General features: G+C 58.8%; 21 protein-coding genes and 1 tRNA gene (2 of these 22 cut by a window edge). 14 read left to right on the forward strand and 8 right to left on the reverse strand.

All coding sequences use genetic code 11. The annotated features are described in order from the left end of the window. Both J3R75_RS16485 and J3R75_RS16490 read right to left on the reverse strand, forming a co-directional pair. Nucleotides 1-10,074, reverse strand: partial view of a leucine-rich repeat protein gene (locus tag J3R75_RS16485; RefSeq protein WP_307263863.1) — the 5' end (the start) only. The gene continues 18,831 nt to the left of window position 1, outside the view; the window shows 10,074 of its 28,905 coding nt (coding positions 1-10,074); its start codon is at nucleotides 10,072-10,074; the stop codon falls past the left edge of the window. 954 nt (nucleotides 10,075-11,028) lie between these two features. Continuing rightward, nucleotides 11,029-27,375 carry an Ig-like domain-containing protein gene (locus tag J3R75_RS16490; RefSeq protein ID WP_307263867.1) on the reverse strand — a complete coding sequence of 5,449 codons (16,347 nt, stop codon included), beginning with the start codon at nucleotides 27,373-27,375 and terminating at the stop codon, nucleotides 11,029-11,031. A 1,442-nt stretch (nucleotides 27,376-28,817) separates the two neighbouring features. On the opposite strand from J3R75_RS16490, the gene J3R75_RS16495 reads away from it, so the two are divergent. Both J3R75_RS16495 and J3R75_RS16500 read left to right on the forward strand, forming a co-directional pair. Continuing rightward, complete coding sequence (locus J3R75_RS16495; protein ID WP_307263869.1) at nucleotides 28,818-30,083, forward strand: zinc-binding dehydrogenase; 1,266 nt, start codon at nucleotides 28,818-28,820, stop codon at nucleotides 30,081-30,083. Nucleotides 30,084-30,252: 169 nt separating this feature from the next. Beyond that, a tRNA-Met gene (locus J3R75_RS16500) sits at nucleotides 30,253-30,328 on the forward strand. 132 nt (nucleotides 30,329-30,460) lie between these two features. Here the strand turns inward: J3R75_RS16500 and J3R75_RS16505 are convergent. Then, nucleotides 30,461-30,997 carry a DUF1559 family PulG-like putative transporter gene (locus tag J3R75_RS16505; protein WP_307263871.1) on the reverse strand — a complete coding sequence of 179 codons (537 nt, stop codon included), beginning with the start codon at nucleotides 30,995-30,997 and terminating at the stop codon, nucleotides 30,461-30,463. Between the two features lie 122 nt (nucleotides 30,998-31,119). On the opposite strand from J3R75_RS16505, the gene J3R75_RS16510 reads away from it, so the two are divergent. Together J3R75_RS16510 and J3R75_RS16515 are read left to right on the forward strand one after the other, a co-directional pair. Further along, complete coding sequence (locus J3R75_RS16510; RefSeq protein ID WP_307260786.1) at nucleotides 31,120-32,832, forward strand: recombinase family protein; 1,713 nt, start codon at nucleotides 31,120-31,122, stop codon at nucleotides 32,830-32,832. A gap of 242 nt (nucleotides 32,833-33,074) precedes the next feature. Then, nucleotides 33,075-33,209, forward strand: coding sequence for a hypothetical protein (locus tag J3R75_RS16515; RefSeq protein WP_307263872.1), 135 nt, complete (start codon nucleotides 33,075-33,077; stop codon nucleotides 33,207-33,209). A 401-nt stretch (nucleotides 33,210-33,610) separates the two neighbouring features. Here J3R75_RS16515 and J3R75_RS16520 read toward each other — a convergent pair whose 3' ends face one another. Then, a complete protein-coding gene (locus J3R75_RS16520; protein WP_307263874.1) occupies nucleotides 33,611-36,301 on the reverse strand; it encodes a hypothetical protein in 2,691 nt (896 codons plus the stop codon). A gap of 591 nt (nucleotides 36,302-36,892) precedes the next feature. On the opposite strand from J3R75_RS16520, the gene J3R75_RS16525 reads away from it, so the two are divergent. Then, nucleotides 36,893-38,293: an alpha-amylase family glycosyl hydrolase gene (locus tag J3R75_RS16525; protein WP_307263877.1), complete on the forward strand. Its 1,401-nt coding sequence runs from the start codon at nucleotides 36,893-36,895 to the stop codon at nucleotides 38,291-38,293. 337 nt (nucleotides 38,294-38,630) lie between these two features. On the opposite strand, the gene J3R75_RS16530 is transcribed toward J3R75_RS16525, so the two are convergent. Genes J3R75_RS16530 through J3R75_RS16540 form a run of 3 tightly spaced genes read right to left on the reverse strand, consistent with a single transcriptional unit; the run spans nucleotide 38,631 to nucleotide 44,468 of the window. Beyond that, on the reverse strand, nucleotides 38,631-39,638 hold the full coding sequence (locus J3R75_RS16530; protein ID WP_307263879.1) for a Gfo/Idh/MocA family protein: 1,008 nt from the start codon (nucleotides 39,636-39,638) through the stop codon (nucleotides 38,631-38,633). Between the two features lie 36 nt (nucleotides 39,639-39,674). Further along, nucleotides 39,675-40,883 (reverse strand): MGH1-like glycoside hydrolase domain-containing protein, encoded by a 1,209-nt coding sequence (locus J3R75_RS16535; RefSeq protein WP_307263881.1) that lies wholly within the window; start codon nucleotides 40,881-40,883, stop codon nucleotides 39,675-39,677. A 51-nt stretch (nucleotides 40,884-40,934) separates the two neighbouring features. Next, nucleotides 40,935-44,468: a DOMON domain-containing protein gene (locus J3R75_RS16540; RefSeq protein ID WP_307263884.1), complete on the reverse strand. Its 3,534-nt coding sequence runs from the start codon at nucleotides 44,466-44,468 to the stop codon at nucleotides 40,935-40,937. A 79-nt stretch (nucleotides 44,469-44,547) separates the two neighbouring features. On the opposite strand from J3R75_RS16540, the gene J3R75_RS16545 reads away from it, so the two are divergent. Both J3R75_RS16545 and J3R75_RS16550 read left to right on the forward strand, forming a co-directional pair. Further along, the gene (locus J3R75_RS16545; RefSeq protein ID WP_307263887.1) at nucleotides 44,548-44,868 is read left to right on the forward strand and encodes a hypothetical protein; all 321 of its coding nucleotides are present in this window, start codon (nucleotides 44,548-44,550) and stop codon (nucleotides 44,866-44,868) included. 432 nt (nucleotides 44,869-45,300) lie between these two features. Next, entirely contained in the window at nucleotides 45,301-46,230 is a 930-nt protein-coding gene (locus J3R75_RS16550) for a GNAT family N-acetyltransferase (protein WP_307263889.1), read from the forward strand. Nucleotides 46,231-46,289: 59 nt separating this feature from the next. On the opposite strand, the gene J3R75_RS16555 is transcribed toward J3R75_RS16550, so the two are convergent. Then, nucleotides 46,290-48,659, reverse strand: coding sequence for an ATP-binding protein (locus tag J3R75_RS16555; RefSeq protein ID WP_307263892.1), 2,370 nt, complete (start codon nucleotides 48,657-48,659; stop codon nucleotides 46,290-46,292). Nucleotides 48,660-48,864: 205 nt separating this feature from the next. Here J3R75_RS16555 and J3R75_RS16560 point away from each other — a divergent pair, with 205 nt between their 5' ends. From J3R75_RS16560 to J3R75_RS16590, 7 genes are all read left to right on the forward strand, one after another. Then, nucleotides 48,865-49,995 (forward strand): exo-beta-N-acetylmuramidase NamZ family protein, encoded by a 1,131-nt coding sequence (locus tag J3R75_RS16560; RefSeq protein WP_307263895.1) that lies wholly within the window; start codon nucleotides 48,865-48,867, stop codon nucleotides 49,993-49,995. A gap of 93 nt (nucleotides 49,996-50,088) precedes the next feature. Beyond that, nucleotides 50,089-51,396 (forward strand): MFS transporter, encoded by a 1,308-nt coding sequence (locus tag J3R75_RS16565; protein ID WP_307263897.1) that lies wholly within the window; start codon nucleotides 50,089-50,091, stop codon nucleotides 51,394-51,396. Between the two features lie 314 nt (nucleotides 51,397-51,710). After that, nucleotides 51,711-53,543, forward strand: a complete 1,833-nt coding sequence (locus J3R75_RS16570; protein ID WP_307263899.1) for a c-type cytochrome — start codon at nucleotides 51,711-51,713, stop codon at nucleotides 53,541-53,543. Between the two features lie 363 nt (nucleotides 53,544-53,906). Next, nucleotides 53,907-54,881 (forward strand): cytochrome c biogenesis ResB family protein, encoded by a 975-nt coding sequence (locus tag J3R75_RS16575; protein WP_307263901.1) that lies wholly within the window; start codon nucleotides 53,907-53,909, stop codon nucleotides 54,879-54,881. Then, nucleotides 54,878-55,657, forward strand: coding sequence for a cytochrome c biogenesis protein CcsA (gene ccsA / locus J3R75_RS16580; RefSeq protein ID WP_307263904.1), 780 nt, complete (start codon nucleotides 54,878-54,880; stop codon nucleotides 55,655-55,657). Before J3R75_RS16575 ends, ccsA begins: the two co-directional genes overlap by 4 nt. A gap of 44 nt (nucleotides 55,658-55,701) precedes the next feature. Then, nucleotides 55,702-56,439: a type III pantothenate kinase gene (locus J3R75_RS16585; protein ID WP_307263908.1), complete on the forward strand. Its 738-nt coding sequence runs from the start codon at nucleotides 55,702-55,704 to the stop codon at nucleotides 56,437-56,439. Between the two features lie 409 nt (nucleotides 56,440-56,848). Further along, nucleotides 56,849-57,671, forward strand: the 5' portion of a protein-coding gene (locus J3R75_RS16590; protein ID WP_307263911.1) for a GntR family transcriptional regulator. It continues 227 nt past the right edge of the window; the window shows 823 of its 1,050 coding nt (coding positions 1-823); the start codon lies at nucleotides 56,849-56,851; the stop codon falls past the right edge of the window.

Raw genomic sequence — 57,671 nt, forward strand, 5'->3', positions numbered from 1 at the left:
GAAACAATAGTCGCTAACGCTGGTGAGGCCGTTGCCGATGGTGACGCTGAGTAGGGATGAGCAGGAATAGAATGCGTTGTTGCCGATACTGGTGACGCTATCGGGAATGTCCAGACCACTGATTTTGTTGCAGGAGTAAAAGGCATAGGCGCCGATACTGGTCAGGTTTTGCGGGAGAAGCAATTCGGTAAGGCCATAGCAATTGTAAAAAGCGTAGTGACCGATGGTGTTGAGGCCGCTGCCGAAGGTGATGGAGCTTAGTGCCGTGCAGCTCCTGAAGGCGTTGTCGCCAATGCTCGTCAGGCTGTCGGGGAAAGCGACGCTGGTTAAGGCGCTGCAATTGCCGAAGGTGTAGGCGCCGATGGTCAGGAGTTGGTTGCCCAAGGTGATAGTGGTCAGGGCGCTGCAGGAGTTGAAGACATAATCCGCAAGGGCGGTCAGGGAATTCGGGAGGATGATTTCGGTGAGTTTGCTGCAGCTTTGGAAGGCATAGCGGCCCAGACTGGTCAGGGCGTTGCTGAGGGTTACTTCTGCAAGGTTACTGCAGTTACTGAAAGCGTATTCGCCGATGCTGGTGACGCTGTCGGGAATGACGATTGCGGTCAAGCCGTTGCAGTTTTGGAAAGCGCGGTCGCCGATGCTGGTGATGGTATTGGGCAGTGTGATAGAATTGATCCCACTGCAATTGGCAAAGGCGCTAGGGTTGATGCTGGTGACGCCGTTGGGGATGACGACATCGCCGGTCTTGCCGATGGGCGTCTGAATGAGCACGGTGAAATCCTGGTTGTAGAGAACGCCGTCCTCGGTGTTGGCGTAGGTCGTGTTGCCTTCAGCGACGGTAAAGGCCAGGAGCTGCGGGCAGTTGTTGAAGGCAGTGGTATCGATCGCGTTGACGGCGCTGCCGATGGTGACGTATTTGAGGGCGCTGCAGTTTGCAAACAGCTCCTGCGGTAGTTCGCTCAGGCCGTTACCGGTGTTGACGCTGACGAGGGCGGTGCAGTAGGCGAAAGCGTGGTCGCCGATGCTGCCGAGGCAGTCCGGCAGGGCCAGTTCGGTCAGCGCGTAACAGCCATAAAACGCATAGCGGCCAATGTTTTTCAGGCCCGTGCCGAAGGTAATTGCGGCTAGGGCGCGGCAATTGTAGAAGGCATAAGCGGCGATCGTTTCGAGGCTGTTCGGAAAGCCGATGGCGTCAATCTTCTGGCAATTGTAGAAAGCGTATTCACCAATGGTCTTCAGGGCGTCATTGAAGTGCACGGTTTGTAGATTATCGCAGTAGGCAAAGGCATAATTAGCAATGCTGGTGAGCGCGGGAGGCAGCTGCAGTGCCTGGAGCGACTCGCAGTCGTAGAATGCATCGGAGCCGATGCTGGTGATGGCCGTGCCCAAAGTGAGGTTGGTGATTGTCGAGCATGAATAGAATGCGTAGGGGGCGATAGTCGTCAGGCCGTTGCCGATGACGACGTCGCTCATGGCGTAGCAGGAGCTGAAGGCGTATTCGCCCATTTTGGTGACGCTGTCAGGGACAGTCACGTCGGTGAGTTCCCAGTTGTTGCTGAAGGCATAGTGGCCAATGCTGGTCAGGCCGTTGCCGAGGGAGAGGGTGGTCAGTTCGTAGCAGTCGGCGAAGGCGTAGTCGCCGATGCCGGTGACGCTGTTGGGGATGTTTATTTGGGCAAGGACTTCGCAGCTGCAAAATGCACATTCGCCGATACTGAGCAAGCTGTTGGGCAGGGTGACCCCGGTGAGGCCAGTGCAATAGTAGAATGCGTAATCGGCGATGCTGGTGACGCCCTCGGGAACGACCGCCGGACCACTTTTGCCCGGGGGATACCTAAGCAGTATGCTACCATCTTTGGAGAAGAGCACGCCGTCGTCGGAATGGACGTAGGTTGGGTTGTCGGCAACCACCGTGAATGCTTCGAGTTGCTCGCAGCCGGTGAAAGCATCGTCATGAATGCTGTTGATGCCACTGCCCAGATGGACGTTGGTGAGGGACTCGCAGTCGTAAAAGACGCTTGCTGGCAGCTGGGTAACGCCATTGCCGATAGTGGCGCTGGTCAGGCTGTAACAGTAGGCAAAGGCGTATTCGCCGATGATGATGACATTGTCGGGAATGACCAATTCTGCCAAGGCTTCGCAGTAGTAGAAAGCATATTCGCTGATGAGGGTGAGGCCCGCGCCGAAAATGACGTTGTCAAGGGCCGTGCAGCCGTAGAAGGCGGCGTAGCCGATGCTGTCGACGCTGTCGGGAATCTGCAGGGAACCCAAAGCCGTGCAGTCATAGAACGCCTGGTTGCCAATGTTGGTGATGGTGTTGGGCAGGTTGATGCTGTTGAGGCTGCGGCATCTGTAGAAACAGTAGCGGGGGATTCGCGCCAAGGCATAGGGCAGGACAATCGCTCTGAGGGCGCTGCATTCGAAGAATGCGTAATCGCCCAAGCTGGTGACGCTGTTGGGGATGACGACATTGTCGAGAAGCTGGCAGCCGTAGAAGGCGTAGTTGCCGATGGTCTGCAGGGCGTTGCCAAAGCTTATGCTATAGAGTTTGCTGCAGTATCTGAAAGTGCTGTCGGCCAGGGTAACGAGGGAGTTTGGCAGCGTGGCGCTGGTCAAGTTGTTGCAGCTGTTGAACGCGCTGGCACCCAGTGCGGTGACGCCTTCGGGAATGACGATGGTGCCTAGGGCGTTGCAACCGTAGAAGGCCCCGCTGCCTATGGTTCGGAGGGAACTGGGCAGAGTGAGATTATTGAGCGCGGTGCAGTCATCAAAGGCACTGCTGCCAATGGTGGTGAGGGTCTCAGGGAAAGTGACTGACGCAAGGGCGGTGCAGGAGCTGAAAGCGTCGTCGTCAATGCTGAGCAGCGCTGGTGGCAGGATCATGCTGGTTAGCGCATAGCAGTAGGCGAAAGCACCGTTGCCAATACTGGTGATCGAGTTGGGCAAAGTGACTTCGGCTAGCGTTGTGCAGTTGTTGAAACAAAGATCGGGAATGGCGGTGATTCCCGCGCCGATGTGAGCGGAGCCAAGACCGTTGCAGTTGTCGAAAAGGCCAGTGCCGATACTGGATACGGCGTCGGGGATAATCATGGTGGTGAGGCCGGTGCAGTTGGCGAAGGCGTAGTCGCCAATGCTGGTGACAGTTGCGGGGATGGTCAGAGTCGTGAGGCCGGTGCAGCTGTCGAAGGCATGCTGACCAATAGTGAGCAAGCTGTTGGGGAGGACGATCGACGTGAGGTTCACGCAACTGGCAAAGGCATAGGGAGCAATGGCCGTAATGCCCTCGGGGACGACGTAGGCGCCGGAACGGCCTGTTGGCACGAGCAAGAGATGGTCCTCGGCGGCGTTGAGAATTGAACCGTCGGCGGATACGGTGAAGGACGTATTGCCGTCCTCGACATAGAACTGCAGGAGGCTGGAGCAGCCGGCAAAGGCGTTGTCTTGAATGGTGCTGATATTGCTGCTGATGACGATTTGGGCGAGGCTGCGGCAGCCCCTAAAGAGATTGCTGCTGATGGCGGTGACGCCATCGCCGAAGGTGAAATCGGTAAGGGCAGTACAATCGGCAAAGGCCTGCTCGCCAATGTTGGTGACGCTGTCGGGTATGGTCACGTTCTGCAGGGAGGAGCAGCCCATGAAAGCGTAGTTGCCAATAGAAAGTAGGCTGTTGGGAAAGATGACGTTGGTGATGGCCGAGCAGCGGCTGAATGCGTAGTGGCCGATGCTGAGGAGGCTGTTGCCAAGGCTGAGCTCTCGCAGAGCGCTGCAGTATTGGAAGGCATTATTGCCGATGCTGGTGACGCTGTCCGGCAGCGCAAGGGTATGCAGCTTATTGCAGTTTTGGAAGGCGTTGTTGCCGATAGTCGTCAGGCCGTTGGGCAGGGCGATGGTTTCCAAAGCGGTGCATTGATAGAAGCAGCTATTGCCAACACTGCGGATGAGATTGCCAGCGTTGCGGCTGTGATTACCAAAGGTGACGTTTTGCAGCGCCTGGCAGTGGTAGAAGAGGTAGTCGCTGAGTTCTGTGAGGCCGTTGCCCAAGTTGACATCGGTCAAGCCACTGCAGTAGGCGAAGGCGTAGCTGCCTATACTGGTGACCGCGTCGGGTATCTGTAGGCTAGTTAAAGCCTGGCAGTAATAGAACGCCTGCCGACCGATACTAGTCAGCGACGCTGGCAGGACCAGGTTGGTAAGAGCCGTGCAGTTGTAAAAGGCCGTATCGCCGATGGTGGTGACGCCGGGCATGGCCAAGGTGGTTATACCGATGCAGTAGTAAAAGGCGTAGCTGCCGATGGTGGTCGTGGCAATGGGAAGATTGATGTCGGTGAGTTTGTGGCAGTAATAAAAGGCGTTGTTGCCAATGCTGGTGATGCCGTCGGGGAAGTTGATGGTGGTTAGGGCGCGGCAGTAGTTGAAGGCATTGTCGCTGATCTCCGTCAGCGCGTTGCTGAGGGTGACGCTTTGCAGTGACTGGCAGTTGGCGAAAACCGCGCTGCCCATGCTGGTGACATTGTCAGGTATAATTATGGTCGTGATGGCGCTGCAGTTTTCGAAGGCGCTGTTGCCGATGCGCTGGACTGTGCCGGGGATGCTGATGCCGATTAGCATGTTACAGCTGTAGAAGGCAAAGTCGCTGATGGTGGTGATGCCTTCGCCCAGGGTGACATTCTGCAGGTTTTCGCATTGATAAAAAGCGCCCTCGCCGATGGTGGTGACGCTATCAGGGATGACGATGCCAGTCAGGCCCTGGCAATAATAGAACGCGTAGTCGGCGATGCTGGTGACGGTATTCGGCAGGACGTAGTTGCCACTGAAGCTCGGCGGGAAGGCGATGAGTTCGGTTTGGTCCTTGTCAAAAAGAATGCCACGTTCGTCATGTGAATAGTATGGGTTGGTTTCAGCAACAGTAAACCCTTGCAGGTTGTGGCAGTCTTCAAAAGCCTGTGGGCCGATGTTTGCCAGGGAGCTGCCCAAATAAATCGTTTGCAGGTTATTGCAACCCGCGAAAGCGCCTTCGCCAATGCTGGTGACAGTATCCGGGATGATTACGGCGAGCAGAGACTCACAGTAGCTGAAAGTGTAATTGCCGATGCTGGTCAAGCCCGGTTGCAGAGTGAGGGTGCTGAGGGCGTAGCAGTTGGCAAAGGCATAGTTGCCGATGCTGGTGACGGATGTGGGAATGGTGATGCTGGTCAAACTGTCGCAGTAGTAGAAAGCAGAATTGCCGATGCTGGAAATGCCTTCCGGAATGACCACAGCGGATAATGCTTCGCAGTAGGCAAAGACGTACTGGCCGATGCTGGTCAGCGATGGCGGCAGGGCAATACTTTGCAGTTCATAACAGTCGTAAAAAGCGTTATTGCCAAGGCTGGCGAGGTGATTGCTCAGGGTGACGTTGCGCAGTTGTTCGCAGGAATAGAACGCGCTGTCGCCGATGCTGACGACACTATCGGGAATAGTGATGGTGATAAGCATATCGCAGTAGCGGAAGGCACTGCTGCCGATGGTGGTCAGTGCGGTGCCGAGTTGGACGTTGGCAAGGTTGCTGCACCCACTGAATGCGTAGTTGCCGATGGTGTTGACACTGTCAGGAATGGAAACGGCCCCCAGCGCCTCGCAGTTCGTGAAGGCGCTGTTGCCGATGCTGACGAGCGCGTTGTTGAAAACGACACTGCTTAGTGACTCGCAGTCGGCAAAGGCATTGGCGCTTAGTGTGGTCACGGCATCGGGGAAGGTGAAGCTGCTGAGGCTTTGGCAGTTGGCGAAGCTGTAGTAGCCAATGCTGGTAGTGGTCGCTGGCAGGTTTATGCTGTATAGGGCTGCGCAGTTGTTGAACAAGCCGTCACTGATGGCGCTGATGCCGCTGCCAATGGTGGCATTGGTGAGACTCTGACAGGAACTGAATACGTAATAGCCCAATGACGTGACGCTGTCGGGAATGACCACTGAGGCGAGGCTGTTGCAGTAGGCGAAAGCATGGTTGCCGATGGTGGCTAAGGTGCTAGGCAAGGCAATGTTAGCGAGGAGCGCACAAGATTCGAAAGCGCTGTTGCCGATGCTTGCCAAACCTTCATTGAAGGCGATACTCTGCAGCGCGGAGCAGTTGGCGAAGGCGGTGTCGCCTATCTGCCGTATTTGTGACGGTAGGATAATGGCTGGCAATGTCACGCAGTTCTGAAAAGCGCCGCTACTGATTTGAGCCAGACCACTGCCCAGGGTGACTGAACTCAGCGCTTGGCAGCCCCTAAAGGCGTTTTCGCCGAGGTTGGTCAGGCTGTCCGGCAAGCCGACGGCGGTCAAGGCTGAACAGCCGTTGAAGGCGTTGTCGTCCATGGTGGCCAGGCCGTTGCCGAAGCTAATTTGGGCCAGTGCGGCGCAGGCGGCAAAGGCGCCTTCACCAATGTCGGTCAGACTGTCTGGGAAGATGATGCCGGTGAGGGCCGTACAGCCGGCGAAAGCCCAGGGGCCGATGTGAGTGACGCCATCGGGGACCTGAAATTGCCCCTGCAGAGCCTGTGGCGCCATGACCAGCTCACTGAGGTCCTTGCTGAAAAGGACGCCGGCGGCGGAATGGGCGAATGACGGATTGTCCGCAGCGACGGTGTAGGTGTTCAGCTGTGGGCAGTCGGCAAAGGCGTTGGTGCCAATGGTGGTCAGGCCTTGGCCAAAGAAGACACTCTGCAGGGCGGTGTCGCCGGCAAAGGCGTTGCTGCCAATGATGGTGAGACTGTCCGGGAGAGTGATGCTGCCCAGGCTTGGGCATTGGCTGAATGCGTCATTGCCGATACTTTGGATGCCATCCGCGAGATTGATCAGCCCCAGCGCGGCGCATTGACTAAACGCATTGGCACCGATGGTGCTGACGCCGCCGGGGATGCTGATTGCTGTAAGCGCTTGGCAATTGAAGAAGGCGTTTGGGGCGATGGTCGTCAGGGTGCTGGGCAGGGTGACCTCGGCGAGCCGGGTGCAATTCATGAACGCCCCATCTTCAATGCTTGTCACTCCTTCGGGGATGACGACGGCGAGCAGTGCGGAACAATTTTGGCAGGCGTTGGGGCCGATCGTGGTGATGTTTTGACCGAGGTTGAGCGACGTGAGGCTGTTGCAGGTGGTGAAGCAGCCTTCGGGTACGCTGAGAATGCCGTTGCCAAGAGTGACACTCTGCATGGCGCCGCAGTTGGCAAAGGCGTTAGTGCCTAAGCTGTTGACTGAGTCAGGGAGACTGATCGCGATTAGGGCGGCACAGCCGGCAAAGGCTGAATTACCGATACTGGTCAGGCCGTTTGGGAAGCCAAAGGTACTGAGCTGGGGGCAGTTCATAAACGCATTGTTGCCGATGCAGATGAGGCCGCTACCGACGTTGACTGTACCGAGCTGGGGGCAGAAGCTGAAGGCGTCATTGCCGATGCTGGTGACGCTGTTGGGCATATTCACGATATTGAGGGTGCCGCTGCCGTGGAAAGCGAAGTCGGCGATGGTCGTGGTCGTGTCAGGCAGATCGATGCTGCCGCCAAGCCCAGCTGGGAACTGGATGATGGTGGTGCCGGCCTTGTTGGTAAGAATACCGCTGCCACTGTGAGCGTAGGCGCTGTTGGCGCCATCGACGGTGAAAGCCGTGAGGAGATCACAACGGCTGAAAGCCTGGAGGCCGATATCCGTGACGTTGGCGGGAATGGCCGCCGCAGGCAGTGCGTTACAACTGTAGAAGGCCTTGGGGCCAATATTGGTGAGGGCTACTGGCAGGTCGATGCTGCCAAGAGCCGTGCAGCCACTGAAGGCCTCCTGGCCTATGCTGAGCAGGTCGTTCGGTAACTCAATGTTCTCCATGCTGGAGCAGGCGAAAAAGGCTTTTTCGCCGATGTTGGTGACGATATGTGGGATGGCCACTGCAGTTAGCTTCTGGCAAGACTCGAAGAGACTGGGGGAAACAGCGGTGAGTGCGGCCGGCAGCTGTATGGTCGCCAGGTTCTGGCAGGCGCGGAAGGCGGCTGTACCGATGTTGGCGACGCTGTCGGGGATGGTGAGGTCGGTCAGGCCCCGGCAGGCGGCGAACGCTTCCTCACCAATGCTGATTACTGTGGACGGTATGGTTACCGAGCTCAACAGGGTACAATTTTTACCGGCGGCGTTGCCAATACTGGTGACGCTGTTGGGGATGTCGAGAGCGCGCAACTGTGAACAGCCTTGGAAGAGCATGTCACTGATTTGGGACATATTTTGGCTGAGCGTCACTGAGCGGAGCCGGTTGCAGTTCATGCAGGCGCCTGGGCCAATACTGGTGACTGAGTCGGGGAAAAGCAAATCTTGTAGGGAGGTGCAGGAGTTGAAGGCGTCAGGACCGATGTTGCTGACTGTTTTGGGAATGGCCAATGCAGCCAAGTCGTAGCAGTACATGAATGCTCTTTCGCCGATGTGCGTGAGGGCGTCGGGAAGGGATATGCTCATCATGCTGCCACAGCCGTAGAATGTAAAGTCGTCAATGGCGGTGATACCATTGGGAATTGTCATGGCGGTGAGGTTGCTGCAGTTGTAGAAGGCGTGGCTGCCGAGATGACTGAGGCCGGCGGGAAGGTTGAGTTCGGTTAGCGAATAACAGTAGCCAAAAGCGTGGTCGCCAACGGCGGTCACGCCGTCGGGGATGATCAGGGCATTGAGATCGTTGCAGCCGAAGAAGGCGCCCGCACCAATGGCAGTGGTGCCTGGAGGGAGGATGACTGCAGGTAGCAACCAGCAGTTAAGAAACATATCGTCAGGTATGGCGCTGATGGACGGCCCCAGGACTACGTTGGTCAATCCCCGGCAATCCGCGAAAGCCCCGGCACCAACGGAGCTGACGCTGTCAGGCATGACGAGTGTTTCCAATTCGCTACAGCCCCAGAAGGCGCGTTCGCCGATACTTTGCAGATTATCTGGCAGTTGCACTGTCTCCATGGGCATATTGACGAAGGCCTGGGGGGCGATGTGCCGCACGGTGTCGGGTATGACGACTTGCGTTGCTTCGCGCGTGCCGCGACGGCGTTCTAATGGGGTGTCATCCTGCTCCGCGCCTGGGGCGAAGGCGAAGACTGTGTCGCCGGTGGTGTTGAGTAGATTACCATTATCATCAATGCGGAAGTTGGGATTGCCTTCGGCAAGGCCGATCGGGTTGCCGTAGGCGGGATTGCCGAAGAGAGTGTCCAGAGATGCCGGCAGATGCAAGCGGCAGTTGAAGGCCATCGTGCCTAATGTGCCGACGCCCTCGGGCACCGTCACCGGATTGAGGTCGCAGTTGGCGAAGGCAAAATTGCCGATGACGTTGAGGCTAGGTGGAAAATCCACGCCAGTGAAGACGGGGGCATAGCCGGTGCTGCGGGTGCCGGTAAAGACCATATTGTAGTCGAAAGCCGCCGGGCCAATGCGGGTGACGCTTGCCGGGATGGTCAGAATGCCGTCCTGGACGTGATTTTCCAGGTTAGCCATGGGCCAGAAGACCAGTTCATTGCCATTGGCCAAAAGCATGCCACTAGCCGCATCGACTGAAAAGACTGGGTTGCCACTGGCTATCTCGATCGTGACCAGATTTTCCATGGAACTCATGCCGACAAAGGGATTGCCAACGACGGTCGTCAGCGACGCCGGCAGCTGCACGGCTTCCAGTTCCCAGTTATTGAAGGCGCCGTCGTGGATTTCGCGCACTCCCTCTGGGACAATAATGCTGGTTGCCGCTGATTGACTGAAAGCGTCCCGGGAGTCGTAGCCCATGGCGTTCAAGTTGGTTAGGCCGCTCCCGGGGCCAATGGCCAGAACCGGTTTGCCACCGATGGCTTGGGGGATGACGACTGTCTCACTGTTGCCGACGTAGTCGGTGATCATGACGCCGACAGTATCGCCAATGCGATATTCTTTGACGACGAAGTCCGTGTCGGGATTGGCTTCAAGCGCGTAGAGTGGTGGCCACGCCATGGCTAGTATTGCCGCCATGGCCAGCATAATTCGGGGAAGACTGCGGCGAGGGCGAGCCTGGAGTGTTGGCTTGCGCGTGACCATGGCGGTGTCACTGGCTTTTTCACCTGAGAAGACTGTGTGGGTGTTCATGACCTGAGCCTTTCTTCCCAATCATTGGTGGTGGTGATAAGAATTTTGTGATGATGATTTTAACGATTTTTCACATTGTCGAGATAGACGTCGTTTTGTTCTCCAGTGCCAGGTCTTTCCCGGTGACCACGTTGGCGTTTTGATAGGCGGTGCATCCACACCGTCGTATCGTGATTGTTGTGGATTATTGGCTGTAATTCGTTGCCCGATATGGTGTTTTTGTGCCTGATATCGCTACTGACGAGTAGGAGTGGGAAACTCAAGGGATGGAACGAGCCGGCGCATGCGGTAAAACAGCCTTGGGGCGCGATGCGCATGCACTGGCACCCGCTGTCCGTCGTCAGCTGCCAATGCAACGGGCAATAAACATGGTTGTTGTCACAGACCGCTGAACAATGACAAGACCATGCTGAACAGTAGTTGGTTGGTTAATCAGATTCACTGCCTTTTTTTCGTCTGTGGGTTTCCATGATTAGCTACCGTGCGGCTCATGCCGAAGACCAAGCGCGATTGAGCGTACCTGACAGGTGAACCATCAATGGCAGCCGCTAAGATTAGCTCACACTCGCGCAGGAAACAGGGATACCCATGGCTAATTTTATGATTTCACTTAAAGTGAAATCAAGAGCAAGACATCCCGTTTTTTTGTTTCGACTCGATGATACGTAGCATATCGTTTAAGCATTCTGTTTTCAAGTGACTTATGTTGTTTTCTGCTGCTTTTTTTATCACCTCTTATGCAATCTTTTGCATTTGGATATTTTTGATTTTTGAATTTTTGTGCAAATTAGCCAAGAATTTTAGGCATGGGGTTATTATGACCTTTAGTGATGGCTAGACGGTAGCCGGCGGGTGTTGGGCTAGCTGCCAGCAAAAAGCAGGGCATCCGCCGAGGATTCGGCGGATGCCCTGGTGGTTTATGATGGAGTACTGCCCGGGTGGGCTTGGGCTTGGCTATTCTTCAGGGTTGAGGAAGAGCCAGTAGGCGCGGCCGGGGAGGAGTGTCTGTGCACGGACGTATTTGCCGTTTTGCCATTCCCAGGCGGTGATGGTTTCTGGAACCGATATTTCGTGTAGTGGTCCGGTGAAGGTCCACTCGCCGGGGGTGAGCTGTGGGATTGCCGGTTCCTGGTTGGCGCAGAAGAGTCCGCGCAGCTGTGGAGCGGCGGCCGGATCAGCGCAGAAGACCCAGAGTGCGGTACACATTGGTGGCTCGCCATTGGTGATGACTGTGGCGCCGTTGACGACCTTGGAGCGTGGCATGTTGGTGAGGCCGACCTGGGTGCTTGGGGTGATGGCGTCGAATGGCAGGAAGATGGCGTTCCAGCCGGGCTGCCAGGCGTAGCCGGGGTTGTCGAAGGCAAAGGTCCAGGTTTGCGCATGGGTGCCGGCGCCAGGGAGGCCGGAGAGGGCCTTGTGGAGGCCGTCGAGGGTGATGGTGAGGTTGAAGTCGCCATCATCGTCGACCAGTTCGAGGAGGTTGTGGACGATGTAGCTGTTGGCGTTCATGCGGGTCATCACGAGTTGCGGGCAGGGTTTGCCGGCGAAGTTCAGGGCAATGTCCTCAATGGTGAATTCGCCATCGACGATTTCATCGCTGAAAGTGATGGTGAGACTGTCGTCATCACCGGGCTTGGTCGGCTTGTCGGTGATGGCGACTGTAAGTGGTATGGTGTCAATTAGCAGGGGCAGGGTGACTGTGGTGGACTGGTTGCCAGCCGGATCGCTGATGGTGAGTATGAGTGTGTAAAGTCCCGCATCACGCAGGTCAACGGGGATGAGCGTTTGGAGGGGCTCTTCGGCTGGCCGGTCGGCTTGATAGAGATTCGTCGGAGCATCTGAGCCAGGCAAGCTGTATGACAGATCGATATGTACGGGCGCTTCAGACAGCAGGAAGCCCAGCGCAAACTCCTCGTTGTCAGCCAGCCAGGTGATACCGTCGTCGGCGAATTTGCCGTGGTCGGGAGTGACAATCGGATTGGTAACGGTGGGGGCGGTGTTGTCAATGACGACTGTTTGGTTGAGGGCGGTGCTGTTACCGGCCTGGTCTGTGGTGGTGATGACCAGGGCGTGGGTGCCTTCGGCCAAGTTAAAGGCCAAAGCGAAGACCTGGACATCGCCGGCGCAGGTTTTTTCGCCGAGAGGAGTCGTGCCTTCGGCGATGGTGATGGTCAGTAGCTTCTCTGAGAGATCACCAGAGAGGGTAAGGTTGGCATCGGCGGCTAGCTGGGTGATAAAGTCGGTGGTGGTGCCGGTGTCAGGAGTCATGGTGAGATTGGCTACGGTGGGCAACGTGTTGTCGATGACCACGGTTTGCTCAAGGATGATGGCGTTGCCGGCTGCGTCCGTGGTGGTGACGACGATGGTATGGCTGCCTTCGGCGAGCGGGAAGGCCAGTGCGAAGGCCTGGTCGTCGCCCTCGCAGGTCTTGGTGCCCAGGATGGCGTCGCCCTCGGCGACGGTGACGGTCAGGAACGTCTCAGGCAGGGTGCCGCTGAGGGTGAGATGGGCGTCGTCGGCGAGTTGGGTGATGAAGTCGCCGGTGGCGCCAGTGTCCGGTGTGATTGCCAGATCGGTGGTGGCTTCTGGCGCGGTGTTGTCGATGGCGACTGCCTGGTTGAGGACCGTGCTGTTACCGGCGACGTCGATGGTGGTGATAACCAGGTCGTGCGTGCCTTCGGCAAGCGGGAAGGTAAAGGCGAAGGCCTGGTTATCGTCCGCGCAGGTCTTGGTGGCCAGGACGGTCTGGCCTTCGCTGACGGTGACGATGAGCAGAGTTTCGGGTAGAGTTCCGCTGAGGGTGATTTGGGCATCGGCCGCGAGCTGGGTGATGAAGTCACCGGCGGTGCCAGTGTCGGGGGCGATAGCCAGATCGGTGGTGGCGGCCGGCGCGGTGTTATCAACCACGACATTGGCTAGTTCGTTGTCGCTGCTGTTGCCGGCTGCGTCAGTGAGGCGGACGACGAAGGTGTAGGTTTCGTCTGGCAGGTATGGCAATGCGGCGCTGAAGGCCGTGTCGTCGTCCTGGCCGTACTGGTGAGTGCCGAGTTCGTCCAGGAGTCCTTCGGCGGTCTTGCGGAACCACTCGGCTTTGAGGCCCTTCTCGGGCAGAGTGCCGACGATGGTGAGTACGGGTTCTTCGCCTTCGCGGGGTTCGGAGCGGAAGAACATACCGAGTGGCGGTGCATTCTGGCTGGTGATGAGATCGCTATCGGAGCGGCCGGTGTCGGGAGCGATGGCCAAGTCGGTCATGAGGGCCGGGGTACTGTTGTCGACGGCGATGTCAAGACTGACAGTGGTACTGTTGCCGGCCGGGTCGCTGATGGTGAGCACGAGCGTGTAGCGGCCCTCGTCACGCAGGTCGACGGGTATAAGCGTTTGGAGGGGCTCTTCGGCGGGCCGGTCGTGTGCGAACAGATCAAGCAACGTTTCCGAGCCTTCCACACGATAGGCCAACGCAATATGCACGGGGCGTTCCGGGAGCAGGAAGGCCAGCGCGAGCTCTTCGTTATCCGAAAGGGAGGTGATGCCATCGGTAGCGGACAGCCCGTGGTCGGGTGTGAGGGCCAGATTCGCGGGAGCAGCTGGCGCCGTGTTGTCGATGACCACTGTTTGGTTGAGGATGGTTTGGTTGCCGGCGGCGTCCGTGGTGGTGATGGTTAAGTCATGGGTGCCTTCGGCGAGGTTGAAGGCCAAAGCGAAGGCCTGGTCGTCACCGACGCAAGTCTTGGTACCCAGGATGGTCGCGCCTTCGGCGACGGTGACAGTCAGGAGCTTCTCTGGCAGCGTGCCGCTGAGAGTCAATTGGGCATCGGCCGCGAGTTGAGTGATGAAGTCGCCGGCGGTGCCGGTGTCGGGCGTGATGGCCAAGGCGCTGATGGCGGCCGGGGCGGTATTGTCAACGATCACCGTCTGGTTGAGGACCGTGCTGTTGCCGGCTGGGTCGCTGAGGGTAACCGCTATGACATGGTTGCCGTCAACCAGATCAACGTTGAACGTGTGAAAAGGCACCGCGGTGAGATTGGCAGGAGTTTGGGCGGAGCCGTTCAGATCAATCAGGACGGTGACGGGCACTTCGCTGCTTTCGATGCGGAATGCAAACGTGTTGTCTTGGGAGATGAAGTCACTGTTGGCACCGCCGGTATCGGGTGTCATGGTGAAGGTGACAAAAGTCGGGGCGGTGTTGTCAATGACGAAGGGCAGTTCTTCGCTGGTGCTGTTGCCGGCCAGGTCGGTGGTGACGGCGGTGATGATATAACGGCCTTCGCCGATACCGGTGGCGCCGAAGGTGAAGCCAGTGAGGTCATCAGCAGCGAAGGTTTTGGAACCGCCGAGGTCAGTAGCGGCGCGATTGGCGCTGGCAACGCAGCTGACGGTGATGCGGCTGGGCGTTTCCGTGACTTGGGCGCTGAAGGTCAGGGTTTCGTCCAAGGCTAGTTTGGTGATGCGGTCGCTGGTGTTGTCACCGGTGTCGGGTTCGATGCTGCTGTCGATGAGGGCAAGGGGCGCTGTGTTGTCGATGACCAGCGAGAGCTCTTGCTCGGTGCTGTTGCCGGCTTCGTCCTTGACCAGGAGGATGAGAGTATAGCTTCCCTCGGCCAGGTTGAAGGCGATGCTTAGGGCGGTGCTGCCGTCTTCAGGGACGAAGATGTCGTCGGAGAGGGCGGTGCGGTCGCCGCCAGCGGCGGGCTCTACGAAGAGCTGGTAGCTGCAAGGGAGCTCCGGCAGGTTGCCTGCGAGGGTGAGGTCCTCGTCCACGGCCAGCTGGGTAACGCGGTCGCTGGCGGACAGGCCGGTGTCTGGTGTCAAGGTAAGGTTGGCGATAGCCGCAGGCGGCGTGACGTCATTGCCCCAGGCGATGGAGCGTAGGCCGGTACCGCTGGTGCCGAGAATGTCCTTGATAGTGGTGGCGTCAAAGCGCAGGGAATAGAAGTCCACCAGAGCTGGCAGAATGCCTAGGCCTTTGATGAAGAATTCGCCGAGGTTGACGGGATCCTGTTCAATGGTGACGCCGGCGGGGAGAACGATGACCTGGCCGTTTTTCTTGAGGCGCAGGCCGGCGGCGGTGACGGTTTCGGGATCGACATTGCCCAGGAAGCTGAGTTTGACGTCGAATTCGCCTTCCATGCCGGCTTCGGGGACGATACGTTCCATACTGAAGAGACTGGGGGCGGCGCCGTTGCTGCCACCAAAGTCGTGTTGACGGACCCACATGAGCTGCTTGCCGACGGCGCCGAAGAAGCCTTCGGGATCGGCAATACCAGCGCATTGGACGGTGAGGACGAAGAAGCCGTCCTGGCTGGTGAAGGCGCTCAGGCCGGAGATGATATAGCTGAGCTCGAACTCATCTTCGGTATCGGCAGTGATGGTCAGTTCGGCGGCGAGTTCAGCGGGGGTGATGAGCACGCCCTGGCGGCGGAGCGTCATGTCGTCGGTGGTGAAAGTGGCCGGGTCGATCTTGGTATTGAACATGACCGTGACTTCATCAACATCACCCGCGACAATGTAGTTGCTGACATCTTCGTTGTTGGAGCTGAAAGCGGCGAATTGGGTGACTCTGATGGCAGCATCGGGGAGCTTGGTCAGCGCGATGGTGTAGCTGTAAGTGCCCACGCTGAGGTAGTCCATCACGTGCAGTTTGTTTTCATTGATGGGGTCGGCGCCGTCGGGGATGGTGCGGTCAGTCTGCCAGCAGTTGCGGAAGGGCAGTTCAATGACGGCGCGAGTGGGGGTGTCGTTGCGGCTGGTCACGGCGACTTCGTAGCGGCGTTCGCCAGGCATGGAGCCGGTGTTGGCCGGGTCGTCCATGGCGAGGTAATGCCAGCCGGCCAGGAGCGCTTCAATCTCGAAGGTCACTGTGGCCGTATCCCCGTTGAGGTTGAAGGTTGGTCCGCTGAGGATTGTGTGGTTGCTGGTGAGGACTTCGGCGCTTTGGGCGTTGTCCTGGAACCAGATGGTGTCCGGCGTATCCGCGGCATCAACAAAGTCATTGACCAGGAAGATTGTGGTATCGCGGTCGAGTGCTTTGCCGCTGCGGATGAGCTCGTGGATGTCAACGGATTCGATCAGGCTGAGCTCGGGGTTGCCGTTGCTGTTAAGGTGGGAGTACTTGGCTTCCATGTCGATGAAGTGCCCGAGCAATGAGCTGGTGAGCCACCATTGGGCGAGTCCGGTGGTTTTGGCCTGAATGTCCCCAAGGTTGACTTGGCCCAGGGGAGCATTGTTGGGTTGGCCGTTGAGCATGGATGCCTCGGTGTTGTAATCCCACAGGGCAAATTCAATGAGCGAGTCCTTTTCGTTGTCGATGATCTTGGGCTGACCAGAGTCGATGCGGAAGTTCTTGGCGATGCCGTAGCCGTCGTTGTAGACCAGCGCGGAGAGTTCGGCGGGGTAGGACGGCTCAATGACGGTCCTGGTGAGCGGGTCGTCGCCAAGCACGTCGCGCTGCAGGAAGTAGTGTATTTGCAGGCTGGGGCTCGGGTTGACGGTGAGGGTGCTGGGCGTGAGTTCGATGGTCGCCGTCGCGCCGGAGAAGGGATTGATGTAGGTGAGGGTGCCGCCGAAATTGTAGACGACGGGCGTTTCTGGCGCCGCGCCGCGTTCGGGAATGAAGCGCACCATGGCGGAGCCAGTGGCCTTGGCGGCGAGGGTGCCGGTGCCGTCAATGGCGGTGATGCCGTTGAACTTGTCGCTGAGGGTAAGGACCTCGAAGAGTTCGGTGCAGTCTTCGCCGGCGGTGTTGGTGACCTTGACCGTCAGGCCGAGGGCGGTGATCGGCAGGGTTTCATGACCGTTGGTCATGGTCAGGGTGCCGTCAAAAGCCTCGCGGGTCATGCTGATCTTCTGCTTGATTTCCAGAGTAACCTTGGCGCAGACCGAGGGTGAGTTTTTCGACTGTTCTTCGGTGTAGGCGTATTGGGTCCGGACCAGTTCGTGCACGTTTTCGTAACCGGCGGCCTTGGCGTCTTCTTCGCACTGCTCAATTTCATTATTGATGCCGAGGAGTTTTGCCAGGCTGATGATGGGATCGCCATTGCCGTCGGTATCGCCGGGCAGGTCGGCGCCGGGCCCACCGGGCAGACTTTGCCAGTAGGCCATGGTGCGGTTCCAGCGAGCGACGAAGGCGGCAAGATCTTCAAGGGTCACGTTGTCAGGCAGCACCGCAATGAGCTCTGGGGCGTTTTCGGCGATGACCGGCGCTGTGCCGTCTGGGCCGGCGATGGTGAGTAGCTTGAAGACTTTGTTGAAGGCGCTGAGTTGGGCGTTTTCAGCTTCCAGCCAGATGTCGTCGCCGTAGTATTCGATGAGGGCGGCGGCGTGGTGTCCGGCCTGGCGGTAGCCGATGAAGGCGATGTCCTGGGCTTCTTCCACCCAGCTGGGAGCGCCGGTGGCGCGCGTGCCACGGGTGCCGGATTCGCTGAAGCCAACGCCCATGCCGGGGACGGGCCAGGGTGTTGGCGGCTTACCGTCGAGGCCGTCGCAGGCACTCATAAAGCCGCGGATACAGCCGAGAATATTGGCAAATTTGCCATAGGTGCCTTCAGCGACGCAGCCGAGGCCGGCCAGCGTTGCATCGGTGCCAATGTTGACCCATCCCTCGACGCCCTTATCGTAGTTGCTGACCAGACTGATGATGGCGTCGACGACGCCAAGAACGCAGCCGATGGGCAGGAAGCCCAGGCCGCATTTCAGGGCGGAGCTGAGTAGGCCGTTTTGGCAGGGTATGCAGCTTTCAGGCAGAGAGGGCAGCGAGGGAATGCTGGGTTGGGTAACCCAGGCGGTGCCAACGTAAGGCACGCCCGGTGAGAAGCCGCCACCGCCAATGCCACCGCCGCCCCAGTTTGCGGGCGGGCAAATGCGCAGCTGCATTTGTTTTTCATAGCGGTGCCATTTGAAGTCCTTGCCACACTCGTAGTAGTACACGGTGACAGAGCTGGTGGTGCAGGGGTCTTCGGCGCGAGTTGCGGATGCGGCGCGGCGGACGATGACGGGCAGAACGGTCGCCTGCTGTGGCAGCAGCGTCTGGCCATCGTCTGGCTGGGTGCATTCGAAGGTGAAGCTGCCGGCGTTATAGAAGTCGAGGCGGACGTTATGGGCGGCGATGAGGCCTTCGTTAGTGAGCACGGCGTTGACCATGCGAGTGGTGCCGGGGAGCATGTCGGTGAAGTTGGTGGGCATGTCCGTGCGTACGACTGGCATGGGCACATTGGTTTCATAGACGACGGTGAGCACGACCTCGTATTCGTCTTCGATTTCGGTGGGGACGACGTCCCATTTGTAGGAGATGGCCTGGAAGCTGAGGAAGAGCTCGACGGTGGCCTGTTGTCCCGGGGCGATGTCAATGATGTCCGTGGCGCTTTCATGCTGATCGGCGCTGATGACGATCAGGGCTTTGCCGACGGGGATGTTTTCGATGATGCAGAACGCGTCTTCGCCGGTATTGCCGGAGCCGAGGATAGCGCCGGTATAGGGATTTTTGACGGTGACGGTGGCATTTTTAAGGCGGGGTTCGTTGCCTTCCTCGAAGTAGGTGTATTCGTCGACGGCTGAGACGCGGATGGAGCCCTTGTCTTCGGAGACGGCCATGGCACGGAAGGGCAGGCGGACGCCGTCCTGGGCATTGGCGGCGTTGATGGCGATGGCGCCGCTCAGCGGCATGCCGAGGGCGGTATTGTCATCGCCGCGCAGCTGGAGGGACATGGTGGCAGAGCCGCCGGCGGGGATGCTGGCCATGGTGGTGCCAGAGGCGATGGTCAGCCATGACAGCGTGGGCGCGGTAATGGTGATGGGGCCGGTTTCGATAGCGCCAGTGTTGCTGATAGTGACGTCAACCAGGCGACTGACGCCAATCTGCATGGTGGTGTCAATGCTGACGGGATTGACACTGAGTTTGGCAAATTGCGGAATGGCGAAGAAGTAGATGGGGATGTTCAGCTCTGCGCCCTCGGCGCTGGTGAAGCGCAGGAGCGGTCGTTGATAATCGCGGCCGGGCGTTGCTGCGGTTGCGGTGACGCTGTAGTTGATGACGATGCTTTCGCCGCCGGCGAGGGTGTCAGGCAGGTCTGGGAAGCTGGTCAGGATGCTGTCGAGGGCTGGCACGGGTAGCATGAGCTCGGGATCGGGCAAAGCTACGCTGGCCTGGATGCCGGTGAGCGGGGTGGTATTGGGGTTGCTGATGGTCATGCTGAAGTTGCTGGGCGTGTCGGTGGTGACATTCCAGAAGATATAGGAGTTGCCGCCGGCACGGTAGCCGAAGCTGAGGACGTCGAATTCCTGCTGTTTGGCCTTGGTGTCGGTGCCGGGGTAGCAGGCGCCGGCGATGACATGGCCGCGTTCGGCCTGGGCGGGCGTGTAGGTGACGCTGAAATTGCCATTGGCGTCACTGGTGGCAGTGATGACGCGGCGGTAGTCGCCGATGACCACGTAGACATCAAGGTCGACGTCGGCAACGGGCGTAGCATTAGTGGCGGACTTGGTGACCGTGCCGGTCAGTTCGAGGGTCTCGCTGGGAAGAATCCAGGTGCCCTCGGCGATGGGGTCAAGGACCGGGTTGTAGGACGCGTCGATGCTGAATTGGCCGCTCCAGGTCTGGTTGTCAAAGGTGCTTACTTCGCGCAGCGAGCCATTGGGATTGACGACGACGCAGAAACGCCAGTCGTTGGCGGGGGCGAGGTCGTCCAGGGGGACGTTGAAGATGGTGTCGATGCTGCCACCCTTGGGGAGCGGATGGTCGTTGCTGACGACGATATGGGAGGACATGAGCAGGGTATTGTTGCTGATGCTGCTTGTACGCGACGCGTGGACGGCGATGGGTATTTGCATGCCGATGGGCGCGTCCATATTGCCGCCATTGAAGAGGGTGAAGGGCAGCTGGTGGACGCTGTCGGATTCAAGCGCCTGCGCGGGGGTACTCAGGTTTTTGATGGAGTAGTCAGGGAAACTCAGGTCGCTGACCATGGCCCAGCCGGTACCTGGGGAGTAGCCGTTTGCATCGGCGAAGATGGAGATGACTTGATTGCCATCAACCTTGCCGTCGTTGCAGGCGAGGACGTCGATTTTGACGCTGTGCTGGCCGTCAGGAATGGTGACCAGAGACGCCGTGGGGTCATTTTCGGTGACGAAGGGCAGGCGCGCGCCGTCCAGCCAGAACTGGATTTCGCCGCCGTCGTCGGCCGTAGCGGAGCCGCTGACATAGGCCGTGATAGTGATGGGAAGGTCACCCGTTGGCACCTCGTCGTTGCGGCTGATGGTGAGGGCCTGAAGGTGGAGTTCATCCCGTTCTGGGAGAGTCGAGGGTGAAATGACGACGGCAAGTGCTTGGCCGTCGTTGTCCCAAAGGATCAGATCGGCCGCAATGGGGCGTTCACCGAGGCCATCGGTGGGTTTGCCGTTGCAGTTGCAGGATGCGCTCATGGCAACGGTGCCGGAGAGGGTGACCAAGCGGCCACGGGAGAGCTGATTTTGATTCTCGTCAACGAGGTAATCTTCCAGGACGGCATTGTCTATGACGCCGACGGGGAACTGGGTGAATTCGCGGCCGGCGGGAATAAGGATGGAGTTGGCTGGGAGCAGGAGGGCCTGCGCTTCGCTAACACTGAGGTAGACGGTGAGGGGTTTGGTGAGGTCGATGGGATTGCCGTCGAGGGCGATACGGCGCAGGGTGGCAATGGTGGCGTTGGGGCCGGCGGCTTCAGATACCTCAATGGGTGAGAAACTTAATTGCACACCGGGAACGACAGCCGAGTAGATGCCAGTGAAGTTGACGCTACGGTTGGCGATGACGGTGACCTGGCGATCGGCGGGGGTGAGCCAGCCGGCAACGGCTTGGAATTCAATGGTGTAGTCGCCGGCTTCGAGGTTTTGGGTAGTGGCGCTGCTTTGCCAGTCGAGCGTGCCTTTGACGCGCCAGGCGCCAGCAATTTCCGAGGGACTGAGGTAGCCGGTGAGATTGCCCTTGGTGATCAGATTGAAGGTTTTGGACAAGGTAATTGCGTCGCCGACATTGAGGGTAATAGCTTCGCCCGCGGGGGCAATCCAGTCGCCGTACACGCTGTAGCCGACATTGTAGGTGCCGACATCCAGGGTGCGAGTGTTTGCCTGTGGGTTGTCTGGCTGAAACCAGACTTGGTAGCCATTGTTGAGGTGGTAGTACAGGTAAGGGAAGGGGATGCCATCGGGCAGTATCGCCGGATTGGTACTAAAATCCATGGTGACGGTAGCGGTCTGGGCGAAGGTGGCGGTGAGGGCGATGCCTGCGTCGGTCAGGGCGATGGAGCGGCTAGCTCCGGCGTAGCCGTCAGACCAGCTGACGAAACGGTGGTTGGCGGCAGGCCGGGCCTCAATGGTGTAGCGGTAGCCAACGGCATAGGTGCCAGTGGTTGCGAGGCTGTTGTCGTTCTTGACCACGCCGGCCTGGCAGCCCCAGTCGCCTTGGCCTTCGGCAATGCCGATGGTGATGTCGGCTTCGCTGGAGAATTCGGCCTGGAAATTCAGGTCGCGGTCGACGGTGATGGTTTGGGTCGCGTCGGTGTTGGCGGTATAGGCGTAGCCATTACGCCACCATTTGATGAATTGGGCGCCGGCGTGTGGCGTGGCCGTGAAGGTGATTTGGGTGCCGGAGTCAATGGTGGCGTTGTTGAGGGCGCCCTGGGTGATGGCGCCGAAGTTTTCTGACCCGGGGTAGATACCCACCGATACTTGGTGGGTTAGTACGAAACTCCCGTACAGGTCGATTAACGTATCGGCGGTGCTGATGCTGACGACGCGAACGGGGTTGGTTGGATCGGCGAGGGCGGTGGCGCCATCGTCGGTCCAGCGGTCGAAGCGGTAGCCTTGCGCTGGGACAGCGGTGATGGTGACTTGCCTGGGAGTGTCAGTGACGGCGTAATCGCCAGTGCCGGTGAAGCTGTTGGCCCAGTAATAGTTACCACTGCGGAAGGCCCTAATGCGGATATAGCGTTCGAATTCGGCGGTGAAGGTGTAAGTGCCGCTGGTTTCCGGATTGAAGGTGCGGTTGTATTGGGTGTTGCCGTCCGTCCATTGGACGAAGCGCCAGTAATAGCCTGAGTAGGTGTATAGGGACAAGGACGCTTCGGTGCCGAGGTCGTAGGTGCCGGCGCCGTAGAGATAACAGCCCTGGCAATCAGCCGGTTCTTTGTTGAGAATGACCGTGTAGGTGGGCACGAAGCGCACGGAAAAGTTATTTTCCTCGGGATTTTCGCTGATGGTGAAGTAGCGGGTGTTTTGGCTGACGTCGTCGTGCCAGACGGCCCGGTAGTGCTGGGGTGGGGTGACGGTGACGACGATGGTTTGACCGACATCAAAGTTGCCGGTGATGGGCAGTTCCGCGCCGGTGTACCGGTTAGTTAAGACGATAGTGGTGCCTTCGGGGCTGTCTGGCGCCAGTGAGGCCTGATAGCTGCTGACGCGGATGAAATTGGCGTAGTAACGATTGTAGTCAGTGTTATCACTGACAGTAATGTTAATGGTTGCGTCGGTATTATTATATACCCAGTAATATTGACTCCAGCTGTGCAGTCGTGCATTGGCATTGGCTGTGGCCGTAAGGGTAAGAGCCGTGCCGACGGGGAAGCGCTTGCCGGCTTGGAGATCGGCGAGGGGTATTTCGTTGCCATCGCTGTCAGTGACCACGATGTTGCCGAGGGTTTCGTCGCCTTCTTCGTAGAAATCCACCGTGACCGTTGACCATCTGGCGAAGAGGGCGTTGGTGTAGAAATAGTAGCTGTCGTTGGCAAGATTTGCCCAAGTCAGCTGTAGATTCCGTGCGGGATTGCGGTCTTCGTCTTCATCGATAACGTTGTTGCGATTGTCATCCCAACCGAGGAAGACAAAGTCATCACTTTCGGGTGTAGCCGTCAGGGGAATGTCAATGGCGGTATCGGGATCAGCGACGTCATAGACGCCACCACCGGTGATTGTGCCGCCGCCGTAGAGACTGCTGGTACTGCTGGCGACGAGGTAACGCGCCGTAGTATTGACTCTGATGATGCGTGAAAATTGCGCCGTGTAGGTTCTGTCGCGGTCGGCGGCGGAACAGGTGAAGCTGCGGCTGTCGGGAATGGGTGCGGTTTCGGGGTCGTCGTCATCGTCAAGCCAGCGGTTAAAGCGCCAGCCGTAGTTGCTGTAGGCGGAAAGAGTCACGTCTTGGCCAAGGGCATATTTCCGGTTGCCGTAATAGATTGTGCCGGCGCCGTAGGGATCGACGATGGTGGTGATATAGGCTGCTTCGACGAACTGCGCGGTGTAGGTATTTGGGTCTTCGGGCAGATCGGTGGGGTCTTGGATGGTGACGGTGCGGGAGGTACTGGTGTAGTTGGTGCCGTTGTCGCTCCATCTGGAGAAGAGGTAGTTGCTGTTCTCCTGGGCTCTGATCACGACGTCTTGGCCGACGATGACGTTAAAGATGCTGCCTACGACATTGTCGGCGTACATCACGCCGCCGACTGTGGGATCGCTGAGCAACGTAAGGGTACAACGGTTACTGCCGGCGCGGAAGTCATCTATGGCGATATACGGGCCGCTGAAGTCGGATTCAGGGGGTGTCAGTGTCCATACGGCGGTATAGGTCCCGGCGGGCAGTGTGATAGTATGCCGCCACCAGTTGTTCTTCAAGTAAGTCGAGGTTTTTTGGTATGGGTATTCGTCATCGTTTGCATCAAAGATGTGCAGCGTGGCGCGGCTGTCGGTCTGGTTGTAATAGGAGTAATATTGCTTGAAACTGACTACGCCTTCTTCCTCCATGGTAAAGTCGAGGAACAGGGATGATGTTTGTCCAGGGTGCAGGCGGTCGGTGCCGACGGCCGGCGAGTATTTGTCTGTGCTGTCGTATATGTTTTTATTCATCCATGGCTGGTCACCTTCGGTAAGGAAGCTGAAGCCCTCCATGCCCAGGCCAACGGCGGCATTGAACTCATCGGTATTGACAAGCGTGCGGCGGGCGATGGGGCTGCAGGGGACGTACACGCCGTCAATGTCGCGGAAGGCGCGGGCGGTGAAAGTCGTTGTCGTGGTGATGGTCAGGGGATTTTCGGAGAGGCTTGCGGCCGTGGGGTAGGTCTCGTCGGTGGTGTAGAGAACGATGGTGTCGGTATCACTGGTGAAACTGACTTCGACGGTCCCAGTGAAACTGTCTGGTGATGCTTCGCGGGTCACGTCTTGGCGGGTGATGACCGGTGCGCCCACGGCAGGATAGGCGATGGGAAGGAATGGCGTGCCGCTGTTGTAATAGCTGGCATAGTTGTTTTGGTAGAAGGTCCAGCTGCCATAGCCGGTACCATAGGTGTCATCGTGGTTGTAGGGATAGTAGACGGTGGTCCAGAAGGGAACTTGGGGGACTTGGTTGGGTGGCGTGCCGGTGTAGAATAAACTTGTCAGGTTCAAACAGGTATCCAAGCCGTTTTCGCTGTAGAAGTTATATGTGGTGAAGTAGTGCGACGGGAAAGTGATGCTTTGGACGAAGGGATTCCACGCGAAGGCGGTAATGTCAAGGGAAATAACGCTCAGGCCGCCATCGCCTTGGCTAGGGATGACAACATGTGTATCGCTGCCTATATAATTGACTAGTCTGAGGGTTTGGGAAGGCACTTCGCCAAGAATCTCGTATTGGAAACTGGTTTCGCCGGCAGGAGTCCAGGTGACGCGGTCCAAATAAAAGCTTTGAGTGTCGGCATAGCTAGTGATGTAGTCGACTGTCCAGGAAAGGTTGTGCTGGCCCTCGCCGATAAGAAAGTACGCTTTTATCCAGCTGCTCGTGCCGCTATAGGTGAGCTTACTGACCTCGTCAATGGCAAATGTGAAATCAAGGTCGCTCCAGCGATCGTTGCCCCGCCACCAGAAGCTAAGCAGTCCAGGGCCGGTGACGGTTGTTCGCAGCCATGACCCTTCGATGCGGCCGTCGTCAACAAAGGATTGCATGACATCGTTGGTTGCAGCGGCGTAATCGCTGGTACTGAGGGGCGACCAGGGTAGGGCAGCGTTGGTTGTGAAGACCAAATCGTCGTTGTTCAGAGCGGCATTGATGGCGGCAGTGTCGAGATATTGTCTGACGATAGTCGGGCCGCAGGGGGTTTCTTCGCGGGTGAGGGCGCGGTAGGGCGTCAGCGATACCGTGGCGTTGCCGCCGGTGAGGGTGATGATGCCATTTTCGACGGCGGGGCTGACCGGTGTCGGCTCGCTGCCATCCAGGGTATAGCGGAGGGTGACACCGCTGGTGTCGTCGCTCTCCATGCCTGCAACGAGGATGAGTTGGTTGCGGAAGAAGGGTTCGTCATCGCCGCTGACGCCGTCCTGGCGGCCTAGAGTCGGAAGGACGACAGCGCCATTGATCATATTTACGGCATAGCCGCCGTAGGTGGGTGGGTCGTCATCGTAGTCCAATTTGTCTTCCCACGACTGCTGGAAGGTCGAACTGTAATTGATCACCATGGGGCCGCCCTGTTCGTCTGTTTCGATGAGGTCCGGTGCGGCGCCGAGGAAATAGGCGTTGGCTTCCTTGAAAAGCCACCCTTCGCATTGGAGTGAGGTGACATAGAGGGAAGTCACCGATGCGGGCACAATTAGCAGGCTGGGCGTGAGCCGTTCGTCGTCAAAGCCGGCCAGGTACGAATTGGCAAACGCGTAGGGCCCGATCTGCTCGGTGCCATCGGGAATGCGATAGTTGGGTGTTTTACTGGCGGGCCAGGCAACGAGGGTCTTGCCATCGGCGCTGAACAGAACGCCATCGACGGCTTTCAGATAGGCGTTGCCTGCGGCGACCTCATAGGCGGTGAGCAGTGAGATGTAGTTCCAATGGGGGAATCCCGAGAATGCCGTAGGGTGAATGCTTTGCAAGGAAGCTGGTAACAAGACTGTCGCTACGCCAGATGACTGGAAAGCATTTTTGCCAATAGTTTCCAGTCCCTCGCTCAAGGTAACACTCATTGTGAGGCTTTCGGGGTGTCGTGCAAAACAGCCTTCGGGAATGACCTTGAGCCCCGGTGGGGTGACTACATTCGCAAGGTTGTAGCTATAGGCAAAGGCGTATTTGCCCAAGGTGGTAAGGTTGGCAGGCAGGGCGTCTTCGAAATCCGTGTTGAAAAACGCGTAATCGCCGATAGTGGTGACGCTGTCAGGGAGTACTGGCGAACGCATTTGCTGTGTGCTAAACCAGCCATAGCTACCGGCAAAGGCACCGGTATCAATGGTCACCAGGCCTGTCGGCAAAATTATAGCCCGAACGTCTTCTTGATACATGGCCAAGGGGGCTATTCGCTTGACTGTGTCAGGCATTTGTGATTCCGAGGTCGCTCTTGTCGGCAGGTGCGCGAAGGCATAGAGGACATCACCGGCGGTGTTCAGGAGATAGCCAGACTCGTCAACGTGGAAATTCGTGTTGCCGGCGTCAACGGTGATGACGTTATCCGGGCAGGGATGGCCGGCAAGACTGGAAAGATTGGCCGGCAAGTGCAGCGCGGTGCCGGCTACCCAAAGGCCCAGGGTGGTCAACGATGCCGGCAAGGTGAGGGACTGAAGTTGGCATTCGTAAAAGGCGCAATCCGCGATGTGAGTGACCCCCTCAGGGAGGGCGATACTGTCAAAGTAGAACAGGTATTGCTGCGTGTTAGCATCATAGTACTGATTCCAAGCCAAGACCCGGGTGCCGATGTGGGTTACACCATTGGGTATGGTGAGAACGCCGTCTACAGCCGCTGCTTTGGCGGCCTGCGTGGGCCAGAAAATCAAGTGGGTGCCGTTTTTGATTAGGGCGCCGCTGGTCGGGTCAACGGCGAAGTTGGCGTTACCCGCCGCTACGGTGATAACCAACTCGGTGTTGGGTTCATCCCGGCCGAAGAAGGGATTACCGTCACAGTCTTGCAGGGAGGCCGGAAGAGACACATTGGTCAAGCTATAGCTGGCTAGGCTCGCCTCGCCGATAAAGAGTACGCCCTCTGATACAGTGAGGGTAGAGACGCCGGTGTTACTGAAGCCTTTGGGATTCCAGTCGCTGGGCCCCTGGGGGCCCATGCCTAAATTAATAATTGGCCTGGTAACTCCTGGTCCAATGGCAATGACGGGCAGCCCACCCAGTGTCGTCGGGGTGGTTACGGTCTGCTCCTGGCCCCAATAGGCCGTGATGATTACGCCACTGGTGGAACCGTAGGTGTAGGGCTCATAATCGTAATCATCTTCCGGATCGGGAGCGTCCTGAGCGTGGGCAAACGCGCTGAAGACAAGAACCAAGGCCATGAGTGTCGTAAGTAAGGTCGAGGCCGGTCCACGGTTACGTTGTAAGGTCTTTTTCATGGTTTTGACTCCCTTCGTGATGCGCCCATGGGTCGAATAAATGAATGATATTTGAAAAGTGGTCGTCGTGCATAGAGAGATAAATCAGTCCGGCGGGGGGAAAATGGTCGGGACTGTAACAACGCTGACAATATTCTTTCACTTGTTGCTTAGTGACTCGTCGACAACAACATAATGAAAAAGACAGAATGCATTATCATGGGCAATATCGTCTACACGGCTAATGTAGAAGCAAAAAAAAGAATATACAAGTTCCTTAATGTCACTGAAAAACAGATTTTATTTTGCACATTCTTAAACATTTCTAAAATCAATCATTTTTAGAATATAACAGTGCGCTTTGTTTTAGTGCTAGGCATGCGAAGCCTCATATAGAACAATCCAATTGCTTGTTATAAATAGCAATAAAAGCAATTTCACTTCTTTATTTTGCAAATTCATTGGTCATGCTGGGCTGATTTTCGCAGTCGTCGGCGTGCAGGTCACATCGCAATGATGCTTGCTACATTGGCAGTCATGTTTCTGGTAATGCCTCACGCATTGCAGCCAGCCGTTCCCGCAGAGTCACATTTGTTTTCCGCGCCCACATGTCGTTAGGACTGCAGCAAAAATGCCAACCGGTCCCTGGGGACGCTTGGGACCGTGGGGACCGGTTGGCGCTGTGCTGAGGCGAGGACTCACGACTCATCAGGCATGGTCCCATGGATTGGCCCGTGGGTACTTTTGGACCGTGGGGAATGACGCATTGGACTCAGGGGACTGATTTACCGACGCCAGGGAACGGTGGGCCTGATTGGCTGAAGCCAGGGACTCCTGGAGCGCGCGCCGTCTTCCGGCCGTGGTGCGGGCTTTTAGCCCGCGCCGTCGCATGAGGCTAGCAAGCGTCCACTCGCGCGCCCGGCATCCCAGGCCGCGAAGCGGCAGAAGCGCTGAAAGCGCGAAACATACCAGCCTAGGGCAAGCGGCGCCGAAGGCGGAGCGACGCCCTGGGTAGAGTGTGATTATGGTTCGAGTTCCTCGGCCTCTTTGGCCGCAGTCGGCAAAGCTGACTGGGGCCGAAGAGGCAATGGAACGATGTAACAGCTTCTCTTTCTTGTACCTTGCGTCTTTTGCAGTGTTATTTTAGGTCGCCCATTCAGGGCTCCTTTCAGGTGGGACTCTTACCCAGGGCGACGCGCCCTGCAGGCGCTTGCCCTGGGCTTTCTTAGGCCGCGCCTTTGGCGCTGAAAACTACAGGCCGCAAGAAAGCCTGGTAACAATGACTGACTGATTACTTGTTAACAACTGTGACATATTGAACTCATTTTGATCTGGAGACGAAGGGGGTTACATTACGTGGCTTGCGTCTAGCGAGGATCCAGTCAGGTAGTACTGCTTCGACCTGTGTTTACCTGCTGCCAGCCGGCGGGTGAAGGCAAACCACCATACCAGAGGACAAAGCGATGAAAACGACTGCGTTGCGTATTTACGGTAAGTGTGATCTCCGGCTTGAGACTTTTGAGTTGCCGCCCTGTGGCGACGACGGTATTATCGCAGAAGTCGTGAGCGATTCGATCTGCATGTCCAGCTACAAGGCCGCCAAGCAGGGGGCGGATCACAAGCGCGTGCCCAACGACTGTGCGACGAATCCGACTATTCTCGGCCATGAGTTTTCTGGCCGGATACTGGAAGTCGGCGCGAAATGGGCTGACCAGTTCAAGCCTGGCGATCGTTTTGGCATTCAGCCGGCGCTGATGTACAAAGGCTCCCTAGATGCTCCGGGCTATTCCTTCACCACCATTGGCGGCGATGCGACCTACGTGCGCATTCCCTCTTGCGTGATGGAGATGAACTGCCTGCTCAAATACACTGGCGAAGCGTTCTTCATGGCGTCCTTGAGCGAACCCATGAGCTGCCTGATCGGGGCCTGCCACGCGCATTACCACATACCCGCCGGGACCTACAAGCACGTCATGGGCATTGTCGAAGGCGGCAAGTGTGCCTGTCTGGCCAGTGCTGGTCCCATGGGGCTCGGCCTGATCGATTACCTGATCCATGGCCCGCGCCGCCCGAAGCTCATCGTAGTCACGGATATTGATGATGCCCGGCTCAATCGCGCTGCGTCCATCCTTACCCCTGCGGATGCCAAGGCCAACGGCGTTGAGCTGGTGTATCTCAATACCAAATGCCCGGATGCGGTCGAGAAACTGATGGCCATAAGCGGCGGTACTGGCTACGACGACGTCTTTGTCCTCGCCCCAGTGGCGCCATTGGTGGAGCAGGGCGACGCCATCCTCGGTTTTGGCGGCTGCCTGGACTTCTTTGCTGGCCCGACCGATCCGACTTTTTCTGCCAAAATGAATTTCTACAATGTCCACTATGCGGGCACGCATATTGTCGGCACCAGCGGTGGGACGACGGACGATATTCGCGAGGCGCTGGACCTGATGGGCAAGGGCAAGATCAACCCGGCGATGATGATCACCCACGTCGGCGGACTTACCGCAGCGAAGGACACCACCTTGAACCTGCCCAACATCCCCGGCGGCAAGAAGCTGATCTACAACCACGTGGATTTCCCGCTCACCGCCATCGCTGACTTCGCCGAACTGGGCAAGAACAATCCCGTGTTCGCCGAATTGGCCGCTGCCTGTGCGCGCAACAAGGACATGTGGAATCTCGAGGCAGAAAAGATCGTCATGGAGAAAATGCCCAAACTCAGTGTTTGAGCATTCGGCCACCTTTTTGCCCCCCGGGTCATGGCCTTCAGCTGGTCTGAAAAAAATATCGAAAGAACCACAAAATTGCCAGGCCCGGGCTTGCTTTTCGACCGCCGTTCGCTATTGTAATGAGGTGTCCGACGCCTAGGCGCCGGTAGTTGATAAAGTTGTTATTTTTGCCGGGCTAGCTCAGTTGGTAGAGCAGTGGAATCATAATCCACGTGTCATTGGTTCGAGTCCGATGCCCGGTACCATTAAACAGAGCCCCGTAACTCAACTGAGTTACGGGGCTCTTGTTCTTTTCCCTTAACCAGGCATGCCTACGGATCGAGTGTTTGCGTAAAACCGTCGCGGGTGTTCCCGGGGCAGGCGCCTGTAGCTGCGTATCAGGGCACAAAAGTGGAGTGAATCGCCAGATTACTGGGCAGGACCGACCCCCGCTGGCGGGCATCGACATGGCCATCCAAGTACAGGGCATTGGCCAGCTCGTTGTGGCGGAAAGCAATCCGCAAGTTCCCGTTGCTGGTGGTGTTCGGCCAGATTTGCGTAACGCCGTCAAGGCCGCTGACGGTTGTGTAGATGCTATCGAGAAAGACGATGAATTCCGTCGGTGGAAAACGCGTGGTCTGCGCCCGCCCGGTGACATTGTAAATATAGTTCGCACTGGCGGCGGTAATTGCTGAGGTCAGTGGCTTGCTTGGGCAGAGCCAAGTTTTGGCATCGCCGACATAGAGGTCCATCTGTGCGCGGTAGGTGTTGGTTGGTTGCCATGCAGGTATTGCTGGGTCCCAGTACATAACGGGCAGTGTACTGGCATTGTCATCCAAGTACATGGTGGTCGCTATGCCGATCTGCTTGAGATTGCTGGTGCAGCTGATTGCGCGCGCTTTCTCGCGGGCTTTGCTCAAGGCCGGCAGCAGCATTGCCGCCAGGATGGCGATGATCGCGATGACGACTGGTTCCTACCTTGAATTTTAGCGAATATATATTATATACAGGGAGCTTTATTCGTCTGAGTAATTCCCTTTTTTCAGGAGTGCCGACCATGTCAAAAGTCAACGCAGTGATCTATGCCCGTCAGTCCAGTGGCAAGGAAGAAGAAAGCGAATCGATTGCCATGCAGATTGAGAAATGCATGGAGTTGGCAAGGAAACGCAAAATTGAGGTCATCGCCACGTATAACGACGCAAATGCATCGGGCCGCCTCTATCCATCTGGTGCAGAGAGTATTGCCGATCAGGACAGCGTCTTTCAGGATTGGTACCGGAAAAACACGGCCGAAAAAAAGTATCGCCCCGGCTTGCGTCAAGTTCTGGAGCAGCTGTCAAGAATTGATTATGTCATTGTCTACGATACGACGCGACTTTACCGTCCCATCCAGCGCAGCTATCTGCAGAATTACGTTGACAATCAGCTTATTGCGAACAGCGTCAAGCTTCTGACCCTCAAGGAGGGTGAGAGTAATCCGTCGGACTTTTCAGACAGCCTGGTGACCACTATCAAGTCCCATGTCAACGACAATCAGATCAAGTTGACCAGCGAAAAGTCAAAAGCCGCGATGAGCAAATTGAAGGACGACGGCTACTATGCCACTGGGCCCAAAATGTACGGCATCCGCTACCTTGGTGGTAAGGATCGGGCGGTTGAAGTGATTCCCGAGTGCGTGGAGGTCATCCGCTTCGTCTTCGACCAAATCATCTTGCTGAAGCCCTACAACCAGATCGTTCGCCAGATGAACAGCCGATTTGCCGGGCGCTGTGCGGGGAAGGGCTTCTATGACTCGTCCTTCCGGCATATCGCTTCGCAGCCTTTCTACTGTGGCTACATGTACGATACGCAGGGCGCCCTGATCAAGGCCAAGCAAATGCAGGGGAAAGAAATAATAACGTACGAAACCTGGGAGAAAGTCCAACGCATTATGAGCCGGCGTCGTGCGGAGCCGCAGAGGAGAAAAAGCCTGCCGCATCCCTTTTCGCATCTACTGCATTGTGGCTACTGCGGCGCGAAGATGATCGTCGGGCAGGACGGCAACAAGGAGTTTTATCACTGCTTCCGAGGCGCCAACATCAATACTGACGCCAATTGCCGTTCAGCGCGAGTCACCATCAATCTCATCAGACACTCGGATGAGTTCGTCGGTCTGAAGGCCAGCGTGGCTCCCCTACTGGCACTGGCCCTCTATAAAGAAATTGAACAGCATGACGTCATGAGAATGAAAGGACATGAGCTGGAAAAGCTCAAAACCGACCTCGTCGCGTGTGTGTCGCGCCTGGACGCCGCCGCCTCTGCCTATGGCGCCGGCGAGCTGTCTCTGGCAAGTTTTCAGAAGGTTGAGGCGCTGCTGAACGGCAAAATACTCAAGACCAAAAAGGAAATCGCGCAGATAGAAAATGCCTGCGCCAGCCAGAACAAGGTCGAGGAAAGAGCACGGCAGTTCCTCTTGAAAATTGATGACCTCATGGCTGATAGACTGGAAGACCACGTCTTTGAGGAACTCCTCCGCGGAGCCGTAACGCGCATTGACTGTTTTAATGATCACCTTGAGCTGAAAACCGTCTATGGCGATTTCACCCTCGAACGCTTCATGAAGGGGAAATTCCGTAATTTTCCGAGATTCACCTACAAAATCATCCCTGTCGATGGCTTCAAACGTGACATCCGAAAAACCAAAATCAATGTCACCTACGTCTATGGAAAACATGCTAATAAAAATTTGGTGGTAGACCTGGAAGTAATGAAAATTTACGCCCAGCGGTAGGACGAAGAAAAAAAGCAAAAAAAAGAGCCGCAACGCGGCTCTTAGGCATGCAACGAACGCTTAAACACTAAAACTTGCGGCAGGAACCTACAAGGAGTTCGATCAAGGTGAAGCAGCGTTGTTTCATGGGGTGCCCCTCCTGCGATATGATGCATTTTGTTTGCATGCCGGTAACCTAGCTAACGGATAGTATAGACAAAATTTGTTCAAAAACAAAGTGATATGTGAGAAGGCGCGCAAGTATGCGTAAGCGGTCAGTGTACACCCCGGCGCTTCGCTGGGACAATTTGCAGGAAACCCACGGTCAGTCGCCGCCCAACCATTCGACCTTGATTTCCGCCGACCTTTGCGGCAGCGTGTTTCATAGGAGTCATTGATATTGGATGCCCGACATGCCGCCGACGTCAACCCCAGGCAAGCTAGTGAGTTCCATTGCCCCTTTGGCCCCAGTCAGCTTCGCCGACTGGGGCCAAAGGGGCCGAGGAACACGAGCGTAGAGGGCGCGCTGCCCAGGGCGGCGCGCGCCTTCGGCGCCGCTTGCCCTGGGCTGGTATGTTTCGCGCTTTCAGCGCTTCTGCCGCTTCGCGGCGGAAATGCACGACGAGAAAAGGCTGCTTGGTTGAACAAGTGCCATGGATACCGTTAAATGAAGAGCATCGGTTTCATAGGAGCGTCCCTTGATACCGGCTGTTATCAAATAGATTGCCATCACTGTCGTCGGAACCGGCACGAGATGTCCGTGGTGGTGGCGTTACGGGACACCAGGGCAACGCCAGACTTACTCGATGGTCAGCCGGCCTTTGCCGGCGATGCTGACAATGAGCGTCCGGTGCGTTTCTGACCATTGGCCGGTTACTGGTGCGTTTTGCCAGCGCAGGATGGCTGGCTCTTTGCTCAGGCCGGAGATGACGACCTCGCTGGGGCCTTCTGGCCACAACGCCAGATCAAGCTCGCAGCGGCCGTCGGCGCCACGCCAGTTGCTGATGTCGCCCAGTGCGTGCACGATGACACCAGGAACGACGGCTTTGGTGCTGAATATCGGTGTTTTGCCGAAAGCCTGGGGCAGGCCATGCTGAACAGTGCCGGGGTTGATGGCCGGGCCATTGCCTTGCTGTTGGGCGAGGATGAAGAAATCTGGCAGTAGGCCCTGGAGTTTACTGTCGCTTAGGGGGTGGGTCATTTGCAGGCCGGCGATGGTGATGCCATCGGCCAGCTGCTGCCAGAATTGGCGCTTTTCGCGATTGGGCAGTTCGTCCAGATAGTGGAGCAGCTCGTTGCGATAGACCAGTCCGCACCATTGCACCGGCAGGCCAATCCAGAAGGGCGCTTTCCAGCTGGTGGCGCCCAGTACCGCGATGGTGCCGTAACGGCCGACGGGGCCATGTTCCAGAACCGGATCAATTAAATACACGAAGGGCACGCCACTCAAAGCCCAGTACTCGGCCTCACTGAGGTATTTTTCATCACCGCTGATGCGGTATGCCGCGACGCAGAGTTTGAGCATGTAGGCCGCACCAAGAATATCCGGCGTGTGGAGGGCGATCTCCCAGGTCTGAGCGCCGCGCGGCGCGTCGTGCCGGTACAGGTCGAGAACGCGGTCGACAGCACCGAGGAAATCCGCCCGGAACGCCGGATCGCCGGCGGCCTGCGCATAGTAGGCGGGAAGGGTGAGGCGGTTCGCGGTGAGGCCGTTGGCATGGTCCGTCCAGTGAGTGACGCCGTAGTCATGCTTGGCGGTGGGATTGGCAACGTACGGCGAACTGCCATCCGAACGCAGCTTGGCCAAGATGTCGCGCGCGCCGCCGGCGGCCCGATCCAGCCAGGACAAGGATTGGTTGAAGTACATCCGTACAAATAGCTCATGGCGGCCATGCGAAACACCTGAGGAATAACCCAGCTCCTGGTATTTGGGCAATACCTCGGCAAGGCGCTGGCGGATGCGAGTGGCTAAGGCCGCGTCGGTGGTTTCACCGGCGAGCCAGGCGAGAAAGACCAGCGCGTCCGCGGCGGGCTGGGCAGCGAATTTTTCAGGGTTGGGAACGACGGCGTGCCGCCATTTGCCGTCGGCATAGGAGCTTGAGTCCAGCCAGCCTTTGGCAAGCAGCGCAAGAGCGGCCTGGTAGCCACCGGCGTACTCCGGCAAGGGCGGCAGCTGCTTGCGTTGGAGGTAGTCTTTGACGGCAGCAATGACGCTGTCGCCATCGCCGGCGCTGATCAGTGTGGTCATGCTGTAGTCGCGATTTCCTTCCCAGTGCATGGGCTCATAGACATTGAAGTCATTTTCAATGCGTCCCTGGCAGACGCCGGGCGACCACAACGCGAAGAGATGGGCGCCGGAGTTATAGATGCGGTCGGGGCTGTCGAAGATTGGGCCGGGCTTCAGGCTTTCGTCCCAACTGAGGGCGAGCCACTGGCGATCCTGGAGAATGGCCATCAGCGGAAAGCAGACTTTGTGATTGGACACCAGCCGGCGAATGGCGTTGGGGCCCTCGATGTCCTTAGTGTCCGACGATGGTTCGTCCATTAGGTACTCGACACCGGCGAAGAGTGCCTGGTCTTTGGCGCTGCCGAAGGAGCCCAGGCCGGGGAAAAGCGTCAGCCACGGCACGTTGATCATGTCCGCGGCGGCAGAAAGCATGATGGTGGTGTTGATGGCGATGGCGTTGCCGTTCTGAGCTTGGAAGCTACGGCTGATGCGCCATGCGCGGCCATCGGCGTCCCGGTGGCTGGCCACGCAGAGCAACGCATTGTCCTGGCGTTCCCAGTTCAGTTCGAGGTCACTGAGAGCGATAGTTGTCGGCTGCCCGGCAGCATTGAGCACAACGATGTCGTCGTTGGCCTGGCCACTGGCCAAGCGCAGCCCTTTGCGTTCGAGGATGAAGTCGCCCCAGCGACGCGGATGGTGACGCAGGACCAAGTCGCCTGCCAATAAAGACTGCGTCGACTGCTCCGTCTGCGGCACGGCGGGCTTGCTAAAGCGGGTGTTGAAGAGGGGCACCATGGGCGTGACCTTAATGCTTGCTAGGGTGAATTCGCCTTCGTTCTGTGCCGGGTCTATGCGCAGGCGGTCGCCAGGCTGCAGCCGGGGGATGAGGGCACTGCCAGTCTGCCAGGTGCCATCACCAGTGGCGGCAATGCGCACGCTGCTGCCGGCGACGAAACGTGGGCCGTAGAAAACCTCAATGGCTGAAGCAACACGATTGGCAAAGGTCACTTCGAGTTTGAGCAGCTCGTACTCGCCTTCGGGAAGTGTGTCGCACGGCGGTCCTTCGATCCATGGATCTTCCTGCCCGCTGCAAATAACATGCAGGCCCTCGGGGCCTGGGGTGATGGACTTTACCCGCGGGTTGCCTACCCACCCATGCAACTGCGAGCCACTAAAGTCAAAAAGCGTGACTGTCTCGGCCGCGAACGCTGCTGCGGCCAACAACGATACCATCAGCGTCCCGAAAATAGACTTGCGCTTCATGCTGGATTCCCTTTGTGTCGTTTGGATGGGCTGCTCGCGCTGAGCGTTGGCGCCTAACCTGTCTATGCGGGCTCTGGCGCCGACAAGTCTGGCTGTGCCCAGTGTGCGGTTGTGGCTACCTCAGCTGTATACATTGGCTAATGACCTCGTTACTATGGCAAGATCATTACGAAAGACAACCGCCAGCCAGGTTTTTCCCTAACTGTGAGACGCATGCTTTACGGTCGGCGTGGATGGACGGGGTGAAATCACCATTGCCCCATCCGATCGGCCGGGATATCGGCGCGCGAGTGGACGCCCGCTGAGCTCATGCGACGCTGCGGGCTAAAAGGTCGCCCTCACGACCGTGAGACGAGAGACGAGAGACCCCAGCGCAGTGCCATCCGGTCCTCACGGTCCCCGGCGTGCCCAGGGACCGGCTGGGGCGGACACATAGGTCCGCCCCTACGCGGTCTGATCGGTCTGACCGGTCTTTTTATTCTGGTGGGCGGGGGTATATTCAGGCGCGAAATTCGGCGTTGCCGCGTTGTTGCGGCGGGAAGGGGCCGGGCTGGTTGTTTCCATTTGGCAGCTTGATCAAGAGGTGTCGTTTTGCGTTACAAACCCACGTATGCGTCCGTCCGTGATCCGTTGGTCGATCGTGCTCGGCCGGTACCGGCTTTTTTGCACTCAGCGGTGATGTACCAGATTTTTCTGCGGCCTTTCACGCCTGAGGGCACGCTGGCGGCGGCGCAGGCGCTGTTGCCGCACGTGGCGTCGCTCGGGGTGGACATCGTCTATCTGTGTCCGGTGATGTTGGCGGATGACGATCCGCGCCAGGATTTTTGGAGCGGCCGGCAGCGCGGCAGTGGCTTGAACAACCCGCGCAATCCCTATCGCGTGAAGGACTTCTTTGCCGTCGATCCTGAATACGGCAGCGCCGAGGATCTGCGGCGTTTTGTTGATGAAGTGCATCGCCTGGGCATGCGGATCATTTTTGACTTGGTGTACTTCCATTGCGGGCCGACAGCGGTCTTTCTGGACGAGCACCCGGATTATGTGCTGCGTGACGAGCATGGCGCGATGCGCATTGGCGAGTGGCGTTTTCCGGAGATGAACCTGGCCAATCCGGCCGTGCGCGAATACTTTTATCGCAACATGGCGTTTTTTCTGCGGGATTACGCTGTCGATGGCTTTCGCTGTGACGTCGCGGACAAGCTGCCGGTGGATTTTTGGGAGGAGGGCTACCGCCGCTGCCGGGCGATCAAGGCCGATTGCATCATGATGTGTGAGGGCCTGCGTGGTGACGATCAGCACGAGGCTTTTGATCTCAGTTATGGCTTCTATACGCAGTGGGCCATCCGTGACATGCTGCGCGGCAAGAGCGGAGCTCGTGAACTCCAGACCGCCTGGGACCAGGAACAGCTTGATTACCCTCGGGGCTTTCATTGGATGCGCTGTTTTGACAACCACGACTACGCTATGGACACGACCATGCACGGCGGCCGCTACGAGGCCAGCTGCGGCAAGGACAGCTGCGACGCCATGCTTGCTCTGATCTTCACGCTCAATGGCATGCCCATGGTCTATAATGGCCAGGAAGTGGCCGATGATGCTCCGCACAGCATCTACGCCAATCGCGAGTACGGCCGCTTGTTCATCAACTGGTCACGCGCGCTGACCCAGGCCGGCAAGGACCGCATGGACTTGCTGCGCAAACTCACGGCTTTCCGACATCGCCTGCCGGCGCTCTTTGATGCGCCCTTGCGCTGGCTGGAAAGCGGCGCGCCGGAGCAGGTCTTCGCGTTTTCGCGCTCACTACCGGAGGGCAACGTTTTCCTGGCGGTCAATGTCGCCGGCGAGACAGCCGAGACGGCCTGGGATAGTGCGTTGCAGCCGCGGGAGGTCATTGCCGCCAGTGCCGGCGTGGAATGGCCGACGACCGCCGACGGCCACCGGCGGCTGCGCCTGCCGCCGCGAGGCTTCGTCATCGGCAGCTGCATCGGTCAGTAACCACCCCGGTGGGGAAAACACCGGGGACAATTTGCAGGAAGCCTGCGGCCCGCCGCCGTCCAACCATTACACATGGGTGGCTAACCAGGCAGCGGATTTCTTAGGAGCAATGTTCTTCACATAGCATGCGGCAATCGCCGGCGATGAGTTGATTGGTAACCATGCACAAGATCATTCGCCGAGGTTTTGAGCACCTTCAGCGCTTCTGCCGCTTCGCGGCGGAAATGCACGACGAGAAAAGGCTGCTTGGTTGAACAAGTGCCATGGATACCGTTACATGAAGAGCATCGGTTTCTTAGGAGTAAGGCTCGGCCGAAGCGGCGGCGTCTGTCTGTATTTACTGGTAGTATCCGGCGGCTTGGAGGAGTGCTTCCTGCACGAGGAGTTCGTGAAGGACGGGGTAGGGGTTGGTGATTTCGCCGCGGATGATGCGGGCGAGTTCGGTCAGTTGCAGGTCGTAGCGGCCCTGCATGACGGGCATGACCACGTCGTGGGTACCGGCCTTGAATTCCGCGTTGTCCTCTTTGAGGGTGAGGCGGACATGGAGCGGGTCGAGATGGTAGCGGCTGCTGTGATGTTCGAGGGGGCAGATATCCACGGTGCCCTTGGTGCCGCAGACGATGAGCCGGCGGTGCTTCATACCGTCGATTTCCACTACGGAGGTGCGGATGGACGCCGTCGCGCGCGGGTATTCCATGACGGCGAAGCCGTTGTCGTAAAGGTTGTCATCGCGGGTTTTGCGTTGATAGGGCGTGACCTTCTGAGGGCGGCCCAGGAGGGATATTACCAGGTCGATGAGATGACCGCCGAAGATGTACATGGCGCCGCCCTTGAAGCCGGACAGCCAGCGGCGGTAGTCATCGCCGTCATAGCGACTCATGACGGCATGGACCTCGAAGATGTCGCCGAGCCAGCCGCTGCGGGCGGCCTTGAAGCAGAAATTGACGGCCGGGTTGTTGCGGTACATGTAGCCAAGTTGGATGCACAGGTGTTTCTGGCGGAAACAATCGAGCAGCCTGCGGAAGGGCTCGAGCTCCTCGCCGCCGGGTTTGTCCATGTGGATATGCATGCCGTGGTCGACGCAGCGCTGGGCGGTACTGAGCAGATCAAAACCGTCGGTTTCGACGGCGACGGCTTCCAGGCCGGGAGTCTGGAAGAGCTCTTCCTCCGTCAGCCAAGGCAGGCCTTGGTATTGGGGCAGGTTGCCCCGGCGCTCTTTCCACTCCGGGTCGCTTTCCACGACGCCGACGACCTCGTAGAAGTCGCTGAGGCGACGGAAGGCCGCCATCTTTTCCGATGCGTGGTTGTGACCGATGCCAATTTGACCGATTTTGATCTTTTTCATGATGCTGTTCCTGCTCAGTGGTGCGGCGTGCCGCTCTTAGTTTTTGCCGCTGATGATCTTGGCGGCTTCGAGGAAGATGATGAGGCTCGGGGTATAATTGACGCCGGTGCCGATGGGAGCACCAGTGAAGGGGTTGATTTCCTGGGGGAATTTGCTGTCGTAGGCGATGAAGGCGCGCAGCCAGCGCAGGAGGAGGCGCTTAAGGTCGTCCTGACGACCATACTCCTTCATCCAGAAGATGGCGCGCAAGGTCGTGAGAGCCTGGGTGTTGGCGCCCCAGGAATTCTTCGGGCATGTCTTGACGAAATGCGGGTCGGAGATGGCGACGGCCGGAATGGGGTAGGCCGGCATGAACTCCTTGGGATCGTGGAAGTAGCGCGTATAAATGCGGTCGAAGACGTCTTGATCAAGAACGCGGTTGAGGAAGAGCCGGGTGATGTGCTCGGTGCGGTATTTGCGCAGGTCACGGCTGTCGCGGTCGTAGTAAAAATCGTCTTCGGCGCAGTAGAGCCACGCGTCGATTTTGGCTTTGATTTCGGCTGCCTGTTCGTGCCAGAGGGCGGCCTCGTGGTCTTTGCCGAGGGCCGTGGCCAGTTCGGCCAGGGCCATGCGATTGCCGTAGAGCATGGCGGAGAGATCGACGGAGAGCACAGGCATGATGGGCAGGTTGGGCATGTTTACGGCGTCCTTGCCGGGGCAGCCGTGGGGGATGCCATCGTCGGTCACGCGGGGGTCGTTGTCATGGCCGGTGTCCCATTCGCAGAACATTTCGGCGAGGCCGGTGCCGCGGCGGTTGCGGTATTTGCCGAACCACCGGTCATAGCGCGAGCCGGCCTGGTAGATGGCGGTGAGGGCCTCTTCGCCCTGGCCGGTCTTTTGGGCGATGGTCATGGCGCAGCGGGTGAAAGGGAAGATGCACTGGACCTGCCCGTAGCCGGCCTCACATTGGAAATAGCCGGTCTTGGTATCCAGCGGTAGAACGAAGGGCAGGAGCCCGTCCTCGCGCTGGTAGCGCATGAACGCCCGCTGTGATGCCCAGGCGGACTCCGGGTCGTAGTCGGCCAGGAAGATATTGTCCTGGTTGTGTTCCAGCCAGATGCCGCGATAGACATCGCCCGCCAGCAGCAGCGGCACGGGATATTGCTCGAACTGGCGACGATTGGCCAGCAGGGCCGCACGGACTCTGCCGGACCAATCGCGGATGCGTGCTTTTTCCTCCGAACTGAAGACCTCTTTGGCAATCATTGACGCAGTCCTCTGCTTGCGGTGGCTTGCATCCAGGCGCGCCGGGTGGCGTCAGCGCAGGATAAGATGGGGAAAAAGCCGGGCGTTCTTGCCGGTGCCTAGGCCCGGGGCGACGGCGTGAAAGCCCTCGCGGACATCGCCGTCATTGTCGTTGACCAGGAGATTGAAGCGGAAGCCCTGTGCGGCATTTTCAGCGTTGAGGCCGATGGTGGTCCAGGGGATAGCCGCGTCGTAGCGGGTAACTTTGTTGGCTTCGTCGCGCTCGCCGCGCAGCGTTATGGTGGCGGTTGCGGCAGCGGCGTCAAAACCACTGGGGGCCTGCCAGGCATGGACTTCGTTGCGGCCGTCGTTGGTGACGCTGAAGCCGATTTCCCAGAAGGGGAGTTGCCCGGGCACGGCGATGGCGATCTGGACATTGTCGCCTTTCCAGACATCGCCGCCGCTGAAGGGCTGCTGGTGGATATCGTCGATGGCGACGACGCGGATGAGCAGCTGTTGTCCGTCCTGTCCGAGCCAGATCTTGGCGCTGAGATCGTCGGGGCCGCTCCAGCGCAGCTTGGCCATGTCGGGCGCATTTGGTACGAGCATGGTGTTCTGGGCGGCGTCGTCGAGCACGAAATGGGCGTCGCCCGAGAGTTTCGCGTTGTTCTCCAGGACGGTTACCGAATTGACGGGGCAGGCAAAGCGCCCCTGCCAGAGCGCGCCGAAACGGGCGTCGACCGTGATGTCCTTTTGGGCGCCGGGAACCGAGCGGAAGTCCTTGGCGACGGCGATATCAAACACGCAGAGGGCTTCGGCGCCGGGTGGCAGCTCGATGTTCTGTCGCTGGTTGCTGCAGTTCAGCCCATCGGGCACGATCAAGCTGATGTCGGTGGCGAGGGCGAAGGCGGTGGGATTGCGGATGTTGAAGGCCAGCTGTTTTGGCTCGCCGGCGATGACCGTGAGTTCATCGACCTGTTCGAGAAAATCGCCGGCAACGACCGGCTCGTTTGCCTGGCCGCTGACGCGAATGGTACCGGGCTCGCGGTCGATGTTGATGACCACGGCCTGGTTGACGACGTTGAGTGGCCGTTCGTTGCCGAAAAGATCAATGTGCGACGCCTTGCCGCTGATGCCGGTGAGGACGATGAGTCGGGATGGTTTTTGGCTGTCGAGGTTCCAGTTTGCCAGCAGGAAGTCGCCGTCGCGGCTTTTGAAGAGGAAGCCATCGAGGTGTTCGGGCAGAGTCATGTCGCGGATGTAGGTGGCTTCGCGGTAGGCATTGGCGAGGGCGTTGTAGGCCACGTAGGCGGCTTTGGGATAGAAGTCCTTGGTGATGAGGCCGAAATTGTGTTCGCCGTCCTTGGGGTCATAGCCGTCATTGCGCAGGTCGTACCAGTTGTAGCCGATGGAGCCCCGGGCCCAGCTGTAGAGGAATTTTTGGAAGAGGGTGACGGCCTGGCGGTAATCGCCGATGTGCACGGAGGAAATGGCGGTTTCATTGGCGTACCACGGCGCGGTGACGCCGAGTTTTTCGCGGAAAGGCAGCATGCGTTCGATCTGGTTGCGGTAGTGGACGTAGGGTCCGTGGCCGTGGAAGGCGTGGAGGTCATAATAGCCGCGGCCGAGAGTGAGGGTTTTTTCCATATGCTTTTCGTCATTGAGGCGCGCGTAGGGCGGCATGCAGGTGAAGCCGGCGGTCATCACGGTCATTTCCGGCGCGGCCTTTTTGGTCTCGGTGTAGGCGATTTTCATCAGTTCGATGTACTCTTCGGCGCTGAAGTTGGCGAAGCCGTGCAGGTCGGGTTCATTCCACACTTCGACATAATGGACCTTGCCGCGATAGCGTTCCGCGAAGCCGCGGATGAAAGCCGCCCAGTGCTGGTAGTCGGGGCGGGCGCCGCGTTTGAGGTCGGGCTTGAGCGGCTGCCACTCTTTGGCGACGGCCCAGCGGGCGCAATAGCTGTAAATGGCCTCCAATTCAATGTCATATTTGGCGAAGGCGTCGACGGTGAAGTCGAAGCTGTCGAAATGCCACTGGTTTTCGGCGGGCTGCATGCGGTTCCAGTCGATGTCTTCGCGGATGATTTTGGCGCCGCACCAGGCGGCGGCCATAGCTTCGAGTTCCTGGTGTTCGCGGGGATGGCGCTGTGGGTGCGAGCAGACGCCGAAGAGGAAGCCCTTGCCGCGGCCGGCGGTCGGCCCGGCGGGCTGCATGGCGGCGTAGCTGTAGCTGACATTGAGGGGCTCCACGCGCGGGTCGTCTTCCTGGTAGACGACGTCGACGTAGTACACACCGTGTTCCTTGGGTGCCGGCAGCGGCAGGAGGAAATCCGTGCCAGCGGTGATGGCCATGGACTGCTCTTCGGCGGCAATTTCCACATTGCGGCCATTGCGGATGGTGTAGCTGACGCGGGCTTTGACGCCGTGGGGTTTGTGGTTGTTGATGCGCAGGCCGAGTTTGCTTGCATCGCCTGGCACGAGGACATGGATGGGATTGCCGGTTTCCAGCGTCGGCGTGAGCGGCCGGAAGTCCGTTAGCACTTCGACGGCGACCTTGCCGATGGCCATTGCGCCTGTGCTCTCGCGACTGCGAAAATCGCCGGCGATGCCGATAAAGCTGGCGGGGAAGTCAAGGCGCTGGTTGGTGACGGCGCCACCCCAGGAGCTGCTGTTGGCGATGGTTGCATTCACGGGGAAGACGACGTCTTGCCAGCCGCTGCTGGCCGCGGGCAGGGGCACGCGGTATTGCAGGATTTCGCCGTCCTTGTCCCTGAGGCGCAGATTCAGCAACGACACGTCGTTGTTGGCGGGAAAGAAGGCGCTGACCCGGAAGACGGCGTTGCTGAAAGTCGGCAGGGGCATGCGTTCGTTGATGGTGAATTCGTAGTGATTGGCGGGCGTTTTTTCCCAGCTGAGCTTGAGTGCCGTCTGGGAGCCATCGTCGACATTGCCATAGGCGTAGTCGTGCCGGAGATCGGCGGCGCGGTGCAGGTTGATGGTCGGCTGCTGGCTGGCGAAGTCGATCAGTGTCACCGTGTCGCCGGCGACGGTCTGGGGCTCGTAGACCAGGTGGCTGAGGAAAAAATGGCCCTGTGCGGGTTCGCGGCGAAAGTCAAAGCCGGCGCCCTGCACGGCCAGGGGCACTTCCATGACATTGTTGTCATTACCGCCCCAGCTGTCGGCTGGCGGGTTGGCCAGGTCTATCGTGAAGGTCAGAGGCAGCCAGCCGTGGCGGTCGGCGGGCAGTTCCCCGGGTATCTGAAAGGTCTCGCCTGCGGCATCAATGACGCGGAGCTGGAAGGCGCGCAGGCCGCTTCCTGCTGGCACGTAGAGCTGCGCGCGCAGGTCCAGGCGGCGCTGTATGGGCAGGGGCGCGGCCGGTGTCATGGTCAGCTCGCCGTAGCCACTGCTCGTGTCGTTCCAGGCTAGGCGCAGGGCCTGCCGGCTATCCGGCGTGGTCGCCAGGGATACTTCCTGCCGGCGGTCACCAGCCTTGGTAATGCTGCTCTTGATAGCCGGAGCGGTGAGGTCAATAACCACGCCGTAAGTCAGCGGGCAGAACAGGGCACAAATAGACACCAACAGGGCAGGGGAAAACTTCATCGCGCGTCTCGCTTAGTGGGGGGTGGCAGGCTGGGGCGGCGAAAAACATGAAACCATAGCATAACACCCAGCCAGAAGCATGTCCACGCCAGGCAGCAAAAAAACGAATTATCCGCGTATTCGGTCAGTAACCACCCCGGCGCTTCGCAGGGACAATTTGCCGGAAACCCACGGCCCGCCGCCGCCCAGCCATCCGACCTTGATTTCCGCCGACCTTTGCGGCAGCGTGTTTCATAGGAGTAACCACCCCGGTGGGGAAAGCACCGTGGACAATTTGCAGGAAACCCACGGCCAGTCGCCGCCCTGCCATTACCCATGGGTGGCTAACCAGGCAGCGGATTTCATAGGAGTGATTGATAACAGCCGGGACCGTGGTGACGCCTGGGACCGATGGGACTAATTGACGACTGTGCGCTGGGGCGAGGACTCACGGACTCATGAGGCATGATCTCATGGATTGGACTATGGGGACTTTGGGGACTTTGGGGAATGACGCCTTGGACGCCGGGGACTGCTTGAGGACTTCTTGGACTTCTGGGAGCGCCGCCGTCCCGGCGGCATTGACCCTGGGAGCGCCGCCGTGATGTTTATTGCGGGCGGACATTTCGAAAAAAGAATAGAATGCATGCACTTCAGCTGCTTATCGTTGCTCGGCAGGTGAAAGCCCGCTGTTCTTATGGAGCAAAAAGTGCAAAAGAGTGATTGACAAGGGCAGGCGATGACCTATTCTAATGGCATATGGGCACGTTGCGCTGCCGCATGGTCTCTGGTAGCCGTCGTGGGTATCTGATGGAAGCACTACAAGCTGGCAAGCCTGCCGAAAGGAGCGACTATGTCAACTTTCACAATTCGTCACATGCGTGATCGTGACAAGTGGCCGGTGGCGAAGATTATTTGTTTGTCGACGAGTACGTGGTACCAGACGCACAACATGGGTCTGCGTTTTGTGGGCGGGCCGAAGACCACGGAGTTTTTCTACGACATCTATCACACCCTGCCGGGCAGCTACGGCATTGTTGCCGATGACGATGTCAGTCATGACGTTTTGGGTTCCTGTTTTGTGCATGAGCGTCCGACGCACATGTCGTTGGGGATCATGAATGTGCATCCCAGCTACGCCAATCGCGGTATTGCCTCGGCGTTGTTGCGGACGATCATTGCGCAAGCGAAGAAAATTGAGAAGCCCCTCCGGCTGGTTTCCAGCGCCTTGAATTTGGATTCGTTTTCGTTGTACAACAAGCAGGGCTTTGTGCCGTATTGCGTGTACCAGGACATGGAATTCACGGTGCCGCAGGGTGGTTATGAGGTGAACTTGCAGGCGACGCCGCGGACCCGTCAGGGTACTTTGGCCGACCTGGATGAGATTGTGGCTCTGGAGCGGGAGGTGTCAGGCATTGAGCGGCCTGGCGACTACGAGCATTTCCTCACCAATCCCGATGGCTGCTGGCATGTGTCAGTATGTGATTCCATGGACGGCGGTATTGACGCGGTGATGGTGTCGGTGTGCAACCCGGCGACAACCATGCTTGGTCCAGGCTGTGCGCGCGACGCCGAATCGGGTTCAGCCGTATTGCTGGCCGAGCTCAACCACTTCCCTAACCACGCCATTGTCGGCTTGATCCCCAGCGCCTGCCGCGAGATGGTTGATCTGGGCTATCACCTCGGCGCCAAGAACAAGGAATTGCATTTTGCGCAGATTATTGGCGACACTCCCAAGATCAATGGCTGGGCATTTCCGACCTTCATGCCCGAATCCGGTTGAGAAACCAAGGGTGGTGGCATATCGGTCGTGGGGGGAGCGGTTCTCTGGTGGCGGCGCCCTCAGCGGAAGAGCGCTGCTCTCAAGCAGGCGAGCGTTACGGGCTTCTGTAAAAAGACGTCAAAGAGGCATTGTTCGGCTTCGCCGTCACTCATGCTGCCAGCAGAGATGGCGATGAGGCGGATACTCGACCAGTCGTCATTGGCCCGGATGCGCCTGGCCAGCTCGAAGCCGTCCATACCAGGCATCCAGATGTCCGTGAGGACAATGTCTGGCCGGAGGCCTTCTTCAAGCATGGTGAGGGCTTTCAGTCCCGATGACGAGCTGTGGGTTTGGCAGCCAAGTCGTTTGGCCATCATGGCGAGGACCTTGAGGTTCATGGCGACGTCGTCCACCAGCAGCAGCGACAGTTCCGGGGGCGGGTTGCCCTTTGTCGTATCCGTAACCGTACCCGTACCCGTTTTGTCGCTGCTTGCCTGATTTTCATCGCCGTCGTGATCCGTTGGCTGCCGGCGACTGAAGGCCACGTTGGGCAGTTCGATGGTAAAGCAGCTGCCGAGGTCCTTTTCGCTATTCAGCGTGAGGGTGCCGCCCATGCGTTCGATCAGTCGTTTGACGATGGGCAGGCCCAGGCCGGTGCTGTTTTCCTCGGCGCGCGTGCCGCGTATGGACTCGTCCTGGATAAAGGGCTCGAATATTTTGCTCTGGTTGTCTTTGGGGATGCCGATGCCGGTGTCGCTGACTTTGATGATCAGGGTCCCGCGATTGTCGTCGCTGGGGGAAAACTGGCAGTCGATGATGATGCCGCCGCGATGGGTGAATTTGACGGCGTTGCCGACCAGGTTGAGAAGTATTTGCCGCAGGCGGCGGGCATCGACATAGACCCAGGGGAAGTCGGCCGCATCGCGGATGGACAGCGCCAGGCCCGTTTCGTCAAGCCGGTGGCGGAAGATCAAGGCGATGTCTCGGCAGAGGGCACGGAAGTCGGTTCTGGCGGTCGCGAAGTACATTTGATTGGACTCGATTTTGGACAGATCGAGGATGTCGTTGATCAGGTTGAGCAGAGACACGCCGGCGACATTGATGGCCTGCAGGTATTCTTTCTGCTGCGCCGGGGGGATGTGGTCGTGCTGCAGCAGCTCGCTGAAGCCGATGACGGCATTGAGCGGCGTGCGGATCTCGTGGCTCATGGTCGCCAGAAACATTGTTTTGGCCTGAGCGGCCTGCTGCGCGTCGGCTACGGCCTGACTGAGCTGGCGGTTCAGTTGCGACAGCTCGGCATTGCGGCGACTGCGGCTGCTGATGACGATCAAGCAGGCGGTGAGCGCCGAAAGGGAGAGGACAATCCCGGTCAGCAGGATGATTTCGGCCTTGTTGGTCTCCCACAGGCTATAGGTCTTGTTGATCAGCAGCACGTTGTCTGGCAAATCGTCGATGCTGACATTGAAGCGTTTGGCGATGGCGATGTCGATGACGAAGTTGGTGTGCTCCTTGGCGATGCGGATCTTGTCCGCCTGGCCGTTTTTGATTGTCTGCAGGACCATTTCGGCGAGGGTTTCGCCGTTGTTGGTGCCTTTGGAGGTCGAGCCACCAAGTGAGCCGTTGGTTAGGGACAGACTGGTGGGGACCAGGCAGGGCCGCGGGCATTCGGCAAAAAAGTTGCGGGCGAAATCGACCATGGAGCCATAGCCGTCGCGGCTATAATCGCGATAAAAGCCGAGGACGACGAAGGATTTTGCCGGCAGCTGCCTGGTCATCGCCAGCAGTTCCAGATAACTGAAGGAGCCGCCATTGACCACGCGGACCCGGCAGCTAGTGAACGCCGCCGTCTTTTGCTGGATGCTACGGGTCAGGTCGGCACTGGCGTCGGCAGGATCGACAATGATCAGTGCCTCCTGGCTGTCCGGCAGGACCAGCAGTCCCAACTCGACATTTTTTTCCAGGTCGATTTGGCCATTGATGCCCGTGCTGTTGGCATGGACGGCGCGGATCTGGTCCACGATGCCGTGGTTGCTGTAGACGACCAGGGGGACAGTCTGGGGGATAGCCTCGTGGTGTTTGCGGAGGAGCTTGATGGCGTCGTCGAGAATGGCGATGACGCAGTCGTATTTGCCGGCCTTGATGCCTGGCAGAAAAGACTGGAAGCGCTCGTCGATCTCGTCGGGGCTGTTACGGACGGCATTGAGTTCGAGGTAGTCGATGATGCAGCCGTTCAAGTCAGTGGCCAGCTTGTGGCGGATGGCCCGGATGATGTCCTGGCTCCACTGATGGGTAAAATGGAATGACGCGACGATAAGGACGCGGCGATCTGGGGAGGGCCTGGACGCGGGTGTTTCTCCCGCACCGGCGGCAGGGGCGCCGATGGCGGCAAGTAGCACGGCGATTGCCAGAAGCAAGGGCCATGGGCGGAGGATGCAGGTAGTGCGGGGCATGAGGGGATTCCGCGCGGTAGTGGCGCCGGGAGGTGGAACGACGGCGTCAGGATGACAATGCCGGGAGTGCAAAGAAGCTTAATATAGCGCCGCTTGCGAGATTATTTCGCGTATGGCATTATACTAACGGGCTCGTTGTCATAGCGCTGCTTTCGTGCCAGTACGAAGCCGCGAAAATTCTTTTAGAACAGGGGCTGGCTGGGCAGTGAATGCAGTCTACAATGGCATTGACACGATCCGTGATTACCGCGCGCTGCTGAGCGGCTGGCGTCTGGGCGTCATCAGCAACCCGTCGGGCGTTGACCGGGGCCTGACGGCGTCGATAGATATTCTCGCCAGGGATTTTCGGCTGACGGCGCTGTTTGCGCCGGAGCACGGCATACGCGGCGATCGCCAGGCCGGCCAGGCCATCGCCGACGACATCGACGAGGCGTTGCAGGTGCCGGTGTACAGCCTCCACGGTCAGCGCAAAAGGATTGCTTCCGCGCAGCTGTCGGCCATTGATCTATTGGTTTACGACCTGCAGGATGTTGGCGCGCGTTTTTACACCTACCTGTACACCCTGAGCTACGCGATGGAAGATTGTGCGCGGCAAGGCGTGCCGTTGCTGGTCCTCGACCGGTTCAACCCCCTGGGCTGCGCGGTGGTGGAAGGGCCTTTGTTGCGTGACCAGTGCCGGTCTTTTGTGGGCATGTACCCCATGCCGGTACGCTACGGGTTGACCGTGGGCGAGTACGCGCGCTGGATCAATGCCGAGTTCGGCATCGGCTGCGAACTGCACGTCGCGCCATGCCGCAACTATCGGCGTGGCATGAGTTTTTCGGCCTGCGGGTTGCCGTGGGTGTCGCCATCGCCCAATATTCCGACGCCCGACAGCGCCTTGCTCTATATCGGCACCTGCATTTTCGAGGGCACGAATGTTTCCGAAGGCCGCGGCACGACCAGGCCTTTCGAGCAGATCGGCGCGCCCTTTATCGACGCCCGCCGCCTGCAGGAACGCTTGGCGCGGCACGAGCTACCCGGCGTCATCTGGCGGGCGACGCATTTCATTCCTACCAGTGGCAAGTACGCTGGCGAACTCTGTCATGGCGTCCAGGCCCACATCTGCGACAGCGAGGCCCTGCGGCCTTTCTGCGCCGGCATGTGGCTCCTCCACGAAATCCGCGAACAGTGCCGCGATTTTGCCTGGACGGCGCCGGAGCACGCCGATCGGCTCTTCGGCGACGACGCGCTGCGCAGCGGCCGCGAGGACATCCCGGCGATATTGGCGCGAGCCGAGCGCGAGAGTGAGGACTTCCGCGAGCGGTCGCGGCCATATTGGCTCTACGGCGATTGATCGCCGCGCAGCGCCATTTCACCCCAGGCAACACACGGATAACGTGGCGGCGATGCTCTTCGCTGCTGTCCAAACGAAATAGAATAGCCAATTATGATCATTGACGGTCCCCTTTCGGTCGAGCGCCAGCATCGCTCGCAAAAATACTACCATCTGTTCAGTTTTCTGAATGGTTTTTCCTACATGTGCCTTGGTGACACGGTGATCATCCTGCTGGCGCTCAATCTGGGTTGTGCGGATCACGTGGTGTCGACGCTTGGCGCGATGCTTTTTTCCAGCTATCTGGTGTTGCCCGTTGGTAAACTCGTGGCGGCGCGGGTCGGTGCGGTGCGGTGCCAGAGTATCTTTTGGATATTACGCAATTGCGCCGCGTTGATCGTGGCGGCGTCGGTTCCGGTGACCTACCTGGGGCATCCCGAAGTGGCGACGACGATGCTGCTCTGCGGGGCCTTTCTCTTCTATGGCTTTCGGGCTGCCGGCGTAGTGATGATCCAGCCTCTGTTGGGCGACATCGCCACCGAGTCGGAGCGACCTTTGTTCATTGCCACCAACGCCATGCTGTTTAACATTGCGTCGTTTGGGGCCATGCTCGGCATCATTGCGCTGCTGCACATTCACGAAGACAGCTGGAGCCTGATGGCCGTGGTGATTGTAGGTTCGGCCTTTGGCCTGACGTCCACGCACTTCATCCGGCGGATGGACGAGACCTCAGCGCCACGGGAGTCCGCGCGGCGGCCGGTGGGCAGCGAGTTGCGCGCCAGCCTGGCCAACCCGCTGTTCGTCCGGCAGCTACTATCCGGTTTTGTAGTCAATATGGCGGTGATCATGACCATGCCGACGACCATGCTGGCGCTGAAGCGGGGCTACGGCGTGTCGGACCGCAACGCGCTGTTTTTTTCGCTGATCCAGCTGGTCGGGGCGGTGATCATGTCCCGGGCAGTCGGTAAATTGGCCTCGCGCATCGGCCCGCGCAAAGTCCTGATATACTGCTACTGCGCGTTCCTGCTGACCACCCTGTTGTGGGCGGTCTGTCCCATGCAGCTGCACCCCGCTTTTGTCTGGCTGCCCTTTTTCCTCATTGGCGGCGCATATGTGTCTGAAAACAATGCCACCATGCATTATTTTCTGCAGACGATACCGGAAAGCAACCGCGTGGTCGCCTCCATCGCCATCGCCGTGCTGACGGGTGCGCTGGCCGGCCTGGTTGGTATGCTGCTTTCCGGCGCGCTGTTGCGCTGGGTCAACGCCAGCTTCGCCGACGTCGCGGCCATCCATCGCTACCGCGTGTATTTCATCGTCAGTGGCATCATCATGCTGCCCGGCATCTTCTGCGTCAAACAGCTGCCGCCACTGCCCATCGAAAAAAGACGCCTGAAAATCCGCTGGCAGGATTTGTTCTGAACGGACGAAGCGGTCGGATCGTCTTTCTGGTTATCGCGGACGGATCCGACGGATCGGACGGATCGGACGGATCGTTTTTCTTGTTGTCGCGGACGGATCCGACGGATCGGACGGATCGGATTACTGATCGGTCTGATAGACGAAAAGTAAAAAAGCCTGCGGCGGGCAATAATGGCATTTGTTCGAGCGTAATAGCTATGTTCCTGTGGCCATGCCGAATGGCGTGTTGCTGGTGGGCCAGTATAGTCACCAAAAGGCTGCCAGTGCCGGGTTAGCAGCGATGACGTCAGTGTAATACGGAGAGAGATGGAGTCATGACGAAGACATTGCGGCAGTATGTACTTGCGGTGGCCTGGTTGGTGAATGTGGTGGCCTGGGCGGCCCCGGCTTATTTGTCGCCCACCGCGCTGGTGCCTGCCAAGGACGGGAAGACACTGTACGTGGCTGAAGACAGTGGCAAGCAGATTGCCGTGGTCGATTGCCAGACGCGTAAGGTCACCAAGGTGTACAATCTACCTGGTCGAGTGCAGAACTTGGCCCTGTCGCCGGATGGCGCGACGCTGGGCGGCGCCGTGGGTGGCCCTGACGGCAGCGTGTCCCTGCTGGCATTGCCCGGCGGGAAAGCGCGGACGGTCAGCGTCGGCCACACACCGCAGTCGCTGGTTTTTTCACCCGATGGCAGCTGGGCCTACGTTTGCAATCGCTTCAGCAACGATCTGTCCGTGATTGATGTTGCCAGAGGCAAAGAAATTCAGCGGGTTCCCTGCGGTCGTGAACCCCACGCGTTGGCGTTGGCGGCCGACGGCACGAAGCTCTTTGCGCTGAATCATATGCCCATGGGGGCAGCCGATGGCGACTACAACTCCCTGCAGGTCGAAGTCTTTTCGCTGCCGGAGCTCAAGGCGTTGCCGCCAATCCGTCTGCCGAATGGCTCGGTCGTCGGTCGTGGCGCCTGCGCTTCGCCGGACGGGCGTTATGTCTATGTCACGCACGGCCTGGCGCGCTACCAGCTGCCGACGACGCAGCTCGAACGCGGCTGGATGAACACCAACGCGGTGTCGGTCATCGACGTCGCTGCCCATGCGCTGCTCAACACCTTTTTGCTGGACGACGTCGAACTCGGCGCCGCCAATCCCTGGGGCATCCGTTGTTCAATGGACGGCAAGATGCTGGCGGTAGTCAGTGCCGGTAGCCAGGAGCTCAGCGTGATTGACCGCGAAGCCCTGCATGATCGTCTTGAACGCGCCGCTCGCAACGAAAAGGTGACCAGTGTGACAGCTGAGGCCGCCATGGTTCCCAACGACCTGAGCTTCCTGGTGGACATTCGCCAGCGTTATGCGCTGCCGGGTAAGGGCCCGCGTGACGTCGCCGTGGTCAATGGCCGATTCTGGGTGACGGAGTATTTCAGCGACTGCCTGGCCGTGGTTGACACGGTGGCGTTGGCGCCGGAACGGGTGCAGTCCATTCCCCTCGGGCCGGCATTGCCGATGACCGCCGAGCGCCGTGGCGAAATGCTCTTCAACTCCGGCGACATCTGCTTTCAGCAATGGCAGTCCTGCGGCAGCTGCCATCCCGATGGCCGCGCGGACGGCATCAACTGGGATCTGCTCAACGACGGCATGGGCAATCCTAAGCAGACAAAAAGCCTGCTGCATTCACACGTGACGCCGCCGACCATGATCAGTGGCATCCGCAAAGACGCCGAGACCTGCGTGGCCGCCGGCATTCGCTACATCCAGTTCGCCATCCGGCCACCTGAAGACGCCGCCGCCATTGACGCCTATTGTCGGGCCATGACGCCCGTGCCCAGCCCGTTCCTGGTAAAAGGCAAGCTCAGCAAGGCCGCCCGCCGTGGCGAGAAGCTCTTTGGCCAGGCCGGCTGCGCCGCCTGCCATCCCAGCGACCAGCTTTTCACCGACCGCCGTCAGTACGACCTCGGCATGCAGGACGACATGGACAAGGGCAAGGCCTGGGATACGCCCACGCTGGTGGAAATCTGGCGGACCGCGCCGTATCTCTTTGACGGCCGCTCCAAGACTATCCGCGAGCTTCTGACCACGCACAATCCCGGCGATGTCCACGGCCGCACCTCCAAACTCTCCGAGCAGGAACTGGCCGACCTCGAAGCCTACATTCTTTCCCACTGAGGTCGCTAAGGGGTTGTTCGATAATTGCGTTTTCAACTATACCCAGGGACGCTGAAAGCGTGCGACATCGCAAACAAAAAAAGGTGAGGTTCCATTGCCTCTTTGGCCCCAGTCAGCTGCGCCGACTGGGGCCAAAGAGGCCGATGAACACGAGCGCAATAGGCGTTGTACCCAGGGCGGCGCTCCGCCTTCGGCGTCGCTTGCCCTGGGCTACGATGACAGCGCCCCTCTGGGGCGCTTGCCGCTTCGTGGCCAGGGAAATGTTGGCCGGCGACAAGGTATGACATGAAAGAGCGTTTGCACTGCAATGTGTAAACGTAATTTGTGAACGGCACCTAACCCGCATCCGAGACAAAGCGAACCATGATCATTGCCATCAACCTGCTGCTGATTCTCTGCCTGTTTTTCCTGGCTGGCGCCATCCCACGGCCAGCCGTGGATGTTTTGGCGGTCTTTCACACGCCGGTGTTTTTCGTCCTGCTGGTGTTAGTGGCGTTGCTTTGTCTAGTTTGGAGCGCCTGCTATCTGGGCCGGCGCTGGACCAGCCGTACGCTGTTTTTTCTGGCGGTGCATCTCGGGGTGGCGTCGTTGCTGGCCGGTGCGGCGTTGGGCACCTTTCGCGGTGAGCGCACGCAATTCGCCGCCACGGTTGGCGCCGCGCCGGAAAGTGCCCTGCCGGGGCCAGATGATCAGGTCATTCCGCTGCCTTTTTCGCTGGCCATCACCTCGTTCCGGGCAGAGCACTATCCCCCGAGTTACCATCTCTATGAGCCGGCGGCGACGGCTGGCGATGACTACGTGCTCCTGGGTACCTACCGTTTTGACCATAAGGGCCGCATGGTGCTGCCCGACATGCAGGAACTGTCCGACGACGAGCTTTGCGACGAAAATGGTGTCTGGAGCAGCCAGATGATTTTGGCCAGTGGCCAGCTGCTCCATCGCGGCAGCGCCGCCCCCAGCCATTTTAGCGCCACGGCGCAGATCATTGATCCCGCCCGGCCTGACGAGAAGCAGGAAATGGCCTTTGGCGTCAACTGGCCGTTGTGTTATGGCGACTGGCGTTTCTACCTGATGTCCTACGACACGCAGGATGAGCGCTATGTCGTGCTCAGCGCCCGGCGTGATCCCGGCCGGCCCATGGTCATTGCCGGACTGTGGCTGATGATTGTCGGCTGCGCGGGGTTGTGCTGGCAAAAACGCCCGCTGCCGCCGCCGCCGCCCGCGCTGCCCGCGATGCCGCCGGATGCAGAGGCTCCTATGGCTGACGATGATCCCGCCACGCCCTTGCGCCCGCAGATCACGCCGAGCTTCGGCACCACCGAGGACGCTGCCCTATGAATTTGCACGAAGAACTCATGCTGATGCTGATCGTACTGTCGGCCTTGCTCTACGCCGTGAGTTTTGTGACCGCGCTGGCGGGGCATGACCGGCTGTCCTTCCGGGTGTTTGCCGCCGCCTGGCTGGTCAACGCCATGGTCATTGCCGGCAATTATCTGCTCTGCGGCCACCCGCCCTTCGGCAACATGTATCACGTGCTGTGCTTTTTGTCGCTGTGCTTTCTGCCCTTTTACCTCTTTGTTGAGCGCCGTCATGGTCTTGGGTGGACCATGCGCTACTTCAGTTTTGCGTCGGTGATACCGCTGATCGGCACTTTCTTTCTGGAGCGCGATTTGGCTTGGCAGCGCATTCCGGCGCTGCAGTCGCCGTGGTTCGTGCCGCACGTGCTCAGTTACATGATCGCCTACGCGACGGCGGCCGTGGCCTTCCTGCTCATGGTCATCGGTCTCTGGCAGCGCGTCGACTGTCGCCAGCGCTGGTCGGATGCCAGCTTGCAGATCATGCGCGTGGCTTTTCCCTTCATGACCTTCGGCCTGTGGAGCGGCGCGCTGTGGGCGGAAGAAGCATGGGGCATTTACTGGTCCTGGGACCCGAAGGAAACCTGGTCGCTGATCACCTGGACGCTCTACCTGGTCTATTTCCATTGCCAGAGTGTGCCAGCCAAACGGCGCCTGGCGCCCTGGGCGCAAATCCTGGCCTTCGCCGCCTTGCTAATTACCTTCCTGGTGGTTAATTTGTTGCCGAAATTCGCCAACACCCTCCACAGCTACGCGTGAATAATCCAGCCAAGTACCACGACCTCTGGCAAAGGCAATGAACCATGCAGATTCTGCTCAATATCGGCAACACCCACACCCAGATCGCCAAGACGACCGCAAACGGCCAGCCTGAACTCCTGGCGCAGGTCGAGAGCCCCGCAGTCATCGCCGCGCAAGGCGCCGTTGCCGTGCTGGATGCCCTCCCGGCCGGCTGGCGCGGCCTAGCCGTCTCCGTGGTGCCGGCGCTGACCGGGCTGCTCCACAACCGCTATGGCGATGCCCTGCGCGTCCTCGCCCCGGCGGATTTTCCACAACTGGATTTCCAGCGCGTGGACACGTCCACGCTGGGCATGGACCGCATCGCCAACGCGGCGGCGGCGCACGCCTTGGCGGGCAGGGCGGTGGTGGTCGTCGATTGCGGCACGGCCATCACCCTGGAGGCCGTGGATGCCGCCGGGTGTTTCCTGGGCGGCGCCATCCTGCCGGGCCGTATGCTTGCGCGTCGCAGCTTGGCCGCGTATACCGCGCAGCTGCCCATGCTGCCCCTGCAGCAGCAACGGCCCGCCGCGCTGGGGCGCTGTACCCGTGAAGCCATGGAGGCCGGCATGGACCTCGGCGCCGTCGGCGCCGTCCAGTACCTATTGGAACAATGCCGCCTGGAAATGGGCGCAGCCGATGCACTCTGCTGGGCGGTGGGCGGCGATGCCGCGTTCTTCTGCGACAATGTCCCCGGGCTCATCCCCGGCCCGCAGTATCTCACCCTCCGCGGCGCCGCCTGCAGCCAGGCCAGTGCCGACTGATCCGCTGATTAACGCAGATTAACGCAGATTATGCTCATGGCCTTTTTCCTGCGTGGATCGGCGCAGTCCTAGCTGGCCAGGCGTTGATCGGACGGATCATACGTCCCATACGTCCCATACGTCCCATACGTCCCATACGTCCCATACTCTTAACTAAACGATTTCCTTTGCGCTTGTTGTTTCAACCAATCGTTTGCCCCCGCCTATGCGCCGCCGGTAGAGATTTTTTTCGTTCAGGCCTTGAAATACGCGCCGTAGTAGTGTACAATCAGTGGTAAACAGATAGTAAAACAAGTGAGGTGGAACGGGCTGGTAGGCGGTTTTCAAGGTGATAATCGGTATTTGGCAGTTGCCGCCTTTTTTTTTGCCTCCAGTGGTAAACAGATAGTAAAACCAAGGGGGTCTGCTCATGGTGCAGAAATCAGATAAGGGGTCGATGGGTGCTGGTGGCACGTCGGATTACCTACAGATTCGCCGCTATGTGATTGACTTGCTGAATGAGGCGGGCGATTCACAGCGCCAGATTCCGTCCTTGAGTGAGTTGATGACGCTGTTCGGGGTGAGTCGGCCGACGGTCTGTCGGGCCTTGCGGGAGTTGATTGCTGACGGTTATTTGCTTGCGCGTCGTGGTCATGGCACCTTTACGAATCCCGCGCACAGTTGGCAGCACACTGGGCAGAGTGGCAACCGGATGTTGCCGGTGGTGGGGATCATTTTGCGTGACGGCCTGCTGGCCTATATGGATGTTTTTTACGGGCAATTTTTGGCGGAGATGCTGCGGCAGCTGGTGACCATTCCGTCTTTGACGCGCGTCATTGATTTGCATGGTACGGATCCGGATGCGGCCTTGCAGCAGTTGCGGCTTGAGCATCTTCAGGGTTTGATCTGGTTGCAACCGCCGGAGCGCATGTTGCCGGTCATTGAGCGCCTGCGTGCGGAGCGCTATCCGGTATCCACCTCCAAAGGCGATTTTTTTGGCGACAGCAGGGTAGTTGGGCGGCGGCTGGGGACGATGTTGCTGGCGGAGGGGCGGCGGCAGGTGGCTTATCTATACTGGCAGCGGGATATGACCGCGATGCTGATGCGGGGCATTCAGGACGCCTACGAGGCGGCGGGGCTTGACCTTGACCGACGGTACTTTTTGCTGGCGGATCAGGACGTCTTCGCGCGTCTTCGGCAATGTTTTGCGGATGGCGCGCCCATAGATGCGATCATCAACCCCCATCTTCCCT

It is taken from the genome of Oligosphaera ethanolica (assembly GCF_030814695.1).
Lineage (GTDB): Bacteria > Verrucomicrobiota > Lentisphaeria > Oligosphaerales > Oligosphaeraceae > Oligosphaera > Oligosphaera ethanolica.

Excerpts from the sequence above, each read along its gene's own strand:
- J3R75_RS16540 (WP_307263884.1), bottom strand. The coding sequence starts at position 44,468 with ATGAAGTTTTCCCCTGCCCTGTTGGTGTCTATTTGTGCCCTGTTCTGC.
- J3R75_RS16490 (WP_307263867.1), bottom strand. The coding sequence starts at position 27,375 with ATGAAAAAGACCTTACAACGTAACCGTGGACCGGCCTCGACCTTACTT.
- J3R75_RS16510 (WP_307260786.1), top strand. The coding sequence starts at position 31,120 with ATGTCAAAAGTCAACGCAGTGATCTATGCCCGTCAGTCCAGTGGCAAG.
- J3R75_RS16535 (WP_307263881.1), bottom strand. The coding sequence starts at position 40,883 with ATGATTGCCAAAGAGGTCTTCAGTTCGGAGGAAAAAGCACGCATCCGC.
- J3R75_RS16550 (WP_307263889.1), top strand. The coding sequence starts at position 45,301 with ATGTCAACTTTCACAATTCGTCACATGCGTGATCGTGACAAGTGGCCG.
- J3R75_RS16565 (WP_307263897.1), top strand. The coding sequence starts at position 50,089 with ATGATCATTGACGGTCCCCTTTCGGTCGAGCGCCAGCATCGCTCGCAA.
- J3R75_RS16515 (WP_307263872.1), top strand. The coding sequence starts at position 33,075 with ATGCGTAAGCGGTCAGTGTACACCCCGGCGCTTCGCTGGGACAATTTG.
- J3R75_RS16575 (WP_307263901.1), top strand. The coding sequence starts at position 53,907 with ATGATCATTGCCATCAACCTGCTGCTGATTCTCTGCCTGTTTTTCCTG.
- J3R75_RS16555 (WP_307263892.1), bottom strand. The coding sequence starts at position 48,659 with ATGCCCCGCACTACCTGCATCCTCCGCCCATGGCCCTTGCTTCTGGCA.
- J3R75_RS16570 (WP_307263899.1), top strand. The coding sequence starts at position 51,711 with ATGACGAAGACATTGCGGCAGTATGTACTTGCGGTGGCCTGGTTGGTG.
- J3R75_RS16530 (WP_307263879.1), bottom strand. The coding sequence starts at position 39,638 with ATGAAAAAGATCAAAATCGGTCAAATTGGCATCGGTCACAACCACGCA.
- J3R75_RS16585 (WP_307263908.1), top strand. The coding sequence starts at position 55,702 with ATGCAGATTCTGCTCAATATCGGCAACACCCACACCCAGATCGCCAAG.
- J3R75_RS16545 (WP_307263887.1), top strand. The coding sequence starts at position 44,548 with ATGTCCACGCCAGGCAGCAAAAAAACGAATTATCCGCGTATTCGGTCA.
- ccsA (WP_307263904.1), top strand. The coding sequence starts at position 54,878 with ATGAATTTGCACGAAGAACTCATGCTGATGCTGATCGTACTGTCGGCC.
- J3R75_RS16505 (WP_307263871.1), bottom strand. The coding sequence starts at position 30,997 with ATGCTGCTGCCGGCCTTGAGCAAAGCCCGCGAGAAAGCGCGCGCAATC.
- J3R75_RS16495 (WP_307263869.1), top strand. The coding sequence starts at position 28,818 with ATGAAAACGACTGCGTTGCGTATTTACGGTAAGTGTGATCTCCGGCTT.
- J3R75_RS16520 (WP_307263874.1), bottom strand. The coding sequence starts at position 36,301 with ATGAAGCGCAAGTCTATTTTCGGGACGCTGATGGTATCGTTGTTGGCC.